The sequence below is a fragment of the Marinobacter maritimus genome (assembly GCF_007671675.1).
Taxonomy (GTDB): Bacteria; Pseudomonadota; Gammaproteobacteria; order Pseudomonadales; family Oleiphilaceae; genus Marinobacter; species Marinobacter maritimus.
Genome location: NZ_VCGW01000001.1, coordinates 344788 through 402458, shown reverse-complemented (window position 1 = coordinate 402458; position 57671 = coordinate 344788). Strand labels below are relative to the sequence as shown.

The following is a 57671-nucleotide window of genomic DNA, read 5'->3' as shown; positions in this document are numbered from 1 at the left end:
TTCCTCGTGCCATAGCGCACAACCAGAACGCCACCAGCCAGGGAGCCGGCGATAGTCATGAAGAATCCAAAGATCTTGGTGACGTCCGCAACCTCGGTTTTGCTGAATCCCATAAAATCCAGATAGAACGGATTGGCCATCACGCCCATGGCGATATCAGAAATGCGGTAAACCGCCACCATCACCAGAATCGCAATGGAAAGCTCTTTATAGCGCCGGAAAAAATCCAGGAAAGGCCCTGCTACGGCGGCATAAAACCACCCGGCAAAGCGCGCCACTCGGGGGCCGAGGTGGGTACGCTTCGCGGCTTCCTGCTCGACTTTGTGCGCAATGTCCTGAGCAATCGAAAAATGATTTACCGCAGGCTCCCGAACAACCAGAACAGTTAATGCGCCAACACCCACCAGTGCCGCCATAACCTCGTAGGACACCTGCCAGGACCAGAACTCTGCCAGATACAGAGCGCCAGCTCCGGCAACCAACAAGGCCAGGCGATACCCGAAAATATAAGTCGCGGCCAAGGCTGCCTGGAGCCGCTCTTCAGCTATCTCAATGCGATAGGCATCAATGGCCACATCCTGGGTTGCGGAGGAAAACGCTACCAGTAGCCCGCAAAGTGCCATGGTTTCAGGTACTGCGATGGCGTCCACATGGGCCATCAGGTAGAGGCCTGTCGCAATACCAACCTGCGCCAGCAGTATCCAGCTCCGGCGTTTCCCAAGCAGCCTGTCCAATATCGGCAGTTTCAAGCGGTCGACCACCGGCGCCCAGAACACCTTGATGGAATAGGTTATCCCCAGCCAGCTAAAAAACCCGATGGTGGCGGTTTCCACACCAACGTCCGCAAGGCGCGCGTTTAACGTGGAGAACACCAGCAAAAACGGCAACCCGGCTGAAAAGCCAAGGAACAGCAGAGCGATCACCTGCCAGCGAGTGTAGGTGTAAAGCATGTCCCGGATCAGGACCAGGCGGTTGCCGGTTGAGATGGTGGAGCCTCCGGATCAGTCGCGGAAATTATTGAACTGGAGTGGAACGTCGAGCTCGGACTCACGCAGCAGGGCAATGGCTGTTTGCAGATCGTCCCGCTTTTTGCCGGTTACACGAACCTTGTCGCCCTGGATGCTGGTTTGTACTTTCAGCTTGGCGTCTTTGATCATCTTCACGATTTTTTTCGCCATATCAGTTTCAAGGCCCTGCTTCAGCACGAAATGCTGCTTCACCAACTTGCCGGACTTGCTTTCGCCGCTCTCGGAAAGCGCGCGACCATCAATATCGCGGCTGGCAAACGCCATGCGTAATATGTCGATCAACTGCTCCAGTTGGAACTCCTGCTCAGCACTGACCGTTACGCCTTTATCATCCTGCTCGATATCGGCATCTACGTTTTTGAAATCCCAGCGGTTGCCAAGATCTTTCCTGGCTTTATCTACCGCATTGGTGACTTCGTGCATATCAATTTCAGAAACAATGTCAAAAGAGGGCATGTTCGTTATTCTCCTGGCGCTGTAGCGAGTATACTGTCGACTTTAAAAGTAGAGGCAAGCATACCAAGCCCCGGTAATCGCCGCATCCGACAATGGACTGTAAAAAGTAGACAATCATGCCAAACCTGGACCTTCCAATACTTGTAGTAGACGACGCGAAATTCAGCAGTATGGTGGTTGGCCGTACCTTACGAAATGCCGGTTATCGCGACGTACGTATCGCAAATGACGCACTGGCTGCTCTCGCGCTGATGGAACAGCGTCCAGTAAGTGTACTGATCGCCGACTGGCTGATGCCGGAAATGGACGGGCTGGCGTTGACCGACCAGGTACGCCAACAGGATGAGCAGAATAACCACTACACCTATGTGATGCTGCTGACCGCCCGGGAGAGTGTTGCCGCTTTAGCGGAAGCGTTTGACCGGGGCGTGGATGATTTCGTTTACAAATCCGACATGACCAAACAGCTGATCCCCCGGATTTTCGCCGCGGATCGCATGGCAGATCGCCAGAACACCCTGCTACGCGCTAACGCCCTGCTGATCGAGAATAATCGGGAGCTGGAATCCAGCAACATCATCGACCTTGAAACCGGGCTTTGCAACAATCGTTATGGCCGGGACCGGCTGGCCAAAATGCTGCGCCATGCTGAATCCCGGGGCGGCGCCTCGGCTTACGTACTCTGTGGCATTCGCAACTGGCAGGAACTCAAACGCAAGCACCCACACACCGTGATGAATGAATTGTCGGTGGGCATTGCGCGCAGGCTCAGCGCCCTGATTCGCCCTATCGATGTTCTGTGCCGGGTCGGTGATAATCAATTTGCGATCATTGCCTATTTCCCGAACAGCGATCACTGCACCACAACCGCATTTCGCCGGCTGTTTGACGGCATCAACCACAAGGCGCTGAAAACCACGGCCGGGTATATTTCTGTAGAAGCCGGCATGGTGCTTTGCAAAGCCGATGCTCAAAACGGAACGCCGTCCATTCAGGATATGGAGCGCGCCTCCGTGCATGGACTGGTCGACGCCTATGAAACTCGCCGGTTTACCGAGACCGCACCAGAGATCGGCGTAAGCGCCTGAGCGAACCAACAATCCGTAACACTGAGACACACATCTCGCACAGACACAGCACAACAAACGGCCTATTCTGACATTGTGGATTTAAGCAGTATCCCCCATGGCGGAGGAGCCGTGTTGTACCTCCGCCACCAAATGGGAAATCCATTGAATTAACGAATTTTCAGGCACTTTCGTTGTTCTTTTCAGGCCAGCTCTTTAGCTGGCCTTTTTGTTTTTTTGTACCCACGCAAAGCCTTCTATAAAGTTCTCAGGCACAACTTCCGTTATACTCCAGCCAAAACATCTAACAACTGCGCTGTCACCATGAAGAACCTTGGAACTGCCTCCGTCGCTGCACTTCGACAATACGTTCGCGCAGCCGAATCCGCAGGCACAGACATCTCAACCCTTTTTGCACAGACCAATCTGGACCAGAATATTCTGGATTCTGACGACTGTCGTATTGATGGCGAGCAGTTCCAGCGTTTCATCCGCTTGTTGTGCGAACTCACCAACAACCCGATTCTCGGGTTGGAAACCGGCGACTTCGTTCAGCCGGGCTCCTACAGCGTATTGGGTTACATCACCATGAGCTGCGCCACCCTGGGTGAAGCCGTCGCCAGAATAGCGCCATTTGAAAAGCTGGTGGGTGACATGGGCACAACCGGACTTGCCATAGCGCAGGGGTCGATTACCTTAACCTGGAGCTGCAACTACGATGACCCCGTGGTGCGACCGCAAGTGGTCGATAACGTATTCGCCTCCTGGGTGAACTATGCGCGCTGGCTGGCCGACGACACCGCGGCCTCCCCTACCAGCGTTCGCCTGCAACGAGCTTCGCCCGGCGCCGAGCTGGAACAGGCTTATCACAACCGCTGGAACTGCCCGATTCAGTTTGGCGCGAATGAAGACTCCATTATGCTCAAACAGGAGCTACTCGATACCCGCCTGCGCCAGCCAGACCCCATGCTGCGCAAAACCCTCGAGACGCATGCCCTCACCCAGCTGGCCTCACTGGATAAGCTGGACACAGACACTGATCTCACTTCCCGGGTGAAAGACAGCATTCAGCAACAACTGATGCAGGGCATAACCCGGCAAGATATGGTGGCGGACGATCTGGACGTTACGAGTCGAACTCTGCAAAGAAAACTAAACCAGGAAGGCGTTTCTTATCAAAAATTGCTGGATGAGGTTCGCCAGACAATGGCGGAGGATTATCTGCTGAACAGCGACCTGACCATTCCAGACATTGCATTGCGACTGGGGTACAGCGAAACCACCTCGTTTCACCGTAAATTCAAAGCGGTAGCGGGAAAGACGCCCGGAGAGTTCCGGGCGTCCGCTGTTTAATTGTACGGCTTGGGGCTGACCTTAAAGCTTGCGACCTTTACCAGCGGCAATCCGCAAGCGCAAAGCGTTCAGCTTGATGAAGCCTTCTGCGTCTTTCTGGTCGTAAGCACCATGATCTTCTTCGAAAGTCGCGATCGTCTCATCGAACAGTGAGTCATCAGACTTACGGCCAACAACATCAACGTTGCCCTTGTAGAGCTTCAGGCGAACCGTTCCATTCACATATTCCTGAGTCTGGTCAATCAGTGCCTGCAGAGCTTCACGCTCAGGCGACCACCAGTAGCCGTTATAAATAACCTCGGCATAACGCGGCATCAGACTGTCTTTCAGGTGCGCCACTTCACGGTCCAGGGTGATGGATTCGATGGCACGGTGGCCACGCAGCATAATCGTGCCACCCGGTGTTTCGTAGCAGCCACGGGACTTCATGCCCACGTAACGGTTCTCAACGATATCCAGACGACCAATACCATTGGCGCCGGCAACCTTGTTCAGGTTTTCCAGAACTTCGTGCGCCTTCATCTCCACACCGTCTACGGCAACAATGTCGCCTTTGCGGTAGGTGAGCTCAATGTAGGTTGGCTTGTCTGGCGCAGCTTCGGGAGAAACGCTCCAGCGCCACATCTCTTCCTCGGCTTCCGACCAGGGGTCTTCCAGATTCATGCCTTCGTAGGAAATATGCAGCAGATTGGCATCCATAGAGTAAGGCGACTTACCCTTCTTCATCTCAACCGGGATATCGCGTTCTGCACAGTAGGCCAACAGCTTCTCACGGGAGTTCAAATCCCACTCGCGCCAAGGCGCAATTACCTTAACACCTGGCTTCAGTGCATAAGCACCAAGCTCAAAACGAACCTGATCGTTACCCTTGCCGGTCGCTCCGTGGGAAATGGCATCTGCGCCGGTTTGGTTAGCAATATCGATCAAACGCTTGGCAATCAGCGGGCGGGCAATTGACGTGCCCAGCAGGTACTCACCTTCATAGATGGTGTTCGCGCGGAACATCGGGAACACGTAATCACGCACAAATTCCTCGCGCAGATCCTCGATATAGATTTCCTTAACCCCCAGCGCCTCAGCCTTCGCCCGTGCAGGCTCAACTTCCTCGCCCTGACCGATATCGGCAGTAAAAGTGACCACCTCACAGTTATAGGTATCCTGCAACCACCGAACAATAACGGAAGTATCCAGGCCGCCAGAGTAGGCCAGAACCACCTTTTTAATATCAGACATGCTTTTGCTCCAGACTGAACAGAATGGATGTATTGAAAAGAAGAGCGGTATTGTACGGGATGGCGGGAGAGTTGGCTATTGGGGTCGGGCATTAGCCCCTCTCCCCTTGCGGGAGAGGGGTTGGGGAGAGGGGGCGTTTTAAGCAGTAAACTCAACCAACCTGGGCCGACTGCCCCAACGCCTCTTCCCGAATGCCATCCCAGCCGCCCTTGATAGAGCGCAGCAGATCTGCAACTTCATCCAGCTTGGCTATATCATTCTTGGCACTGGCTTCCAGAAGCGTGCGCTCCATATAGTCATAAAGACCTTCAAGACGCTCAGCCAAATCCCCGCCTTTTTCAAAATCCAGAAAGCTTTTCAGCCCACCGATAATTTCAATCGCTTTACCGATCAGCTTGCCTTTACCCGCATAGTCTTTGACCTGCATGCGAGCCTTGGCCATATTGATACGCTCTAGCGCACCGTTATACAGCAACTGAATCAGCTTGTGAGGATCGGCATCGGTGATGCTGGTCTGGGTATTTACGCGTTGGTAAGCTTGTAAACCGTTCATCATTAACCTCGTTACTTACGGTTGTTCTGTGGTGCCAGTGCTTCAAGCTGCTGGGTCACGTAATCTCGGGTATTGTTGAGCTGTGAAATCAGCGAGTCGGCGGCGCTGAATTGCTTCACCAGGCGCTCCCGGTAGGACTCAATGCGTATATCCAGCTGAATCTGACTTTCCTGAATCTTTTCAAGTTCGCGGTTCAGGCTGCTGGTGCGGGATTCAAGCTTGCCGTCAGCACCAACAAAACTATTCACCAGATCGACGGTACTTTTGCCAACACCCCGTACAAAATTGATAGAGCCACGGGCGCCGGTCTGGTCTCCCAGAACACGCACCTGCAGGCCAGAAGCCGGGCCATCATCGCTACCCAGATACAACACCTGGCCATCGCCCTTGGCTACCTGACCACCAATGGTGCCAGCGATATCCTGGCCATCGGTACCGCTCGCCACCGAAAGGCCAAGCGCAGTGCCAGTGCCGTTTTCCACCGACGTAACGCTAACGCTGGACTCGGAGCCGTATTTACCCGAGGTAAACGTAAGCTTGTTATCGCTGTCCAGCCCAACCTGCACTGCTTCACCGGAATCACTGAGGCCTGCGTTAATGCCGCTATCCAGTTGCGCCTGAATATCAGCCACCAGCGCCTCGCGAGAAACGCTCGCGCCTTGGGTCAGCTTCAGGTTTACCGAAATGTCGCGATTAATTTCCAGCGTAAATTCGTCATTACTGTCATCTATCGTGACCGTTCCAGCCACCCCGGAGTCACCGACCAACCTACCCTGCGTGGCTGCTTGAGTAACGTTGATATCGTATTTACCCGCCTGGGTGTTCGTGCCGCTGCGCACAAACTCCACCTGGCTGTCAGTCGCCCTCCCCTGCTCAGCAAACAGTGCCGTAACATCATCGGGATTGTTCTTTAACTGAGTTTCAAATTCTTCGCGGTCAAACTCCAAGGCACCCGTGTTGGGGTCAGTTGAAATGCCCACATCGGCCAAACTGCGGACGTTGGCATTCTCCAAGCCCGGCACCACACCGGTGAGCACCTGGCGTAACTGGGCCTGAAGTGCACGCACAGTGCTGTCACCTGTGAGCAGGCTGCCCACACCAGCGTCGCTATTGAACCCAGCCAAGCTGTCAATGGTGGATTGCAGCGCGTTGAACTTATCGACAAATCCCTGAACCCGATCCGTTACCGCGCCAACGTCCTGGCTGACTTTTACGGTCGAAGTACCTATATCCGTGATGCTGAACGAAAGGCCATCAATCACATTTTCAAAACTGTTGGAGGAGCGGGTAACTTCAATGCCATTGATTTCCATTACTGCGTTGGTAGCCGCAATGGTCTCACTGAACCCTGCACCTGCTTCCATATCGGTGTTAAACGCAAAGCGAGACAGGCCGGCGCCATCAATGTTATTGCCGTCGTTATCGTTCGCCGTGATGCTCACCGCATTGGCGGTGCCGGTTTCATCAGCAGAGAGAACTAACTGAAAACCGCTGCCCGTATCAATGATCCCCGCGGACACACCCACGCCAGAATCGTTAATAGCGTTTGCCAGGCCCTGCAGGGAATTATTGCTGCTGTCTATGGTGATCTCTTTGGTTCTATCCCCCACCGACAACGTGAGCTTACCCTCGCCAACCGAAACAGTATCGCGGTCTGCAAACACATCCTTCGACGCCAGCGCCTGAGCAGAAGCCAAACTGGTCACGTCCAGACTGTAGCTGCCGCGATTGGCTTTTGTGCTGTCTACTGTGACACCGATATCTTCGTTAGATGAAGTGGCTGAGAACGCCTTCAAGTTGTCGGCAAAACTCAACTGGCTCATAGGCAGCCGCAGTTCAGTAATGGCACTGCGCAGCTTGCCATAGGCAGACAACATAGCCTCTGACTGCTGGGTTCTCAGAGTCAACCGGTTGTCAGTCGGTGCACGCTCTGCCGCAACCAACTGATCCACCAGATCCGACGTCAAAACGCCAGATCCAATACCCAGCGATGAAATACCTGCCATACCAATGCCTCCTTGAAGGGGCTGATCACTTTACACTCTATTTAACGGCCGCAAGCGGCAAAACTTTGCCTCATTCTACCGCTTATTTGTAACGCCGCGTAATCGCGCACTATTACCCCCACTCCCCAACCCCTCCCCCGCGAGGGGCGAGGGGCTTTAACTGCACTGCCTCAGGCTCTGGAAGCAACCTCACCTTGCCCCTAGGCGCTGGGAGTAATCTCCCCTCTCCCCCTGCGGGAGAGGGGGAAGGCCCCAACTCCCAAAACCAAAAACACCGCCGAACCCTCTCAGGTGCGGCGGTGCTGAAATACCGTTGCCATCATCCGCGCAAAAGCGGCGAGCCCTTACACTTTAATGTTAAACAACGTCAGCGGTTCATCCTGCTGCAATTTCTCTGCCAACCTCAATGCTACTTCATCCGGCATCTGGCGAATCACTTCCTGGGTAGACTGGTCAACCACCTTCACAATGGTCTGCCCCGATTGGTTATCCACCTCAAACTGGAGATCCCGCTGCACATTCTGAACAAAATCGTTCAATTTGCTTACCGCCTGGCCCAACTCTTCCCGTTGCGCTTCGCTGCGCTCCTTCAGCTTTTCAGCCTTCGAAGCTTCGTTTGCAACCTGGAGGTTCTGAACCTGACGAGTACCGGCATATGAAGCAACAAGGTCAGGGGCCTTTCTGCCCTCGGCCTGAGATGACGACATTGCCTTTGCCGGAGCCTGGGCGCCAGAGCGCACCAGCTTCAGATCCGGACTATTCAGGTTAACGTCATTCATAGCTTTACCTCGCTAAACTCAAACGGCGTAAAACCGGAACCCGAAGGTTCCGGCTGTTACCGCTAGCCCCTTACTGCAGGAGGGACAGGACCTGCTGCGGACGGGCATTAGCCTGTGCCAGTACCGAGATGCCTGCCTGCTGAAGTACCTGAGACTTAGCCAGTGCAGCTGTCTCTGCGGCAAAATCAGCGTCCAGAATACGGCTATTGGAGGCGCTAAGGTTCTCTACAGAAGTACCCAAGTTAGCGATGGTGGATTCAAAACGGTTCTGGATGGCACCGAGTTCACCGCGCACTTTGTTTACTGAGTCGAGAGCAGCATCGACACGCAAAATAGCGTCGTTTGCTCCCGCGACAGTACTTATGTCAGCATCACGCACACCGGTTGTTTGGTCCACATCGATTGCATCTGCTGAACCACTGGCGAGACCCAACGTATTCGCCAAATCTGCAGAGCCGCCCGTAGCTTTGAAGTTGATCTTTTCAGACGCGGAATATGTAACTTCACCTTTGTTAGCGGCAAACTGCCCACCCTGATCGGTTATACCACCATCAACCGTCCCGACTGCAACCGACTCCGCGAGATTAATCGTGCGACCGTCGGAGGACGACAGCGTAAGTCCATCGGTGCTATCCCAAACCGCCGACACACCGGTAGAGCCGGACTTGGAGTTAATGGCTGCCGCCACGTTACTTCCGTCTAACGTCAATCCACCGCTAAAATCGTGATTCACGGTGTAAACGTCTACACCATTCACAGCTAAGGTATAATCCGTAGTTCCGGTGCCACCAGTCACTGCGGTGATATCACCTGTACCAATAGTTACCTCTGTGCTTGCGGATGCAGTGAGTCCATCTACGCCAGATTCATTAATAGCTCTAGCAATCTGGGCCGCACTACCCGAGTCGTATCCATTTATCGTTGCTCCTGTTGAATCTTCCCTGTTCTCGGACGCGTTAATTGTTGTAAACGCATTATCCCCTACAGAAATCGAAACACCGTTAGCGGCGGTGATAGCACCAGCAACCGTCACATCTTTGGTAGCGATAGAACCAATTTGGTTAGCCTTGGTTCCTTGGGAAAGATCCACGCTAATCGTTTCACCTGCGTTAGCACCCACTTGGAATGCCTGAGCACCAAACGATCCATCCAAAACCTTTAAGCCATTAAATGCAGTTTGCGATGATATGCGATCAATTTCGTCAAGCCGCTGTTTAACTTCATCGTTCAAGGCTTGACGATCAGAATCGCTGTTAGTCGCGTTGGCTGACTGAACCGACAGCTCACGAATCCGCTGCAAGTTGTTAGTAATCTCATTTAGCGCACCTTCAGCCGTCTGCGCCAAAGATATGCCATCGTTCGCATTCCGCTGTGCGACGTTCAGACCTGTAATCTGAGCAGAAAACCGGGTAGATATTGCAAGGCCAGCGGCATCGTCTTTGGCCGAGTTGATGCGCAGGCCAGAAGACAAACGCTGCAGCGCCTGATCGTTCATACCCTGGGACTTGCTCAACTGGTTCTGAGCGTTCAATGAAGCGACGTTAGTGTTAATACCGAGAGCCATATTGCTTCTCCTTCGACTTGATAGTCTTTATTTCATGGAAGAGGTCTGGCGTTCTCTTTTTGGTTTGGAGCGCCGCCCTGTTATCCCTCTTAACGGCAGGACCATCAGGCGCTTTAGAAAAAGAGTCGGAGATTTTGTAAAGGAATGTAAAATAACAGCAGAAAAAACATAACCATATGTTTTAATAGATTTTTTTTATTTTCAGGATTTTATCAAAAATTGCTAAACTTACCGCCAAGACCTCCTAAAAAAGCGGCAAGCCAATTCCTTTCTGCCCGCCGGAATTCTGGCAACACCCTCTAAAGCCAATCAAAAATAAAAACAAAAAACATTTTGCAATCAGACGGTTAAACCAATAACCAGAAAACTGGCACACACTTCGCTTTACTCTCTCCCAAACGATCATTTAACGATTCTTTGCCGGTATGCTGCCTTTATCCATATGAGCAACGTGACCCGGCACCTCTGAGTAGGGAGATTGGATATGCCACAGGTCATTAATACCAACATTGCCTCACTGAACGCCCAGCGCAATCTGAACGCCTCACAAACCCAGGCCAACACGGCTCTGGAGCGGCTGTCTTCTGGCCTGCGTATCAACTCCGCTAAAGACGATGCCGCTGGCCTCGCGATTTCCGAGCGGTTCCAGTCCCAGATCTCCGGCCTGAATCAGGCACAGAGGAATGCCAACGACGGTATTTCTCTGGCACAAACCGCCGAAGGCGCGATGGACGAGATCACCAACAACTTGCAGCGCATCCGTGAACTGGCGGTGCAGTCCGCCAACGCCACGAACAGCATTTCAGACAGGCAGGCGCTGAATCAGGAAGTGCAGCAGCGGGTGGAGGAGATCAACCGAATCGCGGCGCAGACCTCTTTTAACGGGCTGAAGGTACTGGACGGAACCTTTGCAACCCAGACCTTCCAGGTGGGTGCAAATACCGGTGAGACAATTGCCATTAGCGGCTTGGATTCCAGAGGCAGTCAGATAGGCTCAATTATCAGCCAGAGCAATAATCTGGGCATTTCGATTGTGGAAAACCCCACACCTGAAATAACCACAACCAACGAATCCGGCCTTACATTTGGCGGGCCAGACATCAGCGGTTCAGTCACTGTCAATGATGTAACCGTGAACATTGCAACCCAGACTTACGCCAACCCAGCTGCCCTCGCCGGTCAAGTAGAAGGCCTATTGGACGGTTCCGTGGCTAGCGTACCTCCATTGACTCCAGAACAGCTCGCCGCTGTGGCTGACATCCAGGTAGGGGTAGATGGCGACCGGTTGACCTTCACCAGTTCGCGTGATGGGGCAGTTGATGCGGTTATTGATCTTAGTAGTGCGGCCGTTAATGCAATAACACCTGCCGATGCAACAGGCGCAACGCTGAACTCAGGCGCCGGTGACGACACCCTGACGGTCTCTGGCTTCACGGGTTTTAACTTTTCCGAGCTAAATACCGGCTCGGTTACAGTTGATGGGACTCCGGTAACTCTTGATTTGAGCAACGTCACCAACGTAACAGAATTCAATAGCGCAGTAAGCACACAACTCGGAGTAACCGGGCTGAGCGCAGCCGTTTCTGGCGATGATTTAACCTTTACATTAGCCAATGGCAACGGCACTGCTGCGTTGACGGATATTTCTTTCTCAGATGGCGGCACCCCCCAGGCTAACTTTGATCAGTCTCTGGAAATCGTAGGCCAAACCGGCGTCTCCCTGATCGACGCATTTGAACGTGGCGATGAGATTGATTTTCAGGTCGACCTGAACGGTCAGATCATTAACATTGAAGGCGCCAGATCACTGAATGACGTTATTGGCCAAGTAAATGCAAAAAGTAACGAAACGGGTATCTCTGCCAACCTTAACGCCCGTAACAATGACATTGTTTTCTCATCTCAGTTAGGCCAGGAGTTCACCATTGCCGTGAACGCCGATATTGATGGTGACGGCTCGTTTGGTGGCGCCGGCGATCTAAGCCAGCCCATTACCGGCACAGCAGCAGACAACACTGTGGCGGTTAATGAAGTGGACATTTCTACCCCGGAAGGCGCGGACCTTGCGATGATTGCCATTGATTACGCCATCGACACTATCAACGGCTTCCGCGCAGAACTCGGTGCCGTTCAGAATCGCTTCGAGTCTACGATTGCAAACCTCGCCACCACGTCTGAGAACCTCTCGGCCTCAAACAGCCGAATCCGCGATGCAGACTTCGCGGCAGAATCCGCTGAACTTGCCCGCACCCAGGTACTGCAGCAGGCAGGCCTCTCGGTACTGGCCCAGGCCAATGCCCGACCGCAGCAGGTGTTGCAGTTGTTGCAGGGTTAATAGCCCAGCACGAAAAAGCCCGATCCGGAGTTCCGAGTCGGGCTTTTTGTGTTTTATCTGGCCACCACAAATTCCTCAACCGCCCGCTGAACCGCTTCATTCAAACCCAGCCCATCTTCCGCAGCTTTCATGGCCAACTGTTGGTGCAACTCCCGTCCGATTCGAATATTGAAGGAGCCTTTAAAAGGCTTGTTGGGCGAGATGCCCATACGCTCACAATCTGCCAGGTATTCATCCACTGAAACTCTGAACTCCGCCTCCAGCACCCTCAGACTCTCTGCCTCATACGTCACCAGGTCATTAATAAACAAAAGCTTTCCGTAGAGCACGCCCTGATCCAGATCATGTTCGATAGAGCCTAGTTGCCCTTTGTGCTTCATGACATTGCTATTCATAGCAGACCCCACGCTTTTAAAACTCTTACCACATCTCTGACCATTAGCGGGCCACATACCTTTTTCGGGTGCGGCTTGTGCAGCCTGATCATTAGGCCACGTGCGTCTGGCTCTGGCTGGAGATAAAACCTAACTCTGGAGCCACTGCCCTGCTGTTCTTCAAAACCCAAAGAAAGCAGAAATCCCCGCAGCTCAGCCCAGGCTATGTCTCTGGGAGTAGGCTTTCGCAGGAGCTTAGCCGCGAACTTTTCCTTGTTTACCATGCGATCATCCTGATCATATTATGCAACCATTATATGGTTGCATAATATTGTTTACAACAAAGGTCTGGCTACAGCGCCAAATAATCTCACGCCCTCACAAACACCCCCTCGAACAATCCGGTCCGCCGCATCATTTGCCGGTCTTCTTCCTGAAATTGCGCATATTCCGGGTTCAGTTCCAGCAAGCCAAGCAATCGGAAAAGCCGCACCACTCGCGACTCCAGCGCCCACCTTGCCTGCTGCTCCTCGCTCGCGTAGCAAACCGGATAAGCTGCCACAGGTAAGCTTGGGAAGGCTTTTAGCATATCGCTGAAGTAATCCTGCACCGGCAACCACTGGCCGCCCTTTACTGAGAGCAACCAGAAGATGAACGGGCCTATGTACTGCACGTCCTCGATGCCTTCACGGTGATCCATCCAGGCCCAGTTGAACTGTGAAAGCGCTGCGGAGAGCATGTCCATATAAAAGGTGAGCCAACCTTTATTCTCAATGCGTTTGGCGGCAGACTTCTTGAGCAGCAAACGACCCTTTTCCTTTTTTGTGTAACCGGCAATTTCCATCAGCACGCGAGTGAGGTTTACGCCCAAAACATGCTCTTCCGAACGCGCTGCGCCGTATCTTGCCATGGGGAACACAATATCCTCTCCTCCGGCGTCTACCATTGCCTTCACATGCTTGAGAGGAAGGTTGCCTTTACCCGTCAGGCGAATGCCCTTATCGCCTATTTCCCCAATCAGTGCCTTGGCCATGCGCATTATCGGAGCAGTGTCCAGTTCGCGGCTGACGTCTTCAGCATCGAACAGGGGCTTGAAGACGGATGGACAGTTCAGCGGGTTTTGCAGGAGCTCATGTACCTGGTTTGGGCTAAGACCAAGGAAGTCGCTGGCGTGCGGAGCGAATTCTGGCTCGGTTTCGCTGAACAACGCGTCTCGCTCCAAGAGATCTTCATTAATCTGCACAAGGCTCACAAAGTCCGGATCAAATTGTTCACCGCCGCACCACTCCCGCACGGCCACATGCTCCGGGTGGGCCGCATCTTCCATGGCGTCGAGAAACTCATAGAACCCGTATAATCCCCCCACGTCTTCTGGCGGGCACTGGCGTGCCGCTTTTATGCATTTGGGTAGCGGCTCTGCCTCCTCGCCAGTCAGAATCTTTTCAAGTTTTATCTCATGCTCCCATCCATCACCAAAGTCGTATTCATACTTCAGTTTCTGCCCTTCGCTACTTAGAACGCTAGAAACAGGCAAGGCGCTCTCATCGAGAAAATTCATCATGCCATCAAAGTCCTCAGCCGGATCGCCAATCAACTGGCCACCGCCCGCCTGGAACAAATGCAGGTGCGACGCCTGCCAGCCCATGGCCACCTGAATAATCCGGTGCATGTCCTGAAAGGTGGTGTCGGGCTCAACCAGTAGTCGTCGCCAGATAGGCGGCTGTGCTCCGATGAGCGATACTTTGATTTGGTAGGCGTTGTTGTTTGGCTTGGTCATTCAAGCTCCAGTGTTTTTGGGGTGATCCAAGGCGTTCTTTGCTGGCAAATGTAACAGAGCCGACTTCGTCCGAGAAATCACTGATTGGCGATTTTGATGTATTACCTGCCCTTTTCAGCCTTGGCGTTGGCGAGGAGATTACCGACTACCTCTCACGCAGGGCCTCTGATCTCACCAAAAGGGACTAAATGTTATGCCCCCACTATGGACGGTGGAGTTTTCGCAACGAGCTGCAGCTGATTTCGACGATATTATTCTTCATACCTTCAAAAACTTTGGGCAACCGCATACTGCAAGTATCCATGGATTTTGTTGAACACCTGTAATCTGGCACACCTTTCGCAATACCTCACTTAACGCACAGCAAACCACCAAAAAACTGCAGGCCTTTGCCGCAATTATTCCGCGCAGCGGCAGGTAAACGAGGTATCCCATGCAAGCCAAACGTCACGTCCAGGAATCCCGTACCCAACAGGCACAGGCTGCTCGCCTGCTTCTCCAGGCCAACCTCGCTTATGGGGAGTCCAACAGCAATGGCCTTAGCCATATTCAGCGCCTACAAGCCAGGCAGGAATGCCGTGTGTACCTGGAAGAGGTGATTGCACTGGAGCCAAACAGCGCCATAGCTCTGGGATTGCTGGGGCGTGTCGAAATGGACGACGGGCAACTTGAAAACGCCCACGATCTCTTTGCTGCCAGCCTAAACGCACAACCCGGCCAAGCACAGCAATATGCGAACCTGGGATACTGGGCCCTGAAAACCGAGCGCCCTGCTCTGGCAGAACAGCACTTCCTGAAGGCCTTGGACTACGACCGGCAATCCGCCGCCGCTTTTTGCGGGGTGGCCCACGCCAAGCGGCTGCAGGGGCAATATGATGTGGCTTATCTACATTATCGCAAACTGCTGGAGGCAGGCGCCGAATGGGATTCTGTGTACAGCGGCATGCTCACCTGCGCTCAGCATCTGGCAATCAATAAAGCGGATATCGATCTTGCACTGGATGCAATTGCGCTCCTGAAGCATGAAGGCCTGCCGCACCAGGAAATCGGTCGTTTTGTGGGCTCCCTAATCCGCCAGCAATACGATCTGGATAATCCGCAGGCGGAAATCCTGCTGGACGCTGCCAGTGCGGATGAGCTGCTGATTCTGGCATTGCAAAAAACACTGATGCCAGATCCGGCTGTGGAAGAGCTCGTTATGATGCTGCGCCGCGCCATTCTTGCGGAAGTCGCCCAAACCGTTGACCTACGCGATGAACTTCAACAACTCACGCTCGCCATAGCTCAGTACGCCGATCGCACAGGCTATGCGCTGGCAGCGGAGGACGATGAAGAAAGGCTCGTTGCCGCCGTTAACGACAGCCTTGAAGCACAGTTTGCGATGGGAGAGGCCCAGGACGCTTTGATTGGCTCGCTGATGATCAGCGCCATGTACGGCGCACTGTTTCATCAGGATTTTGCAGTGCAGCTCGGGCAATGGAATCTGGTGGACTGGCCGCTGGCACTTCAGCCGGTTCTGGCCGCCAGCTATTACCACCGCGCCGAAGAAGAGAGCATTAAACAGTGCTTTGATGAAAAAGCGGAAGAACTGTCCCTGGATAAAACCGATGTGCCACAGGCCTGGCCTGCCTGGTCGAAACTGGCTTACCGCGCCGAAAGCAGCCTGAAGTCGCTGATGGCCATAGAGTTGGGATTAACCACAGACAAGCTGCCAGACACCTTGCGCATTATGGTGTGTGGCGCCCAGTCGGGCCAGCGCGCCATGGAACTTGCCCGTTACCTGGCGGACGTGGAAGTTATCGCCGTGGATGAGTCCTTGGCCAACATTGCCAAAGCCACACGCATGGCCACCCAATCTGAGGTCAGCAACATCGTGTTCTGGCCCTGGTCCATCGCCCAGCAGTTTGTGGCGGATGGTCATCAAGTGCATTGGGTTGAAGTCGGCCGCCTGCCCTCCCCGGCCATGACAGAACTCTCGCTGGCCGCCCTGGTGAACAGCGCCTCAGGTTCCGGGGCTATCGTGCACCTGCATACGGCCATTGCCGAGCAGACAGCCGGTGACCGACAGGTGCGCAAACTGGTTAAAGAACACGGCCTGCAACCAACCCGCGCTACGCTGCGCCAACTTCGCCGGATGGTGCTAACAAACCGGCAGGATGGCACCTGGAAAGAGCTTGCCAATGAGGACGATTTCTACAGCCTGGGTGGCTGCCGCGATCGCTGGTTCCGACCGCAGGATGAACAGCAACTGAAAGACCTGATGGCAATGGTGAGCAATGAAGTGGAATGGAAGCTCGTAAAGGCCCGTGATGAGGATGGCCACAGCCTGGCCACCTGCCCCGTGCAAACGCAGATTCAGGCCGAGGCGCTGGGGAGTGAGGTGCAGAGTGTGATGGGGCAGAATTTGAGTGTTTATTTTCAACGGCGGCGGTAACCGGCGCAAAATCCCGGGGCCAGAGAAAAACCTCTGGCCCCGGGCCAATCCAGGCTTCCTCTACATGTACGGAATCAAAGACTCCCCATACAAATGCAAATCTTCCAGAATCTGCTGCTTCTGCGGTGACAACTCCGGATCACTGGCAAGCCTCTGTAGCTCAAGCCCAAACGCCTCCAGCGAAAGCCAACCCTTTTTCGGTGCCATCAGGCGCTTGCTACGGAACTCTTCCCAACGCTCAGCTTCCTCACTGGTCAGTGAATCCGGGTAATTGCGGGCACGGTAGCGGAACAGCAATTCCTGCAAGCGCTCATCTTTAAAATTGAACGTCTCTTCAACCAGCCCTTCCGGTGGCGTTTGCAGCACCCGGTTCAACTCACTGCGATCTGCGGGCGAAATAAAACCGCCGGCGTAGAGTTGTTCGTCAGGATCCGTCAGGTCGCCTTCGTGGGGCTGGTCGAACGCTTCGGCGATTCTCGCCGCCAAACCCGGGGCTTTTCTCAACAGCGCGAGGTTGGCGCGGAGCGTTTCACCGTTCAGTTCCAGTTCAGCCAGTCGCTCAGCAGAGAGCGTGGTCAGCATATTCGCAGGCGCAAGCACCGGACATTTATTCAGCTGCACACTTTTTAGCGGGAATCGTTTCATCTCCCCCAGCTGCGCCTGAGAAGTAAAAACCCGCTCCCGAATCTGCTCCGGTGTGGCGTTAATCAGCTCGCTCGGGTCTTCCCGCAGGTCGTAAACAATCACCAGGTTTTTGTTCGTGGGGTGATCAGCAAGCGGCGCGACCATAGCGCAACAGCCGCGAGTGGCCGGGTATTTGGCGGAGATGTGGAATACCGGCTTCATAGCCGCCGTATCCAGCATGGCTCGGGCGGACTGTTTGTCTTTGTTCTTCAGAACAAAATCGAACAGCTTGGGTTGTTTTTCCTTAATCAGCTTGGCAACGGCAAGGGTGGCCTCCACATCCGACATGGCATCGTGCGCGGCTTCGTGGGCAATGCCGTTGGCGGTGGTGAGCGCTTCCAGCTTGAAGCTGGGGCTACCATCTTCCTTGCGCGGCCAGTTGATACCTTCGGGCCGAAGTGCGTAGGTCAGCCGCACCATATCGATAATATCCCAGCGGGAGTTACCGTTCTGCCATTCCCGGGCATATGGGTCGCGCAGATTGCGGTACAGAGTGTGGCGGGTTACTTCATCATCGAAACGCAGGCTGTTGTAGCCCACCACGCAGGTACCCGGCTGGCTGAACGCCTCGTTAATCTGAGAAATGAACTCCGTTTCCGGAAAGCCCTCTTCCATGGCTTTCTGGGGCGTGATGCCGGTAATCAGGCAGGCTTCCGGTGATGGCAGGTAATCGTCAGTGGGCTTGCAGAATATAACCAGCGGATCTTCAATAATATTCAGATCCGCATCCGTTCGCACACCGGCAAACTGGGAGGGCCGGTCGTGAACAGGGTCTACGCCAAAGGTTTCGTAATCGTGCCAGTAAAACGAGCGGATCAAGGGAAGGCTCCTGCCTTGTGAATCATTGAATTCAGGAGTCTAACAAAATCAAAACAGCTTGGTACCCATATCCGTTCGGTGAGTCTGCAGGCGTGATACCCCCTGGTTGACCAGCGTATTCATATCGCCCTTCATGTTGGTGGGCAAATTAATGAACACACCCTTACCGGCGTTAATCACGTTTGCGCCATCCGGGCTGGTCCATTCGACGCCTTCGCGCTGGAAGCCGATAAAAAAATCATCCGTAAAGCCCGTGGTCATATCACCGTTGTCCGTACCCACAATCACTGATTGCAAATGGCTCAGGGGTGCGCAATTGACGCCTGCTGAACAGTCCGCCGTGCCATCGTTGATTCCGATATGCGTCGCCCGGTAATCCGTTGCACTACTGGCAGCGTTAAACAGCGTTGCATCGTGTTCGGTGCCCGCGCTGTCTGTCAGTTTCAGCCCGATGTTGCCGCTGAAACTGCTGGTAAGAGAGGAGACCGACCCGCGCGCCTGCCGAAACCCCATGCGAAACCCGGATAACTGCGTTTTATCGTGAGTTTCAGCCAGTTCAATATAGGGCTGAACCGCCTCGAAAGGCACAACCTCTCCTACGGCGTAGGTGTTGCCATCGTACTGAACCGTGGAGGCATCGCGGGAGATATGGCCGAGCGCAATATGAGACGCGGCAAAATCCGAACCGCCATCAATCTCACCGATTTTCACATCATCAATATTCACCCGCGTCTCCACATCCATGCCAAGAGTCATGCGAGTGAACTCGTGGGTTGCGCCAGAAATATTGTCAACCTGCAGAAACGCCTGCCCCGTCACATCACCCATCGCCGATTCGGAAATCGGCTCCAGTTCAGCCAGGGCAACAGGCGCAATACCAAGGCAAACAGCGATGAAGGCAGCGTATCCATACGCGTGGAGTTGCATAGCAATGTCTCTGATTAAGGGTTTACCACGGGCGGTTTTAATTTTACCGCTGCGCGCAGGCAACCTATGCTTGTAATTCACATTATTTTTAATTTGCAACACACTCACTATAACGGAGACTACACGAGCTATAGAGTGAGCCCAGTCACAAACACGGATAACAAACCGTTACAATCCACCAGCATTGATTCAACTCAACTTAGGTGTCGTTCACGTGTACATATTTGAGCGTGCTGTTATACTTCATTTTGTTAAAATTGATGAAACGCCATTCAATCTTTCCTGGCCACAGTCATGACCACCCGCATACTCATCTGCGACGATTCCGCGCTTGCCAGAAAGCAGATGGCCAAGGCCCTGCCCACAGGCCTTGCAGACACCATTCTGTTTGCCAATAACGGAGTGGAAGCGCTCGAAAAACTGCGCGCTCGCGAAGCCGACCTGATGTTTCTGGATCTCAACATGCCGGAGATGGACGGCTACGAAGTTCTTGAGCATGTACTGGCCGAAGATCTGCCCATAATGACCATCGTGGTTTCCGGCGACATACAGCCAGAAGCCCGCGAGCGGGTGCGCAAACTCGGCGCCATCGATTTTATAAAAAAGCCCACAGACCTGGCCGTAGTGCTCAGCCTGCTGGCAGAATACGGCTTTTACCGCCCCGGCGATCTTGAAAGCGCAGCACTAAACGATAATGAACTCAAATCCGACAACGAATCCCGGGTACAGGAAATCTCGGTTTCACTGAACGATTACCTGCAGGAAATATCCAACGTCGCGATGGGCCGCTCATCAGACCTGCTTGCCAGGCTGTTGCGGGTATTCGTGAAGCAACCCATCCCGAAAGTCGCCTTTATCGCCAATTCCGAACTCCACATGGCCATATCGGCCGCCCACGACAGCGATACATACTCTGCGGTGTGTCAGGGCTTCACCGGTGCCGGTATTGCGGGCGAAGCCCTGCTGTTGTTTGCAGACGCCAGCTTTCGGGAAATGGCCGAACTCCTCCACTACGAGACACTCGAGGGCGAATCTGTAAACGTGGAAGTGCTGATGGATATGTCCAGCATACTGTTCGGGGCCTTCCTTAAAGGCATAGGTGACCAACTGGATCTTAAGCTAGGCCTTGGCCACCCCAGCGTACTGGGCCAGCACCGGCAGATTACAGAACTGCTTGAGCACCATAACTCCCGGGAAGAGCAGCTCCTGTGTATTGAGATCAGCTATACGTTGGAGGAACGGGACATTCAGTGCGACATGCTGGTACTGCTCACGGAAGATTCCGTGCCCTTTCTGGAACAACGCCTTCAATATCTGACGGACTGAACCATGGCCATAAACGAATTTGAAGCCCAATCCTTCCACTGGCTGGTGGATATGCTGGAATCCGTCGAGGTGGGCCTGGTGGTGCTGGATCTGGAATTCCGCGTGCAGGCGTGGAACGGGTTTATGGAAAACCACAGCGGCATCACCGCCAGCAAAATCCGCGACCGGGTGTTGTTTGAAGTATTCCCCGACATTCCCGAAGCCTGGCTTACTCGCAAGGTAGATGCAGCAACACTGTTGAACACCCGGGCTTTTACCTCCTGGGAGCAACGCCCCTACCTGTTCAGGTTTCGCAATACCCGACCCATCACCGGAACCGAAGACTATATGTTCCAGAATCTCACCATCAGCCCATTGTCAGGCGTTACCGGGCAGGTGGAGAAGATTTGCCTCATGGTGTACGACGTAACCGATATCGCCACCGGCAAACGCGCACTGGAGCGCGCCAACGAGCTGCTCGCAAAGCTCAGCATGACCGACCGGCTAACGGGCTTGCTGAACAGGGGCACCTGGGAGAATCTGGTGGATGCGGAGTTTGAACGGTATCGCCGTTATACCCAGGCCACCAGCTTGGTCATGTTTGATATCGACTTCTTTAAAAAGGTGAACGATAGCTACGGTCATCTAGCGGGCGATGAGGTAATTAAACATACCGCTACAACCGCTAAAGGCATCTTACGTCAATCCGACAGCATCGGCCGTTATGGCGGTGAAGAGTTCGGAATAATATTACCGGAAACCGATGCCGAAGGGGCTCGCATAATATGTGAGCGTTTGCGAGAGAACATCGACAACAGTGTGGTTGAGACCAGCGCTGCCCCTATTCGTTATACGGTGAGTGTAGGCATTTCACAACTAAGTGACACCGCTAAAAGCTATATGGAATGGATGCAACAAGCAGACGAAGCTTTGTATGCTGCAAAGAAAGGCGGTAGAAATCGCGTCATCATTTTTGAATAGCTTTGTTCAGACAAAAAAGAGGCCAGATGAGATACTCATCTGGCCTCTTTTTTTAGATACTCAACTGATCAGTCTTGCTGCCAGCTCTGCACTGCTTCTTTGCCGTGCTTTTCACGCCACTCGTTCAGAACCTTATGATTACCGCCGCGGGTTTTAACCACTTCACCGGTATTCGGGTTCTTGTAGGTTTTCATCGGGCGCTTGGCACGGGTGCCTGTGCTGCCTTCCGCTTTTGCTCCAACAATGGAGGGATCAATAGCAGTCAGAATCTGAAGCACATGCTTCGGGGACTTATCGTATTCTTTCATCAACTCACGAATGCTGTTCTCAAACGCCAGTTCGCGCTTCAGAGACTGATCCTGTTCCAGTTGATTAATCTCGTCTGCAAGCTTTTCCATAAGCTGCTTCTTCTGGTAATAATCGTTAATCTTTGCCATCGAATTAAAACCTTATCTTTTCTGTGGGTTCTAAAACTTAAACCGCGTTGATGAACTCATCGGCTCAAGGGCTTTCTTAAATCCTTGAGAATAATAAGTCATCACGTTATATATGGCAAAGACTATTCATTTAACAGTCCTTAATTAAGCGAAAGAACGGATTAAATGCCTTATTGGCTGGGTATCAGTACACACGGATAATCCATCTCAACAAGTCGCTGTTTAAACACCAGCTTGGCAGACTCATCCCCATGCACAATACGAATCTCCGAGGGCTTCTTTGGAATACCTTCGATAAAACGGAGCAAGTCTGACTGCCCTGCATGGGCAGAGTAACCACCCACCTGATGCACTTTGGCACGAATATCAAACCGTTCACCGTCCAGCTCTACCCAGCCTCCCCGAGGGCCATGCGTGAGAATATCCCGCCCCGGTGTACCCGCTGCCTGATAACCCACAAACAACACATCGTTTCTGGCCTCACCAAGCATCGCTTTAAGGTAATTAACCACCCTGCCCCCGGCACACATACCAGACCCTGCCAACACCACACAGGGCCGATGAGATTGGGCCAGATACTCCACCGCATTCAAATGATCCGCATGGGAATCAATTACCGTTAACTGCTCAAACGAAAGCGGGTGCCGGCCCTGCCGAACCAGATCGGCCGCTTCCGCATTCCAGAACGGCTTCAGCTTGCGATAGATGCCTGTGAACTCCGCCGCCAGGGGCGAATCCACCACAATCTCCAAATCGTCCCAAACCAGACCCTCCGCGACAGAGTCGTTTCGGAACTCGTGTATCAGGCCTTCAATCTCGTACAGCAGTTCCTGAGTACGCCCGATACTGAACGCCGGAATCAACACCGTGCCGCCATCCGCCAATGCCCGCTCCAGAATCGTTTTCAGGCGATAGCGACGGGTTTCCCGGCTCTCATGATCCTTGTCGCCGTAGGTGCTCTCAATGACCAGGCGATCCGCGCGCTCCGGAGATGACGGCTCCTGCAACAAAGGCGCATGGGGCGCACCCAGATCACCGCTGAACACAATGCGCTCGCGCTGATCTCCGCACGCTGCATCACACTCAACGTAAGCCGAACCCAGAATATGCCCCGCGCGCTGGAATCGAACGGAAAGCGAACTGCCCTGCTCCGCAAACACCTCATGCCACTGCCCATAAGGCATAGGCACAAGCCGGGAACGGATCAGCCCAAGTACCCGCTCAATCAGCGCCTTGTTCCGGGTAAAACCGATCTTCAGGGCATCTTCCAGAATCTCCGGCAACATAATCGCGGAGGGTTCCGAGCAGATAATCGGCCCTTCAAACCCCGCCGCCAACAAATAGGGAATACGGCCAACGTGGTCAATGTGCACGTGAGTGACAACCAGGGCACGGATATGCTCAATAGGAAAATCAACGGAGAGGTCAGAAGCGCTGGCGCCGTCGCCTTTCTCCTGGCCTTGGAAGAGGCCACAGTCAATCAGGATGCCAGCGAAGGCATTTGGCTCAGAACCGAGAGTAAGTTCGTGGCAGGAGCCAGTGACACCGGTGGTGGCGCCGTGATGGCTAATATTTATCATAATCAACAATCCATGTTGTGACTAACTTATACCGAGCATAACGCCCTTTGCTGTGAACTGGCGCCAGAACACCCTGCGCAACCAGGCCTTGGAGATCCCGGGTAGCGGTGGCTTTGGAGCAGCGCGTCAAGTTCTGGTATTTCGACGCATTGATTCCGTTTTCAAAGTTCGGCGCATCCTGGCCGAGCATTCGTCGAATCAGCTTAATCTGCCTAGTGTTCAGTGCATCGGTATCGAGTTCATCCCAGAAGCGGGCTTTTGTCACCACGTACTGAATCACATCAATTGCGCCATCCAACGCCTCGACAATCCGCTCACCGAACCAATCGACCCAAGGCGTCACGTTCAGCGTGTCTTTCGAGGCATTGTTAAGTTGCCGATAATAGGCTTTGCGATGCTTACTCAACACCGTCGCCAAGCTCATCATCAGCGGCTGCCCCAACATCTGAGACACAGCCACATCCGCAATCGCCCGCCCGACTCTGCCATTACCATCTTTATAGGGGTGGATCGTTTCAAACCACAGGTGAGCAATCGCCGCACGCGCCACACCGGGCACCCCCCGGGAATCTTTATCAAACCAATCCAGAAATCGCTGCATTTCCGCCGGCACACGTGCCGACGGTGGCGCTTCGAAGTGAATCGTCGGATTATGGACAGGGCCGGACACTATCTGCATGGCATCTGAATGCGTACGCCACTGCCCCGCGCGGCCTGCTGCGGTCAAAAATGAGCCAGAGTTCTGCTCCGGAATCACAAGTTTATTCCAGTGATGCAAGCGCTCCGCCGTTAACTTCTCTTTGAAAAGATCCATCACTTCGAGAATCAAAGCGGAGATACCTGCCGCTACCGGATCATGAACAGCAACCTTCTCCTTGGGGCCTAAAAAGTGATTCTTGATGGAGCTGCGCACATCCTCGCGATTCAGCGACTCCCCCTCAATAGCGCTGGTTTCAATCGCAGCGCTGACCAGAAGATCCAACTTCGCTTCGCTACCGAGGCTTTCCGGCACCACCGCTATCGCCCCCAGAATTTTCTGAGAAGCCGCGAGTGCCTGACTCGTCCAGAGCTCTGCAGATTTCTGATCGAAGCTGTAAGCAGGCCAATTGTCCAGTTCCCATGTATACATCGATGAGCCGTTTGCAGTGATCTATCGGCTCACACTAACTAAAAAGTTGAGCCGATGGAAGTGTTCTAACGGCTCAATTGAAACCCGGGCCAGCTACTGAACTTTAAGGCTTGGGAATGCAACGCTCCCCTCACCCCTTGCGGGAGAGGGGCTGGGGAAGAGGAGGATTAAGTATCCACGATACTTTCATCAAACGGGAAGCCGATGCACCTTCCCAGTATTCTCATGGGCAACCGTGAGATCATGGCCCCCATTGCACCATACAAGGTCAGCCACGCTCCCATTCGGCGTAAAGCCTGTAGGCGCACTTTTCAGGGTTTCCACAATCAGGCTACAGTCGAATTCCTGGCTAGCCCGAGAAAGCTTGCTCAAAACCAATTCCAGGTCGTCCCAAGCCATGGATACTTCCCGCGCCATCATAATGCGCGGATGAGACGTACCCTGAGGGTCATCGCCAATCAACAACTCCTCAAATAGTTTCTCGCCTGGCCGTAACCCCGTGAAGACCACTTCAATGTCACCTTCCGGTTGATCCGGTGTTTTTTCCACAAGTCCCATCAAATGAATCATCTTGCGAGCCAGGTCGGCAATTTTCACCGGTTCGCCCATATCCAATACAAACACCTCGCCACCGCACCCCATACTTCCTGCCTGCAGCACCAGCTGGCTGGCTTCCGGAATGGTCATGAAATAACGAATGATATCCTGGTGGGTAACCGTAATCGGCCCGCCATCGCGAATCTGATCACGGAACAGAGGCACCACCGAGCCGGAGGAGCCCAGTACATTGCCAAAACGAACCATCGAGAAAATCGTTTTGCTCTGCCGCTGCGCCAAACCCTGCAACACCAGCTCCGCCATACGCTTGCTGGCACCCATCACGTTGGTGGGGCGAACAGCTTTGTCGGTAGAAATCAGAACAAACCGCTCAACGCCGGCCGAAATAGCCGCCTCTGCCGCGTGCAGCGTGCCAAACACATTGTTCTGAACGCCTTCAATCACATTGTGCTCAACCAGCGGCACGTGCTTGTAAGCTGCGGCATGGTAAACCGTTTGAATGCCGAAACTGCGCATCACCATCTCACACCGCCGACGATGAGCCACACTGCCAAGAAGGGGGTGGATCTCCACACCCAACCCGTCAATCCGGTTAATCGCCTGCAACTCGCGCTCAATGGCATAGAGAGAGTATTCAGATTGTTCAAACAACACCAGAGCCCGGGGCCGGTGCTGGACGATCTGCCGGCAAAGCTCGGAACCGATAGACCCACCGGCACCGGTTACCATCACCACTTTGTTATAAAGACTGGCCGCGACCTGGGCGTTATCCGGCCGCACCGGATCCCGGCCTAACAGATCTTCGATTTCCAGATCCCGGATATCGTTAATGCGGGCCTGGCCTGCAACCAGCTCCGACATGGAAGGAACTGTCTGAACCGGCAGTTTCAGTGCCTCCAGCCGCTTCAGGAGCTGCCGGCGATCGACCTGCTTCTCAACATCCAACGCCAACAGCAGACGCTTTACCCCGTGAACGCGAACGGCCTCTTCAAGGTTGCTAAGAGCAACCACGGGCACTCCGGCAATCAAGGCTTTATGGTTAGCGTCCTGCAAACCTATGAACACCACGGGGTGGTATTCAGTGCCCTGCTGCAATGCTTTGGCCAATTGGGCACCGGTTTCACCCGCACCCACAATGGCCACCCACTCTTTGCCCCGGTTGGAGGTGTGATGCACCAGCATGCGCACACTCATTCGGCTGCCGCCTACAAAAATGAAGGCAAGGGCCGCATAAATGATCGGAACTGAGCGTGGAATCAGAACCTGGAGGCTGTAGCCGAGAATGATCAGCAACAAGGCGGAAGCACCGACACCCATGATGATAGTCAGGAATGCACGATCGCTCATGTAGCGAACCACGGCACGGTAGAGACCTAAGCGAACGAAAACACCTAAAGTGAAAACGACCGTGAGAGCAGAGACCAGCAACTGCCCTTGATTGGGTAACCACAGGCTTTGCTCTAAACGAAGTGCAAAAGAGGCCCAAAGGGCGAAAGAAAGGGCAAGTGCATCTACCGAAACCGAAACGAGACGTTTATGAAAGCGCGGTAGCTTTAGAAACGATTTAAACATCCGCAGGCACCGCTTGTTTCATAACGCTCGCCAAAACATCACAAGTTTTACCAATTTCGTTGTCTGTCAAAGTTGGGTGTACTAAAAACATTAAACTGGTCTCTCCCAGTTCGTGAGCAACAGGCAACGGCGTTTTGGGTCGCCAATCTGTTCCATCAAACGCTTTCTCAAGATACACCTCTGAGCAGGAACCGGAGAAGCAGGGAACGCCTGCCTCTACAATCGCATTCTGAATACGATCACGGCCCCAACCCTCTGCTAACCTATTCGGCTCAACAAATACATAGCACTTGTAGGCTGCGTGTTCGATATCTGCAGGTATCTCCGGTACTCGCAAACCCGGCAAATTACGGGCACAGTCCCAGATGGCATTGGCGTTCCTTTGCCGCGCTTTGCTCCACACTGGCATGCGGGAGAGCTGAATACGCCCTATTACACCTTGCATTTCTGTCATGCGCCAGTTGGTTCCGAAGCTTTCGTGCAACCATCGGAACCCTGGCGGATGTTGGCGTTCATAAACAGCGCTCCAACTCTTACCGTGATCTTTATACGACCACATACGCGACCACAAGTTACGATCCTTACAGGTAACCGCCCCTCCCTCGCCTCCGGTGGTCATAATCTTGTCCTGACAGAACGACCAACATCCCACATCGCCGATAGAGCCCACAGCACGACCTTTGTACCTGGCACCGTGGGCCTGGGCACAGTCTTCAATTACAAACAAATGATGCTGATGAGCCAGATCCATGATCGGATCCATGTCGCAGGGCCAACCGGCCAAGTGCACACAAATCACTGCGCGAGTGCGCTCGGTGAGCACGGCCGCAACGGTTTCCGCCGTAATATTCTGGGAGTCCGCATCCACCTCCGCAAACACCGGCACCGCACCAGCCGTTATAATGCTCGAAACAGAGGCCAGAAATGTACGGGGCGTAACCACCACCTCATCTCCGGGGCCTATGCCCAGCCCTTTCAGGGCCAGGTCCAGCGCCAGAGTTCCGTTTGCAAGAGCAATGGCGTATTCAGAATCTGCAAACCGGGCGAACTCCCGTTCAAACTCACGGCACTCCTGACCGGTCCAGTAATTGACCTTGTTAGAAAGCAGAACATTAGAAACAGCGTTGGCCTCTTCTTCGGTGAAGGAGGGCCAGGGGGAGAAAGGTCCGTTTAGCATGGTTACTCTGTTTGATTTCGGGTTTAAATGGAGTGGGTATTTTGATTTCGGGGTTCAACCACCTTCGCAGGGTTGCCAACTACGGTCACTCCAGAGATCACATCCCTGGTCACCACAGCCCCCATCCCAACTACCGAAGCCTCGCCAACCGCAATCAATTGTCTTACCGAAGCACAACTACCAACCCAAGCTAGTGGGCCAAGCGTCACACCACCGGCCAACACAGCATTAGGGCTAATATGAGCGAAATTGCCTACCACACAGTCATGCTCCACGACAGCGCCAGTATTTATAATCACACCGGCACCCACGGTGGCGCAGGCATTAACGACTGCATTAGCGAAGACCAAACTACCGTCATCTATAGAAGCGTGAGCACTTACCATTGCTGACGGGTGAACAATCGTGGCCATTTTACCGCCAGCCGCCACAAGCTCAGCTTGTTTTACTGCACGTATACGATTATTCCCAATGGCAACGACCACACCATCAAAATCCGTCAGCCTCTCAAGCAACGCTTCGGTATTGCCTTCAATCGCCCAAGGCCCATTGGCCTTGAGGCCCGGCCAGGCATCATCGAAAAAAACAACACTCTGCCACCCGGCCTGCTCTGCTGCATCAGCTACTACTTTACCGTGGCCGCTGGCTCCGAGAATGGCGAGACGCATCAATCGTTGCTCCCGGTGAACTTGGACATAGTCACCTCTCCCTTACCATTAATTCCATCCCGAACCAGCACTTTTTTCACTGTCAGGAACAGAATCTTCAAATCGAGCCAAAACGAACAATGATCTACATACCAGACATCCAGCTTGAACTTATCCTCCCAGGAAATCGCATTACGACCATTCACCTGGGCCCAACCGGTCACGCCAGGGCGGACGTCATGGCGGCGGTATTGTTCTTTTGAATAAAGCGGCAAATATTCCATTAACAACGGGCGAGGACCGACAAGGCTCATCTCGCCTTTCAGCACGTTCCAGAGTCCGGGCAGTTCGTCCAGGCTGCTGGAGCGAAGGAACTGACCAAAGGGAGTCATCCGTTCTGAGTCCGGCAATGTATTACCTTGGGCGTCCACCGCGTCACGCATGGTACGAAACTTCACCATCCGGAAGGGCTTACCGTCTTTACCTGGGCGGATTTGGCGAAAGAACACTGGGGAGCCAAGTTTACAGTGAATCATGATCGCAACCACCACAATCACCGGAAGCAGAACCATAAGACCAAACAGCGCACTTATAAAATCAAACAGACGCTTCATCATTGGGCCACTCCAGTTACCCAATCTACCCATTCACTCGCCATCTTATCCCGGTCAAATTCTCGCTCGGCCAGGGCCTTCGCTCTTTTACCCATCACTGGCAGTTGATTCTGCTCAGCAGCAGCCCGCTCCAGCGCATCCGCAAACGCGGCAGGGTCTGCCGGTGGCACCGCATAGCCGCATGCTTCCCGCTCTATCATATCGGCTAGCCATCCTGGGTAATTATTCAACACAGGGACACCGGCTGCGATGTAATCGAAAAATTTATTAGGAGACGTGCCGTAGTAAAAAGCGGGCACATTAGCGAGTATCTGCATGCCAACGTCAGTTGCCCGCATCAGACCCGCTAGCTCGCTCTTCTTAACCGGGTCATGGAATACGACATTATCGAGGCCATTACGTTCGGCCCTTGCCATCAGAGCCGGTTTAAGTTTACCGGAACCAATCAGCAGAAACTTGATATCTTCCCGCCCTCGCTTTTTCAATTCACCGGCAGCGTCCAGAACGGCGTCCAAACCATTTGCAATACCATGAGTACCGGCAAATATAGCCATCAAATCAGTCTCAGCGATTCCTTCTGGGCGCCATGGTTTGGCCAAATCTGTGAAAATGTCCAGATCACAACCGTTAGGCACCATAGCCACCTTTTCAGGAGGCACGCCACGCTTTGTAATGCCCTCCACAATACCTGGAGACAAACCTACCAGCCTATGTGCGGAACGATAGCTGGCCCACTCCAACACCCCCATCACCCAAAGCACGACCGGGTTGGTAATAACCCCCATTTCACGAGGCAATTCCGGCCATAAGTCCCGAACCTCAAACACAAAGGGCTTGCCCCTTAGCCAGCGGGCAAAAATACCGGGAATACCAGCCGTTAACGGTGTGGTCGTCGCAAATACCAAGTCGTACTTTTCGGTCAGGGCAATCCAGATACTACGCAGCGCGAAAGACAAGAACGTCCATACACGCTTCATAAAACCGTCGTAATTCGAATAGGCCAAGTCAAGCTCAATAACATCAATGCCGTCTACCACACCTCTGCGCTTGCCTCCCGTAAATTCACCTTCGAGGCCTGTGGAACCTGTAGTATTGCTACCGCAAACCATGGTGACACTATGACCACGCTCTACGAGCTTCCGAGCCATGGCATAAGAGCGGATGGCGCCCGCGCCTTTCGGGGTGACAAAGTGCTGGTGGACATATAGAACTCTCAAATCGCATTCCAGGTTATTTCAGTGGACAGGCAGCCAGCGTCGGCCACCTCAATTTCAAGAACCGGCAATGTTGTTTTGCGGCCGTAATAACGAGACTCGTAGCCATCAACGATTTCGCAACGAACAATCTCAGTGGTGCTGGTGATTGCAATGGCTACATTTTCATTTTTTGCAGTAGAGCCACTCAATTCCCACTTTCCAGGCTCTAATCGCCACCGTAGCACAGCATTCTTGGAGAAACCGTCAATATCGTCTTGAACTATTAACTTATCTGTGCCAAGCAATACCTTACGAGTATGCATCGCCCCTTTATAATCGCGATACCCCGCAAGAACAGACAGACCTTCAGAGGATTCAGCTAGAGGCCGGAAGCGACTGGTTTTCAGCCATTCACCAAACAAGAATCGGCTAAGTCGCGGCATCTGATCGCGACCATCAAATTGGATGGTATTATGGCTTTCAACACCCGGAAAATAAGATTGCAAAGGCTCTTCCGTGTTGTAGCTGTAAGAGCCTCCGTCTCGGAGGATGTTGCGACTGCCTAACCAAACATCGAGATGGAGCGCGTCGGCCTGGCCAGGGCGGAAACGAAAACGGGGGTAACGGAATAACGCGAAACAATGGTTTTTACGCATTATGGCGTAGCCACCGTCATCGAACTGCACACTTCCGGGGATTTCTGCTACTGGCTCTGGCAGATCAACACCCAACAACAGCCTCAGCGGAACGTCCCACTCTCCAGGTTCCGAAACCGCCCTTTGGCCACAAAAAAGCACATTGGCCAATTGAGCTGAAGGACGAAAATCGCGATAGTCGACAGCCGCAAGCGGCAGTAACCTGGCGCCATCGTTAGCGCCAAGATTAGGCACATCACCGCCCGGCTGAAGCAATGCCATTAACCATTCTGTAGCCGCCTTCGCTTTGGTGTACCAGTGGCGGGAGAATTCCGGCAACTGAAGTGTTTTCCGCCACACTTCTACCATAGAGAAGGTATCCAGCATCACCCTGTGATAATTCACAGAGTACTGGCTGAAACTGCCATCCCGCTCTATCAGACGACTGGCCCGGTTTTCCAGCCACTTCCTGCCTTTTAATTCCCAGCCCCTGCCCTGTGAAATACCATGGCTAGCCAGCCAGCTCCCACCGATAAACAGCGCAGCGGCCTCAGAAGTACCATGGTTATTATCCTGGGCAATCGCATATTGAATGGTTGGCGCAATACGCTTCAGGTGTATTTCAACCAGCTCCAGCAGGGCTTTTTCTGGCCTATAAACTTGCCCAAGCACAATGGCTGCCATCGCCAAGTGCATAACCCGGATAGAGGCTTCCTGCCCACATTTCCAGTTTGGGCCATAGTAGGGTGGGTTTTCTTGTACCCAACTCTCCAGCCAGGATTGCAACTTTTCCAAAGCTTCCGTATGGCCTGCTTGCCCCTCTCTGGCAAAACCAAGCACCCAGTCAAAACGGGAAAGCTCCCAAATTCCTTTTATGTCACCTACATCGTTTGTGAAATCGCGAATTGCATACCAGGGTTTCTGGCAGTCCGGGAAGCACTTGCCCGTCAACACGCTTTTGTTCCAATCAGGAACACCCTCGCGACTTACCTCGACGTGGCCGAACGCCAGAGGAAAGTATCGAAATTCATCCCAGCTATTTACTGGCCATTCAGTTCTTGAGAAAAAACGTCCGACAGGCGCACTTGCTTTCAAATGCCTTACCCGGTTAACGCCCAGTTGAACACCCAAACGAAACGAAAGCGCTCTGAAAACGTTCAAAGCACCAAGGCGACGCACTGTTTTGATTTTGGAGATGAATGAAGCCATTCAATCAGTCTTCGGCTGGGAACGAGCTTTCAAAAACTCAACAATGCGACTGCAAGCCTGCCCATCCCCGTAAGGGTTATGTGCACGAGACATCCGCTCATACACCGTTTCATCATCCAGCAACTCCTGAACCGCATCCCGAATGACACAGCTTTCGGTACCCACCAACCGCACCGTGCCGGCATCGACGGCTTCTGGGCGTTCGGTGGTGTCGCGCATCACCAACACCGGCTTACCCAGGCCGGGGGCTTCTTCCTGCACACCGCCGCTGTCAGTCAATACCAGATAAGCATTCTGCATCAGGTAAACAAACGGCTCATAACCCAACGGTTCGATCAACTGAACGTTGCTTGAATTACCCAGCAAGCGCTTTACCGGCTCCTGCACATTGGGGTTCAAATGCACCGGATAAATAAAGTGGGTATCAGGATTGGCGGCAGCCAACTGGCTCAGTGCCTTACAGATATTTTCAAAGCCTTCGCCAAAATTCTCACGTCGATGGCCTGTGACCAGCACATACCGCTTGCTTAACGCATCGGTGTTCAAGCCGGCCTGCTGCAAAACAGCCTGAATACTGTCTTTTAGCTCAGTCGACTGATCAATCTTCTTCACCACCCACTGCAAAGCATCAATCACTGTATTGCCAGTAATAGTGATTTTGTCAGCGGCAATATGCTCACCCAACAAGGCATTCTGATTACGCTCGGTCGGTGCAAAATGCACAGCAGCCAGGCGGCCGGTCAGCACGCGATTGGCTTCCTCTGGCCAGGGCGAAGACATATTGCCCGTGCGCAAACCTGCTTCTACATGACCAACCGGAATTTGCTGATAGAAAGCAGCCAGGGTTGCAGCAAAGGTGGTAGCGGTGTCGCCATGCACCAGAACAATATCCGGCTGAAACTCCTTCAGCACATCCCGCAGGCCAAGCAACACACCCGAGGTGATATCGTAGAGATCCTGACCGCCCTTCATCAGGTTCAAATCATAATCCGGTGCTATCTCAAACAGCTCCAGCACCTGATCAAGCATTTCCCGGTGCTGGGCCGTCACGCACACCCTGGCATCAAAAAAGCTGTCTTCAGCCAGAGCTTTGACTAAGGGTGCCATTTTGATGGCTTCCGGGCGTGTACCGAATACGGATAAAACCTTCACTATTTTGTCACCCCACAAAAGTCCAGCACCACTTTTCCGGCGGGTATTTCCAGTTGCTTGAACTCATCATGCGCCACCAAAAACGCGACAATATCAGCCTGTTCAACCGCCTGCTCTACATCGGTTATCTTATAGTAAGCGTGTTCGTGAATGTTCGGTTCTACAATAAAGTAGTTTTCATCACCCGCTTCCTGAAGCACCTTCTGCGCGATATAAACAGCCGGGGACTGACGCAGATCATCAATATTCGGTTTGAAGGCAAGCCCCATCAATGCGACCGAAGGCGCTTTACCCTGGCTGGTGGCAAAATCACGAATGGCGTGCCTAGTCTTTTCCGCACACCAGAAAGCTTTGTAATTGTTTATCTCACGCGCCTTGCCAATAATCTGCGATTCCATGGGGAATTCAGAGGTAATAAAGTAAGGATCAACTGCAATGCAGTGCCCTCCTACCCCACTACCCGGCTGCAGGATGGTAACCCGGGGGTGCTTATTGGCCAGCCGGATAAGCTCCCATGCATCAATGCCTGCCTTATCGCAAATCAGCGATAGCTCGTTGGCAAACGCAATCTGCACGTCACGGCTGGCGTTTTCCGTCAGCTTGCACATCTCCGCGGTACGGGCATTGGTGCGATGCAACTCACCTTTAACGAACTGCTGATAGAACTCGCACGCCTTCTGCGTGGCAGCATCATCCACGCCGCCAATCACACGGTCGTTGTGCACCAACTCATACATGACGTTGCCAGGCAATACACGCTCCGGGCAGTAGGCAATATGCAGCTTGCCCTTTAACTCCGGTCGCTGGGCGTAGATGAAATCGCCCATACGTTCGGTTGTGCCCACCGGAGAGGTGGACTCGATGATGTATAAGTCGCCTTCTTTGAGCAGCGGTAAAATACTCTCGGTAGCTGCTTGAATATAAGAAATGTCCGGCTCGTGGCTCCCACCTTTAAAGGGCGTGGGTACTACGACCAGATATACATCCGCTGCTACTGCGGTGGTATCAGCACGTAAAAAGCCCGCTGCTACCGTGCTGGCCACCGCAGTATCCAGCTTCGGTTCAACAAAGTGAATTTTTCCCGAGTTGATGGTATCCACTACCTTCTGCGAAATATCCACGCCATGCACAGCAATGTTATTAGCTGCCATCAATGCAGAAGTTGGGAGGCCGATATAACCCAGGCCGAGGGTGACTACTTGTGGTTGCATTAAACTTTATCCTCTTAAATTCTGCGCAATCTGCACCGAGACTCGCGACACTTCAAAAATCTCATCGGCAGGTATGGGGGTTGGCTCGCCCTGTTGAATGGCTTTTACAAAAAGTGCGGCACAGGCTTGCTGGCCCTTATCCTGGCTCATCAGTTTTTTGCCTTTGAAGCCAGGCCAACCATAGCTGCGCAGGGCTTTGAAGTTGTCCAATTGAAGTACCGCATCATTGGCAAATACTTCGATGCGTTCCTTGGGGAAGGCTTTACCGCCGTTGGCCAAGTATAGGATGGTGCCGAATGAACCATCAGCAAAGCTTAATGTGATGCTGGCCTTGTCTTCTGTTATCTCAACGCCCGGCACATCGCCCATTTTGGTGGCGGTGAACCCCGTAATCTCGCTACCGGCCAGAAAACGCATCAAATCAATATAGTGGCAGGCTTCGCCGATAATGCGGCCTCCGCCTACAGCCGAATCTTGTGTCCAGTGGTTGGCAGGTATTTCTCCCGCGTTCATGGTCATGATGAAGCTTTTCGGCTGCTTGCTGACCGATAACAGCTGCTTCATTTTCTGCACCAACGGGGCAAAACGGCGGTTAAAACCGACCATCAAATGCTGCTTGCCTCCCGCCTGTTGGTAAGCTGCTTCCAACCCGTCCAGCTCTTCCAGTGTCAGCGCTAAAGGCTTTTCTACAAACACATGTTTGCCGGCCTGCAAGGCAGCCAACGCCTGGCCAGCGTGCAGATTATGCTGGGTGGCGATTGCTACAGTATTGACTGCCTCGTCTTGATACACCTCAGCCTCGTCTGTAACCGAATGGGCAAAATCATGTTTCTTGCCATGATGCACACCAGAGACACCGCCACTGCTGGCAAGGCTATGCAGTTTGGCGCCGCTCTCTTTAAATGCCGGAATCAACACCCGGGAGGCATAGTTGCCTGCGCCAAGGAAGGAGCACACCACATCCGTTGGCTGATAGGCAGCCGGGGCGTTTAAGGCTACCTTTCTGCTGAGCAGCTCAGTCTGATCCAGCTCAGGTGCAGGGTAGGACAACAGAATACCTAGAGCGGTCGGCTCACTCAGGGTCTGATAGGCTTCAACCGCGCTTTCAATCGCAAAACGATGGGAAATTAAAGGCTTAACATTCAGTGCACCGCTGGCCATCATATCCAGCACGGCCTCGAAATTGCGCTGTTCCGTCCAACGCACAAAGCCTATGGGGTAATCCCGGCCCTTTTCCTCATACTCAGAGTCATAACGGCCCGGGCCGTAAGAGCAGGAGACCTGAAAGCTCAGCTCTTTTTCATAAAAATCAGCACGGGAAAGCTCAAGCCCAACTACACCCACCAGCACAATACGGCCACGCCTACGGCACATCTGGGCGGCCTGGTGCACAGGCTCATTGCTTTTAGTCGCCGCAGTAATAATCACCGCATCCACACCACGGCCACGGGAAAACGCCGCGGCCGCCTCTACGGGGTCTTCACCTTTTGATAGGTCAACCGCTTCTGCGCCAAACTCACGCGCCAAGGCACAGCGGCTAGAATCAAAATCAATACCCAATACACGACAGCCCTGCGCTTTGAGCAATTGCACCGTGACCAGACCAATCAAACCTAGCCCCGTTACCACGACGCACTCACCTAAACTTGGTTGCACCAGACGAATGCCCTGCAAACCAATAGATGCGAGCACGGTAAACGCAGCCGACTCACCATCTACATTGTCAGGAATCCTCGCACACAGGTTCTGCGGTATACGAACCACTTCCGCATGGTTGCCATTAGAAATAACCCGATCACCTACCTCATATCCGGATACGCCGCTCTCTAGCACAACGCCAGCATTGCAATAACCCAAGGGCAGCGGTTGATCCAGCTTGGATCGCACCGCATCCACGGTCGGCATTAGGCCATCTGTTCTTACCTTATCCAGCACCATTTTGACCTTGTCAGGCTGCTGACGGGCTTTTTCAAGAACACTGGCTTTGCCAAAATCAACCAGCATGCGCTCAGTACCCGCGCTGACCAGTGTTCGCTGGCTGGCGATTAATAAGTGACCGGGCTTGTTTTGTGGGCAGGGTACATTGGCAAGGGTAGTTTCGCCGTTGCCGAGATTTTGTAGGATTTGCTTCATAAGGTTTCACTATCTATGATTTTAATGAGTTAAGCAGTAACTTTGCTTCATCATTGTATATAAATTCACTAGCTGGCAAGCTGCTAACAGCCCCTCTCCATTGATTAACTCTCCGATAATTTATAACATCTTTAAGACTGCTAACTGCATCTTCAGTGCTTATATCTGAAACACAAAATCCAGTATTTTTTTCCTTTACAAAATCACCATCACACGAACCGCTCCTAGCAATAATTGGCTTATTAAAAAAAAGGCTTTCATAAAAACGATTGGTTTTTGCCCAATACAGGTTATAATTTTTATCGCTTAATGGCTCGTAACAAACCCAAATAATGTCTACTGAAGAATACAAATCATAAAGATCATCCGGAGATTTATATTCACCGAGATACTTGACATTACCCAACTCTCGCAATTGTAACTCGAGATTGGAATCTAGCATCCAATGACCAGCTATATTAACCTGAAACCTATCAGGGTAAAGTTTGGCTAAATAATAGAGTGTTTCAGCAGTCCAATTACAACGAAGTAAGCCAAAATATCCAACTTTTATAATATCACTTTTATTTAACTCCGGTTGCTCTCTACTTTCCGATCTATTACCCAACATTTCCTTCTCTAATTTATTCTCAATCACCACATGATTGACATCCACGCCCAACCATTTCTGATAATATTCACTATAAAATTTCGGTGCAGTAACAACTAACAAATCCAACTTCTGCACTAGTTTTTTTTCGAAAAACCTAAGTAGCTTACCTTTGAGCTTATCACTCGTTTGTAGGCCTCGAATATCGGCGACCTCCGCTACACGCTTAACGGGTAAGCCTAAAGTTGCGATATAAGCTAAAACAGATAAGTCAGGTCCGAACGAGTATATGACTTCATTTCTTTTAGCTAATTTCCGTATTTTTATCAAACTTTTTATATAAACTAAAACTCTTTTTAGGTATTGCCCGTGCCTTACCCTTCCAAGGGTAGTTACAGGACAACTAGGCATTCGTCCTTTATGGTAATCACGCTCAAAAGCTGCCACTTCTGCAACCACAGATTCAGCTTTAAGCATATCGATACGCTTAGAATATCTAGGCTGGCCCATGACCGGCATTAAAAACAAAAAATGCATTAACATTACCACTTTTAATAGATGGTTTTATCTGAAAGTAAAAACGACTACACTCAAGCTTTCTTCTCAGTCTGCAAGGAGGTAGCCCGACGATTGATCGCTTTGTTCATTGGCCATAGTGGATTCCTCGGTGTGGGTTTGGAGGAATCAGTTTGAATGAACTGCTACGGCGAAAACAGGTGCTGATTTATTGGCGTGTACGCTTTACCTGCTCGACATAGAGGCCTTTTTCGCGGCAATAGACGCTGAGTTCTTTTTCGGACAGCGGCGCGGTTTCTATAACCACCGCCAGCTTGGCTTCTCCGGACCACTGTTCTGAAGTCCTGGATTCAAGTAATAAGTGCAGCACCACCTGTTTCCAGGGCGCCTGAGTATTCACCCCAGAATATCTCTGCTGGAGTGTGATACCCAAGCCGCTTTCTGGGCCGGTTGTTGAGCTTGTCCACCACCCGCCTTAGCTGCGATTTCGTGACCTTTCTGAAGTCCGTTCCCTTCGGAAAGTATTGCCGGATCAAGCCATTGGTATTTTCATTGGTGCCGCGCTGACTCGATCGGTACGGATCACAGAAATACGTACTGGCAGTGACCGCCTTGCCAATGCGCCGGTGTTCCGCAAACTCTGAACCATTGTCCAGTGTCAGTGTCTTCACGGCCCCTCGCAGAGGCCGCAGTAGCCGGATCATCGCATCAGCGGTCAGGCCTGTCAGCAACAGTGCTAAAAGTCCGTAAATTGTCAGGATAGATTGTCCACCCGACCCGCATGACCTTTTCTTGAAGGTGACGAAACCTGAAAGGAAAAGACTCATGCAAAGCCGAGAGGACTTTCACATGATAAAGCAACTACGGGCACAGGGGGCGCACATCGTGGACATTGCCCAACGGATTGGCTGTTCAGAACGTACGGTGCGTCGGTATCTGGCGCTTCCTGCACCTCCCACAGGTAGGCCGAAGTCACGCCGGTCCAGTAAGCTCGACCCCTTCAAGCCCTTTATCGATCAGCAGTTGGCCGATGAAGTCTGGAACGCAGAGGTGATTTTCCAACAGCTGCGCGAGCAGGGTTACGCCGGTTCATCCACTCTGGTTCGTGAGTACATCCAGCCCAAGCGCCCCCTGCGAGCCAGCAAGCGAACCGTCCGATACGAGACGCACCCTGGCAAACAGCTCCAGCATGACTGGGGCGAGATTCGCACCGAGGTGGCCGGCCGGTTGTGCACCGTCAACATTGCGGTGAACGTGCTGGGTTATTCCCGACACTTCCATGTCTGGGCGGGCCCACGTCAGGATGCCGAGCATACCTATGAGTCGCTGGTGCAGGCCTTCCGGTACTTTGGCGGCGTCCCGGCCAGTGTTCTGGTGGACAACCAGAAGGCAGCCGTGGTTCGCCATGATCGTGATGGCAAGGTGACGTTCAATGCTGGCTTCCTGGAGCTGGCCAACCATTACGGCTTTGTCGCTAAGGCCTGTCGGCCCCAGCGGCCCAGGACAAAGGGTAAGACCGAACGAATGGTCGGATATGTGAAGCACCACTTCTTCCAGCGATATCGCAGCTTCGACAGCTACGCACACCTTAATCAGCTACTGGAGCACTGGTTGAATACCTACGCTCAGCAGCGGCTGCTGAGGCGTTTCCGGCAGACCCCGGCCGAGAGGTTTCAGGAGGAGCAACCTCAACTTTTGCAAAGGCCCGAAACGGACTTCGATACCCGCTATTACGATGTCCGACATGTTGGCTGGGACGCCTACATCGATGTGCATGGCAACCGCTACAGTGTGCCGGCCGAGTGCTGCGGGCAGCGGGTGACCATTCGAGTCAGCCTGGACGGAGAACTCACCGTCTACGACATCCGGGGACAGGAGGTGGCGCGCCACCGGATGGCGGATCGCAAGCAGGGCTGGCAAACCGTGGCCGAACACCACGAACCGCTGTGGCAAGACGTGCTGCCAGTGCAGCACCGGAGCCTCTCTGTGTATGAGGAGATACTCCAATGAACCTGGACCAACTCCTCGACCGACTCAAGATGGACCACCTCCAAGCCTCCCTGGACACCTTGTGCGAACACGCCAGCAAGAAGGATCTGAATTACCGGGAGTTCCTCGAACAGGCCCTGGCCCAGGAATGGGGTGGCCGCCACCAGAAAGGCCTTGATACGCGCCTCAAGCAGGCCAGACTGCCGTGGATCAAAACCCTGGAACAGTTCGACTTCACCTTCCAGCCGAGCATTGACCGCAAGCTGATCCGGGACCTGTCCGGATTAGGGTTCGTGGAGCGCAACGAGAACGTCATCCTGCTGGGACCACCGGGCGTGGGTAAAACCCATCTGGCCGTTGCCCTTGGCGTAAAAGCAGCTGAGGCTGGCCACAGGGTTCTGTTCATGACTTTGGATCGCCTGGTAAGCACCCTGATGAAAGCGCGACAGGAGAACCGACTGGACCGTCAGCTCCAGCAGCTGAGCTACCCAAAGGTGCTGGTGCTTGACGAGATTGGTTACCTACCCATGACCCGGGAGGAAGCCAGCCTGTTCTTCCGGCTGATCAACCGTCGCTACGAGCGAGCCTGCACCATCCTGACCTCCAACAAGAGCTTTATGGACTGGGGCGAGGTGTTCGGCGATCAGGTCATCGCCACGGCTATCCTGGATCGGTTACTGCACCACTCAACCACGCTGAACATCAAGGGTGAAAGTTACCGACTGAAGGACAAACGCAAGGCCGGGATCGTCCCCGGTACGACTCAGCAACAGGAGGAATGTGACGGCACAGACACTCAAAAACCGGACACTGAAAACTGATGAAAACCGGACAATCTAAACTGATAAAAAGCGGTCAAACTTCGCTGTTGTTGACAGGCCCGCCTTCACCTCGGGCAACAAGGCTGCCTGCAAATAGCCAGTGCGGCGATACACCAGGGTGGCCAGACCCGATTCCTTGTGGCCCTTCAGGACGGTATCGCCTTCCCAGTCTCCGATCCAAAGTCGCTGCTCAACCTCGGCAGGACGAGGGTGGCGGCGAAGGTGGTGGCCGTGTCGCCATGTACCAGCACCAGGTCTGGCTTCGCTTCTGTCAGAACGCTCCGCATACCCTGCAGAATACCGGTAGTTACATCCGTTAAATCTTGGCCCGGCCTCATAATGTTCAGATCATAATCCGGCACCAGAGAAAATAACGACAGCACCTGGTCCAGCATTTCACGATGCTGGCCAGTTACACACAATACCGGTTCAAACCGATCATCATCCTGCAGCGCCAACACCACTGGGGCCATTTTTTATGGCTTCTGGCCTAGTTCCAAAAACAGTTAAAACTTTCAAAAACTTCTCCTTTTTACGCTCGCCCACTTGCTACCACATCGATGACGAATTCATCTAGTTTTCCGGAAAAATCTAATCCTTTGAATTCTCGATGCGCAACCATAATCACACAAATGTCGGCCTGCTCGATCGCTTCATCACTACTCACTAGCGAGGCTCTCGCTAGTCCTGCAGGTGCAACTTCAATATTTGGTTCAACAACCATCAAAGAACCCGCTAAAGATTGCTCCAACTCTACCGCAATTGCCAAGGCAGGGCTTTCACGCAGATCATCAATATCTGGCTTGAATGCGAGACCAAACAGCGCCACCTTCACATCCTTTGCTGTATGATCGAAGTGCTGCTGCAAGAACTGCCCTATTGCTGATTTAACCTTATCGATTACCCACTGCGGCTTGGCATCATTTACTTCCCTAGCCATACGAATTAATCGCGCTTGCTCCGGAGTTTCGCTGACAATAAACCACGGGTCCACAGCAATACAGTGTCCACCAACACCCGGTCCGGGCTTCAGGATATTAACGCGTGGATGTCGATTTGCCAGCTCAATAAGTTCCCAAACATCGATGTCGAGTTTGTCGCAAATCAGCGATAACTCATTAGCAAAGGCGATATTCACGTCTCGGAAACTATTTTCGGTAAGCTTTGCCATCTCCGCTGTACGCGCGGTAGTAGTGATACATTCACCTTCAACAAAAATCTCGTAAAGACGAAATGCGGCTTCAGAGCAGGCTGGGGTCAAACCGCCAATTACCCGGTCGTTAGCGACCAGCTCCCGTATGACATGGCCAGGCAGAACCCTTTCAGGGCAGTGAGCAATTCGAATGTCCGATTCTTCCCCATCAGTTTGCGGAAACGTCAAGTCCGGTCTCGCTTCAGCCAACCACGCCGCGAACTGTTCAGTCGTGCCAACCGGAGAGGTAGATTCCAAAATCACCAAGTTCCCTCTTTCAAGAACTGGAGCGATCGACTTGGCAGCGGATTCTATATATTTCAAATCCGGAACATGAGTTTTGCCTGCTTCCGTCTTGAATGGAGTAGGCACGGCAACCAAAAAGGCTTCTGCGGGCTCGGCCTTAAGTGTGGCCCGGAGGTAGCCTTCGCTCACAGCAGCATGGACAATCATATCCAAGTCTGGCTCGACAATATGAATGTCGCCTTTATTTATTGTATCTACAACATCAGGGTCCACGTCTAGACCAATCACATTACACTTTCTCGACGCGATTACACTTGCCGTTGGAAGGCCAATATACCCTAAGCCAACCATACAAATTTTTGAAATATCCATAACACCTTTTTTACGATGCAAACACTTTAAAAGAAGCTTTAAACGTGGGTTTTACCAACCATCGTAGACGATCAAGTACTGAAATAGTAAATTTAACTCTCAACGATTTTTTCAATACCCTTCTACATATAGAATAATGAGCAGAAGCAATTATTACTAACGCTTGGAAACTGCTTCGCTCAATAATGACCGCTCCCTCTTACAAGTCCTAACTTCTGAAAACTCGTTGGATATCTTCGGAGGTTGTACTCTTCCCTCAAAAACCTCCAATATTCTTTTAGAACAGTTGTCAACAAAGCAGTCATCCAAACGAAACGTATTATCTACTCCTATTGCCTCCGGAATACCACCGCGATCCGATCCTACAACATGAGCTCCGCACGAAAGCGCTTCCAATGTGACTAAAGGCAACCCTTCATTTAAGCTCGGAAGAACTAAAATATCGATAACGTTCATTATTTCCGGAATTTTTACAGGATCGAGTTTTCCAAAGAAAGTTACATTATTGACACGCAATTTTGACATTTCTTCCTGCAACTTAAATGAACGATTTCCTTCACCAACGATAAAAAAAGCAACATCTTCGAGGCTGTCTTGCAATCGACGAAACAAGGGCGCTAACACCATCACATTCTTAATATCTATTAAGTTGCCAACAAACCCTACGACTTTCTTGTTTTGTATACTATACCGTCTTCTGAGCTCATTCCGACGTTCTTCACTAAATCTGAAAAAAATAGAGTTTATTGAAGAGTACAAAACCTCTTTATTGCTCTTTTTAGAAATTCTACAGGAGGTCTCCATCAACTTATTGCTCACGAACACATTCGCATAAGCAGAATCCATAATATATTTTATTGCGATCCGCCTCCTGTCGTTTTTAAACGGATATATATTTATATCAGAACCATGCCAAGTAGGTACGTAAGGCAAACCCTGATTTTCGTTAACAATCTTTGCCAACACATTAGCTAGCAGTCCGTGAGATGTAATAACGTCAAACCCACGAAATATATTGTCATATTTTCTCAGAGACCTTTCACACAAAAAGGCTCTAGCATTCAATTTATAAACTAATATATAGTCCAAGAGACCTATTTTGACCCAGAGGTTCTTAAACCAGATGCCATCGACAAGCGATACTCTTTCTTTAGGAGGCAACCGGATTTTCCCTTTCAAAATCCGAAGAGCAAAACTGTATCTTACCCTAACCATGTAGCAATCGACGCTTTTCACTTTTGATTTCAATCGCTTAGTTCTAAGGATTGCATCATTGAAAAGTCCCATCTTATTATCCGGGCTTCCCTCAATTATTTTAGCAACTTTCATTATTTCAGAGTCTCATTACTTTTATTTCAAGCATAAACCTATTGCCATTTTTGCAAAACCTTGATTACAATCTAAAATTTTATCTTTTTCCTCGTGGCCGAAATATAACACTTTCCCAATCTACCACTTTCAAGGGTAGGCTTATCAAAATAAATTTTCGCATTAATCACTGTAGAGTTGAGAATACCCTTAAAACGGCTTTTCAGCCAATATATTATTAAACGACCACAAACGATGGAAAATATTAAAAATCGAAGTCGAATTCGCAAAACTTTTGAATTCGTCTTAAGACTATAACAGTTGGTCAAGTGAGACGGCCGGCGATGTAGAGAGCATTGGCGTTATACAGGGTTCCTGTATTAATTTAAAATGGTGGAAAGCCTTACAGAACCTTATCAAGTCCATGGAACTTACCACGAACACCTATTCAGTTTTTATATATTGCAGCCTGAAAAGCTGCTTCTATATTCTCTTAACCCACTAGATACATTTAGCAATGCTCGCAACTACACTAAAAGCAAATTTCGATACTCTCCTGCCGAAGAAACACCTCCGATAAAAAATGCCAAACAATAAAGCACAACGAGCATGAAGACAATTTGCTTCTGAACGCCCCCTGCCATCTTAGAAACAAAGATAGGAAACAAGAGACACGCAGGCAAAAAAACAAATACATCAATAGATCGCTCTGCGACAGCTGGAATAAAGCTAAAACAATTATAAAAAATCAGTCCTAAGGAAACGGAAGAGAGGCTTACAGATACAATCGAAGACTTGGAAAAATTTAACCAGCCCCCCATGAATATCATGGCGGCTACGACGGAGACTCGAAAAATATTTCCTAAACCAAATACGTTTATATCTTGTTGGACCGCCATATAACCATTAATTTTATAAAAAATAAAAGGGTTTAATGCACGAATAAAATCAGCCGAATATTCATATATATAAAAAATCAAATCTGGCAAAAAAAGACTAAAAAACAACAGAAACAATTTTAAATAACGATGAAAATACCAATGGAAAACATACAATATGACGGCAAAGATCAAAAATATCTGAATGCCTGCCGCTATTATTACATAAATAATGTAATAGTGAAATTTACGAGAAACTATCTGATTAAAAGAAAATACAAGAATGGTCGCAGATAACGCACTTCGTATCTGGCCAAGATCTTTAAAATACGAAAACGAAAGGTATATCAGAACTGAAAGCCAGAAATAAGGAGAATTGCGCCAAAAAATATTGAACTTTATAAAAACCGATAGAAAAGCAATAAATGCAATGAATGACTCAAAACTAAGATTAAGAAGCTTAAACAATGAAACAGAAGATGCGAACAAAAACTCTCTGCCGCTTGACCCCTCATTCGAATTGAATATCGGTATCGAAAACTGGGAAAAATTAACTTTCTCAAATATAGACTTATAGCTCACATAATCAATTGAGTCCACACGAAACCCAATGACTAGATAGAGGACAAGAAAAAACGACACGGCCAGACAAGTGTTGAGAACTTTTTTATTGTCTATGTTACTTACTAAGGCAATCCATGATAATAACAAGACAAAGAAGTAAAGTGTAAAATGGATCATGGGCTAATTTAAACCGTTGAGAAGCGCGTGATAAATATCCGGTTTGCCGTTAATTCAGTGTCGGGCCTGAAAGCCCGCTTTGCCATGAGTGCCACAAACCAGATTCAGGCTCCCTTGATGCCAAACGCTTGATTAAGGCTTTAAACTTTCGCCATCCAAAACTCTTTGAGCACCTTAATCCAAATTGCTCCCAGTATTTTTGGACACAATCTATTAATCGCATTCACAGTCATTCATGTAACTTTCTAAAATCCTCAAACTTCCTCAACCTTGGATGGTTTTTATTAAGTCTTAAGTTAACTCTATCGATCAATCTAGATAGTTCATAGGACCATCGATTATATTTAAAACCTTGCACTGGCATTCTAATGTTTTTTAACGCATCCATTCCCTTCTGGCATGCCTCATTGGTGAACACTTCACTGGCGATGATGTGCGACTTTTTCAACTCCAGTCGTTTACCTTCATCCATAAAGAAATAGTTTTCAATGATTTTTTCCACAGACAATAAAGGAAAGCTTAAACCTTTAAGGTTATATTCATACTTGTAAAAATCTGAAAAATAACCATAAGTTTTGGAATGAATCACGTTTTCGACACCAATAATTGATGGCAAACCTAATGATGCTGCCTGTATAATTGCCGTCCCACTACCTACAAATAAATCATAGTGAGAAACGGTTTCGTCAAATTTGGAATATTCAAGACTACCCTTCAATGCTACAGAATCGTTTAATTCTAACTGATTAATTTTCGTTATTATATGCTGTTTTAATGGGCCATCCCCGAAAATATCAAGCTTGACAAATATACCTTTTGTCTTTAGCTCGCTTACAACTTCAAGCATGTAAAGGTTGTAGGTTTTAAAATCAACTAAGCGACCTATAGCTATAATTTTCAAAGGGCGTTTCAAACTTCCACTTACCCGAACCTTTTTTTTATCAACCACTCCTAATCTAAATACTTGGGCGCCCTCTAAATTCATCGATTTATTTTTTTCGTAAAGGTCTTTGACACCATCAGAAAACATCAACAGAGCTTCTTTAGGGAGAAACTTGAATACAAACCTTCGATTTGTTTTTTCAAAACTTGGAACCTTTTCGCCACCCCATAGATATTGTATATAATGATAAAAGCCAATCGTGATAGGAATATTTTTACCAGAAATTCTATTAAACCTTTCTCCTACAAGGCCAAGCATTCCATCAGAGACATGAATTTGATTTACATTTTCAAATAGATTTGAAAGAGCATTTTTTTTTACTGGTGAAAGCAGAGGAAATCTACGTGAAAAACCGGCGCTAATCGAAAAGATATCTTGAGTGAAAACCACTTTCGCATATTTTTTCATTTCTTCTAATAGATTTTCATCACTTGCTTCTGGCTTTGACAACAACAAAAGCGATGTTGGCAAGCCTTGCTTTGCGCGCTCCTTTGCCATTCTCACATAAAAGGTTTCAAGCCCGCCTAATCCTAGAGCGCCATTGATAAATAACATTCAAACCTCTTTACTCAAATAGTTTTTTATAAACCAGAAAGACTGAAACAATCGAGAGTAATACATAAAAGCAGTTAACAGTATTAGCCCCACCCAAATTGCATTAAAATTCTTGATTCTTGCTTCTGTTACTACCATGGTGGCGGTAGCAAATAGATAAGCAGTTATCAAAAAGTACATTTTCATTCGGGGCAACGAAACCCAAAGCCATGCGCTCGATTCCGTTCTAATCAAAAAAAACACGAAGAACGAGAAAAGAGTAGCAAGTGCTGCACCTGCTGCACCATATTTTGGTATGAGCAAAAAATTTAAAACAGCATTAACTAAGGCGGCAGCTATAGAGGAAATCATGGAGAAGCTCGTACGTCGCGTTATACCAATTCCAACTACAGTCGTTTCTGAAAGCATGTAGAATAGAGGCATAGCTACACAGGCAACAATCAAATACTCAACGGCTTGGTATCGAGGCGGCAAAAAGTATGGGACTACCCACGATAGTAACCCAACTAGAGACCAGGTTATGGCAACTACAATAAACATATTTTCAATTACTGCCTGTATGCGAGCAGGCTCGACACCTTCTTTTATCCACCTATACACAGTCGGATGCCATAAATTTGAGAAAATAGTTGATAAGACTGAAACTGCTGCTGCCAGCGACACTGAGATTGCATACACGCCAAGCTGTTCAAACCCGGATAAAGCTCTTAAAAAGAATCTATCCATTGTTGTCAGCCCCCAGTAAGCAAGGCCACCAGCAACAAGTGGCAAGCTAAACGAAAGCATTTTTTTAATCAAACCCACATTTAATGGTCTAGATATTGCTGCCATCCATGTTTTTCGAGTTAGAAAAGCAAATATACATAAGGATCCGAATACCGCAAAGGTATTCATCATGATCAGAATTTGAAAGCTTGACTCTATACTTAGAATAAAAATAGCGCTTATGCATATTATGAAAAATAGCTTTGGTGAAACTTGTGTCGCTGAGAATGCTAGCCCACGCTCCTCCATTCTAAGCACGTGTGCTAAGAAATTTATTATCAGCACAGAATAACCGCCTATAAACAAAAGCGCTTCAAGCAAAACAGATTCAACTTCAAACAAAATTTTCGAAATTGAGAGCGGCAAAATCAGCGATAATAATACTAAAACTGTTAAAATAGATATGCTTGGGAAAATGGCTGCTTTAAACAGCGCGGCCCTATCAGCCACTTCATGATACTCCCTTACATAAGCCTGATGCATAGCCAAGCTAAATAAACTTGTGCTTAAACCGAGAGACACTTGAAGCATAGTAAATCGGCCAATATCTTCAGCCGAAAAAAACCATGTAAGGAAAGGTAGAGTTATTAAGCCTAATGCAGCGCCACCAACTGGCCCTATCGAGAAGGCAGTAATCTTACGAAATCTCACGCGTAGAACTCTTCTATAGCCGATATCAGGCGCATTTGATCATCTTTGGGTAGGCCAAACCACATCGGCAACCTAACCAACCGCTCGCTTTCACTGGTAGTGAAACGATCTTCCCCGTGGAATCGTCCGAAAGCGGCACCTGCTTTGGCGGTATGCAACGGCACATAATGAAATACCGCGTGAATACCCTTGCTCTTAAGGTGTTCCAGCAAAGCGGTACGCTCCTTCAGCCCGGAGATTTTTAGGTAAAACATGTGGCCGTTGTGCGTGCAGCCGTTTGGAATGGTGGCAAGTTCAATGCGCCCCTGTTCCGCAAGCAGCTGTATGTGGTGCCAGTAATATTGCCAGGCGTTCAGGCGCGACTCATTGATTTCGGTTGCATGCTCCAGCTGTGCCCACAGGTAAGCGGCCTGCAATTCGCTTGGCAGGTAGCTGCTGCCGATATCCACCCATTGGTACTTATCGACCATGCCCCGGAAGAACTGACTCCGGTTGGTGCCTTTCTCGCGAATGACCTCGGCACGCTCCGCAAACTGTTCGTCGTTGATGATCAGCAAGCCACCTTCACCACCACTGGTGTAGTTCTTGGTTTCGTGGAAGCTGAAAGCTCCCAGATGGCCGATGGTTCCCAGCGCACGCCCTTTGTAGCTGCTCATCATGCCTTGAGCTGCATCTTCAACCACGTAAAGGTTGTGGCGCTCGGCAATGGCCATGATGGTGTCCATCTCGCAGGCAACGCCAGCGTAGTGCACGGGCACAATAGCTCGGGTGCTAGGAGTGATTGCATCCTCGATCAGGCTTTCATCAATATTCATGGTATCTGGGCGGATATCCACGAACACAATCTTTGCACCACGGAGTACGAAGGCATTTGCTGTACTCACGAAGGTGTAGCTCGGCATGATGACCTCATCGCCCGGCTTAATGTCTATTAGGATCGCCGCCAATTCCAGAGCGGCCGTACAAGAAGGAGTCAGCAGGGTTTTCTTGGCTGGTAGGTTTTTTTCGAACCAGTTCTGGCACCTTTTGCCGAAAGGGCCATCGCCGGAGAGCTTGTTGCTTTTTAGCGCCTGTTTGATGTACTGCTCTTCGGCCCCCGTGCAGGGTGGCATGTTAAACGGGATCATTCTTGCTGCTCTTTGAGAAATTGCGCTTCCAGTTCGAGTAAATCTTGTTTTCGATCCTTAATTCTGCGGGCAGGTTTGCCTGCGTAGATTCCCCAGGGCTGGGTGCTTTTATTCAATAGCGTCATGGCGCCAACCGAGCACCCTTGTCGGATTGTAACACCTGGAAAAATGATTGAGCCTGCTCCGATAATTACCTGCCTCTCTATAAGCACCTCAGCGAAATACTCATTTTTGAATTTGGCAGGAATTAGTGAATTCACCATGGTACTGCCGCTGTAATCATCAGACTGCGCAAAAACTTGTACTCCATAGGCCAGAGTACAAAAATCCGAGAGCGTGACTCCGGGAGAGCCCCCAGCAACTAAACACATTGGGGTGATATGACAATATCGTCCAATTGAAACCTTTCCGGATACAACACAGAAGTCGTCAATACGTGAATAATCACCAAGCTCAATCACTTCAGGATTATAGATGCTCGCCTTGTCGCTCACTTTTACATTTCCACCTACAGTCTTAAAACCCATCGCCTGTAGCTGCGCTTCGGTTAAATAAGCCATTCTATCCCTCGGAAATATCTGAAAGTTGCTCAACCCGCGTTGCCCTTGAAAAATATGGGCGAACTACACGAGCATTCCCTTCGGCTTCATGGGGCGCTACCCGGGAGAGCGCTATATTATCAACGTCGTTCAGCTTAATTCCCAAGCTATACAGACAATGCCATTAGTTCACTTCGCTCCGCATAAAACCGTTTTCCCGATACTAAAAAGCATAATGGTGTGTCCCATGGCCTGCTGTCGTCGATGGTTGAAGATCGCGACATCAAGGCTTTTAAAAACCTCCAAGTATTGCTCAAACGACATAAAGTCCGTCATGGGCACAAATTTATCTCCAAACCACTCTTCACCGCGGCTGATTACTTTTTTGCATGTTTTGGTCGCCATAAGACAAGGACAAATATTTTGATGCCCTGATTTCTTTAAAGGGCAACAGGCGTTCGAGCGCTTCGATGTGGTTGTTTCTTGGATCGGCAGAGTTACCGAGGAGTATTTTCAAACCCTCATGGCCAGTGTTGGGAGCTGCCTCCCCTGTAGTTTTGGAATCGACGACATTGCTCAGTTACATGATGCATTCGTGGTGAGCACCTTTCGCCCCGTACCATTGGCGGGCCAGTTTCACGTCACCATCGATATAGGTGACCAAATGTCCGACTCTGCGGATAACAAAACTCCGCAGAGCTTCTCTAATGCGAGATCGCAGGGCTTTAGTCGTTTTTTTATATTGGAAAAGATCTCCGCCCTAGATTACCCAGTGGCACTTAGCCAGTACCCACAGACAAAGCGCCAGAATGAGAACAACCCGGATGTTGAATAGTCCATGGAGCATAACCTTTCGGGCGCTGTGGAGCTGTTTAACCAGTTTTGCGTCGCCCGCAAGCTTGGCCAAAGTGCCGCTTCCACACATACACGGCTTCACTCTGATCTAATGGGTATTTTTCAACAGAACCCGTAAACCAGAATTGATGCTTCTCTTCCTGAAATTCTTCCTTAGCGAATTCGACAAATGGTGGGATGAACTTATCAAGCCCTGCTACGTGTAAAATCACAAAATTACCTTTCAGAGCTCGCCACAGACCAAGGCGCTGAGATATTCGCCATAGCTGTTTTTGCGTAATTCCTGCGCTTGTTGCTCTACTTTCTGTCTGCTTAACCAGCCCTGGTTGTAACCAATTTCTTCCAGGCAGGCGATTTTGTAGCCTTGGCGCTTTTCAATGGTTTCTACAAACTGTGCGGCTTCCAGCAAACTTTCGTGGGTACCTGTGTCCAGCCAGGCAAAGCCCCGGCCCAGAAGGTTTACGTTCAGTTCGCCCTGCTCCAGATACGCTCGATTCACGTCTGTAATTTCCAGCTCACCACGTCTTGATGGCTGAACAGTTTTTGCGATCTCGACTACTTTGTTGTCGTAGAAGTACAGACCAGTGACTGCAAAGTGCGATTTTGGTTTGGATGGCTTTTCTTCGATCGAGATGGCTTTATGAGCGTTATCGAACGCTACTACACCAAAACGCTCCGGGTCTTTAACCTGATACCCAAATACAGTTGCTCCACCTCGCTCTTCAACCTGCTCCACGGCTTCGTGGAGTTTGGGAACAAAACCCTGCCCATAGAAGATATTGTCGCCGAGTACCAGACAAACGCTATCCTCACCAATAAACTCTTCGCCAATAATGAAGGCCTGCGCCAAGCCATCGGGCGTTGGCTGCACCTCATAGCTGAGGTTAACGCCAAACTGCTCGCCGTCACCCAAGGCACGCTTGAAGCCAGCCAAATCTTCCGGAGTGGTAATGATGAGGATATCCCGGATGCCCGCCAGCATGAGTACAGAGAGCGGGTAGTAGATCATAGGTTTGTCGTATACAGGCAGCAGTTGTTTGGAGGTGCCCTGTGTTATGGGGTATAGGCGAGTGCCGGAGCCGCCTGCGAGGATGATGCCTTTCATGCTGTTGCTCCCAATCTTTCGCGCTGATAACTGCCGTCCTGCACGCGCTGACACCAATCCAGATTAGCCAGATACCAATTTACGGTTTTGCGGATGCCGGTTGCGAAGGTTTCTTCTGGCACCCAGCCGAGTTCTTTCTGGATTTTGCTAGCGTCTATGGCGTAGCGCCTGTCGTGGCCTGGGCGGTCTTTTACAGTGGTAATGAGATCGCGGTAATTTTTTTCCTGTGGTCGCAGTTCCTGGAGGATGTCGCACAGGGTGTGCACCACTTCGATGTTCTGTTTTTCGTTGTGGCCGCCAATATTGTAGGTTTCGCCGGGCTTGCCTGCTTTGACGACTTTGTAGAGCGCGCGGGCGTGGTCTTCTACGTAGAGCCAATCGCGAATCTGGTCACCTTTGCCGTAAACCGGGAGCGGCTTGCCTTCCAGGGCGTTGAGGATCATCAACGGGACGAGCTTTTCCGGGAAGTGGAAGGGGCCGTAGTTGTTGCTGCAGTTTGTGACGAGTACAGGCAGGCCGTAGGTACGATGCCAGGCTCGTACCAGGTGGTCTGAGCTGGCTTTGCTGGCGCTATAGGGGCTGCTTGGGGCATAGGCCGTCTCTTCTGTGAAGAGAGGCAGAGATTCCCCCCTCTCCCCTGGCCCCTCTCCCGTGATCGGGAATACACGCTCCCCCCTCTCCCCTAGCCCCTCTCCCGCCGGGGGAGAGGGGAACTGGTTTGGGTGCGGGAGGTCGCCGTAGACTTCGTCTGTGCTTATGTGGTGGAAGCGGAAGTTGGCTTTTTTCTCGGCTTCCATGGCCTGCCAGTACTGGCGGGTGGCTTCCAGCAGGGTGTAGGTTCCTACTATATTGGTTTCGATAAATTCCGCGGGGCCATCTATGGAGCGGTCTACGTGGCTTTCGGCGGCCAAGTGCATTATTGCATCTGGCTGGTGTTGGGCCAGCACGCGATCTACTTCTGCTCGATTGCAGATGTCTACTTGCTCGAAGCTGTAGCGTTCGCTATCACTTACTTCAGCCAAGCTTTCGAGGTTGCCAGCGTAAGTGAGCTTGTCGAGATTGACCACTTCATCACTGGTCTTGGTGAGGATGTGACGAATTACGGCGGAGCCGATGAAGCCGGCACCGCCGGTGATCAGGAGTTTCATAATTTTTCTTCAAATTTATCGGATTTTATGAAAGCACGTATGAAGACAACAAATACACCCAGCATGCCGCCTAGCATTACAGCCAACACGACGATCAAAGCGCGCTTGGGTTCACTTTTCTCTTGGGGCGCTACAGCCGGATCTACAGTTTTGAAGACGTATTCCGGTTGCGCGTTGGCCAGCATTACCGTGCGGGTTTCGCTTTCAATGAGCTGGTAAAAGACTTGCTGCATTCCGGCAATACTGGTTTCTTCCAGCTTGCCCTCGAGATAGGCGATACGTGCCTCAGAAGTACCCACATCTTCTCGACGCATATGTTCGTTGATATCAGCTACCAATAGCCCAGCCCATTCTTTCGCTGCTATGGGGGACAGGCTTTTGATACTGATTGTGAGCATGCCAGTATCTTTGCTCTCGCTCACACTCAGGTGATCCCCCTTAAATGTTTTCACCAGATCCCAGTCGGTAGGTGCTAAGCTCTCGCCTTTGTCGTCCTTCAACCACTCTTCCGTCTCCGGATTATAGACTTCCCGGTTGTACTGCCACCGCTGCTTTTCTTTGTTCCAACCATTAACAGCTTTCAGCGGGACGGCCAACTGATGCCGACGTATAAAATCAGTCAGAAATGCACGGGACTGCAGTACTTCTTTGGCGATAACAGTTTGATTAGAACCGCCGCCTCCCAGATTGATACCCGCCAAGCTGGCCAAGCCTCCCAACTGCCCACTCAGGCCTTTAACACCACCTTCATCATTAGCGGGCGCCACCAGTACGCTTGCCTGATAGATATCCGGCTTCATAAGCGCAAACGCCACGCCACCCGCAGCGAATAAGATTGTAAACGCTATAACAACCCACTTCCCTGACCACAATGTGGCGAAAATCTGGCGAAGATCTATTTCATCATCTGCGTACTGACTTGCCTGCTCGAACTCAACGCGCTGATTCATCAGAGGTTACCCACTGCAGCTGCACCTAGAGCCATCTGATAAACGATCTGGCTTACGTTCGTCCAAAGCTCCAGCTGGTTCAGGCGGTCTACATCGATCGGCATGATGACCGTATCACCCGGCTGCAACTGCTGGCTGCGACCACCAAACCACGCGCTTTTCTCAGGCAACATTACCGAGCCGTCGGCTTTCACGACATACACCCGGCTCTCGTCCGCCTGACGGGTGGGCCCGCCGGAACGCTCGAGATAGTCGTCTACCGTTAAACCTTCTGAGTGCAGATGGCTTGTGGGGAATTGCACTTCGCCGAATACGCTCACGGCCTGAGGGATAATGGGAACGTTCAACGTGTCACCATCCTGGAGGCGAATAGACTGGTAGCTGCTATCTTCAAGCACAGAGGCAAGTTCAATCACCATGCGCCCTACTGGTCGGCTAGTTTGCACATCGTCTAGCAATCTCTGAACCTGTTCTACGCGCTGTGCACTCTGGCCACCAAAGTTATCGCCTTCCAGCCGGACACCTAGCAGGTCACCCTGCAGTCGCTTTTCAGCTTCCAGCAGACGCTGAGCTTCCAGTTCACGCAGTTTTTTGCGGGTAAATACGGCGCCACGAGGGAATGCATTGCTGGTGAGCCCTCCAGCACGTGTGAGAACATCCACCAGGGTCTCGCCATCGCTGAACGTGTACTCGCCTGGATAAACCACTTCACCTTCCAGTTTAATGGTGCGTGTGGCACCGAACAGAGGTATGGATCTCACCATCAGGCGATCACGGCTTTGCAGCTGTATATCTATTTGATCATTCATTGCATCAGCCAAGCTGATTGTGCGCAGCTGAGTTTGTTCTACCCCATTGCTGTTCAAACTCCGGCGGGCTAACTCTGCGTCTAACATAAGGGCTGAATCCGTTAACCCTCCGGCCATAACAATGGCATCTTTCACTTTACCGGTTGCTGGCAGGGGGTACTCACCGGGGTAACGAACCGGTCCACTGATGGTCATGGTTTGTTGCGGTGTTGACGGCGTGGCTTGGGCTTTTAAGCGCTTTACCACAGGATCAAATAGCGTATCGCGGCTAAAGCGCTTTGTGTCTGCTTCATCCTCAACGCCTTCTTGCGTCACATCGCCCCCATTGCCCTTCTCCGGGTTTTCAGGGAAGCTTTGTTTGAAATCGCCCTTACCCTCATCCGCAAACACCAGCAACTGGTCTTTTTCCTGCATGATCAGATCGACTGACCCACCGGGATTGCTTACTGCATTCTTAAGCTCCAGGCTCAGTACGGAAACCTGCTGGGTATCGGGATTTGTTCTGACGACGGCTGCGAAGTTGGTATCGGCTATTGGCAACAGATCTGCGTCCAAGTTGCGGATTATGGAGCTCACCCGCATTCCCGGCACCCAGGCGAATTTGCCTTCACGAGTGGCAGCACCCGTTATTTCGACATACTGGCCTGTCACATCCGCGATAGATGCAACCGAAACTCGGTCACCAGACTTTACCTTAGCGCGCTTGCCCTGGTTATTGGTGAGATCGGCTTCCGCTATTACCCGCAGGAAATCCTGGTTCGTACGTTCGATTCGCGTTATTTGCGGATAGGCTTGAGAGGTGAGGCCTCCAGCCAGATTTACCAAATCGTCCAGCGTGGTGGAGTTTTTAATTTCATACAGCGCTGGGCGATACACTTCTCCATCTATTCCAACACGAGGACCTACAGCCGGAATAAATACTGCGTCTCCGGGTTGAAGGCGCACATCACCGCTGGTGTCACCTTTAAGCAGCAGGTCGTAAAGATCAAGCGTGCTTACAACCTTCCCGTTGCGTTTTAATTGTACGTTGCGCAAAGAACCTGTGTGGCGAATGCCGCCAGATACATAAAGTGCGTTGGTTATGGTAGAGAGCGAACTAACACTGAACGATCCCGGCGTGCGCGCTTCACCCAGCACAAATACCCGCATACTACGCAGCTCGCCCAAAGAAACCGCCGCTTTTACGCCAATGTACTGTTCTGCGACCAGTCTGCTAATTTCTTCTCTGATTTGCTGAAAGCTCATGCCGGCGACATTAACCGGCCCTCTTTCAGGCATCTCGATGGTGCCATCGCGGGAAACAACCAGCGATAGCTGGCGGTTTTCGTTGCCCCAAAGCTGAACTTTCAATTCGTCACCAGGGCCCAGTGTATAGTTGGCAGGAACCGGTATTTCGGTCACTGGAGCAAATGTGCTGGGCTTACCTTCAAACAACTCGTAGCCAAACGGCTTCAGGCCATGGTTCTTTTCGCTGAACGCTTGCTCTTCTTTAGCAGGTTTGCTGTCTTTCTTGTCTTCGCCTTGGCTGGTGTCTTTCTCCAGCGGCTCGACGACCGAGATCTGTTGATTCACTTTGGGGTGGTCTTGCGAAGCACTCCCCTGAATCTGATCCAGATCCACGCCGTACTGCCGCGCCAAAGCTTCCTGCTGGGCTTGGGGGAGGGATTTAAACTGCTGGATCTGAGAGGGTGTTATTGATTGAGCGGAAACACACAAAGGCATTAATAGTGATAAAGAAAGAAGAAAACGCTTAAAGTTCACAGCGGGTATCCAGTATATGTTTTGGAAAAGAGTTTGGAGTTATCAATTAGATGAAACGTGTTAAAAACGGTATCGCCAACTGGCGCCAACAGACCACTGGCCTGCTTCATTGTCTGCCGGATTGACCAACTCAAGCTTTTTATCTGCAAACTGCGCGCTGAGGTCCAGCCAGCCATTAAGCAACTCGGTGCCATAGCCGACTTTTGCGATTACTTGTTTGGCATTTTCCGCGGGGACCATCAACTTGATGTCTTTATCGATCACCGGTGTTCGGCTTATCCCGTCTTTGTTGAACTCAACAAAGCTCAAGCTGGCCGAAAGATTGCGTCCGTCGTCGAAAAAATGAAAGCCGCCTAGCGTAATGGCTTCTGCATCGCCACTGAAGCTGGCGCCCATGGTGCGGCCGTAATAGCGATAGCCGCTGTTGTAACGGGAATGGTCGTAGGTGATGTTGGGCATGGCGTCACCCAGGAAGTCATCAGCGAACGTGTTGGCGTACTCTATAAACCATTGTTGATCGCCGCTAAACAGCTGACTCGTCCAATCGGTACCCAGAAGCCAGGATTTGCGCGCAGGGAAGGCACCGGCTTCGTCTTCACCCATCATCTGGCCATAAACGCCCATCGACTGCTCGCCTATGGCGAAACCATAGCGTGCATCTATACTGGCAAGTTGATTACCCGGATCGTTTTCTTCCAGCTGACCGTTATCCTTGCCTATCAACGCATTCCAGATCGTAGATGCGCCCTCAGGCCGGCCCTCACCCCCGAGCATAATTGCCCGGGAGAAGCCCAGCTCCAAACCATCCAGCGGGCGAAGATTCAGGCGCATGCCTATCAGCTTGGCTTCCGGCACCTTACGTTCTTTTTCATACTGCCCGGCAAAC

The 57671-nt window shown here is 51.2% G+C and carries 45 protein-coding genes and 2 pseudogenes (2 of these 47 only partly in view); 8 read left to right on the top strand and 39 right to left on the bottom strand.

Translation table 11 applies throughout. From position 1 onward, the window contains the following. Together FFI90_RS01825 and FFI90_RS01820 are read right to left on the bottom strand one after the other, a co-directional pair. Window positions 1–950 carry the 5' portion of an AmpG family muropeptide MFS transporter gene (locus tag FFI90_RS01825; RefSeq protein WP_246123277.1) on the bottom strand. The gene continues 424 nt to the left of window position 1, outside the view, so only the first 950 of its 1374 coding nucleotides appear in the window; it begins with the start codon at window positions 948–950; the stop codon falls past the left edge of the window. A 51-nt stretch (window positions 951–1001) separates the two neighbouring features. Beyond that, complete coding sequence (locus tag FFI90_RS01820; RefSeq protein ID WP_144775972.1) at window positions 1002–1484, bottom strand: YajQ family cyclic di-GMP-binding protein; 483 nt, start codon at window positions 1482–1484, stop codon at window positions 1002–1004. A gap of 116 nt (window positions 1485–1600) precedes the next feature. Here FFI90_RS01820 and FFI90_RS01815 point away from each other — a divergent pair, with 116 nt between their 5' ends. Both FFI90_RS01815 and FFI90_RS01810 read left to right on the top strand, forming a co-directional pair. After that, window positions 1601–2572: a GGDEF domain-containing response regulator gene (locus tag FFI90_RS01815; RefSeq protein WP_144775970.1), complete on the top strand. Its 972-nt coding sequence runs from the start codon at window positions 1601–1603 to the stop codon at window positions 2570–2572. Between the two features lie 303 nt (window positions 2573–2875). Next, window positions 2876–3904, top strand: coding sequence for an AraC family transcriptional regulator (locus FFI90_RS01810; RefSeq protein WP_144775968.1), 1029 nt, complete (start codon window positions 2876–2878; stop codon window positions 3902–3904). A 21-nt stretch (window positions 3905–3925) separates the two neighbouring features. On the opposite strand, the gene FFI90_RS01805 is transcribed toward FFI90_RS01810, so the two are convergent. From FFI90_RS01805 to FFI90_RS01785, 5 genes are all read right to left on the bottom strand, one after another. Then, window positions 3926–5137, bottom strand: a complete 1212-nt coding sequence (locus FFI90_RS01805) for an argininosuccinate synthase (protein WP_144775966.1) — start codon at window positions 5135–5137, stop codon at window positions 3926–3928. A gap of 151 nt (window positions 5138–5288) precedes the next feature. Next, window positions 5289–5690, bottom strand: coding sequence for a flagellar export chaperone FliS (gene fliS / locus FFI90_RS01800; RefSeq protein ID WP_144777179.1), 402 nt, complete (start codon window positions 5688–5690; stop codon window positions 5289–5291). 11 nt (window positions 5691–5701) lie between these two features. Next, window positions 5702–7696: a flagellar filament capping protein FliD gene (gene fliD, locus FFI90_RS01795; RefSeq protein WP_144775964.1), complete on the bottom strand. Its 1995-nt coding sequence runs from the start codon at window positions 7694–7696 to the stop codon at window positions 5702–5704. A 344-nt stretch (window positions 7697–8040) separates the two neighbouring features. Beyond that, window positions 8041–8475, bottom strand: coding sequence for a flagellar protein FlaG (locus FFI90_RS01790; RefSeq protein ID WP_144775962.1), 435 nt, complete (start codon window positions 8473–8475; stop codon window positions 8041–8043). A 70-nt stretch (window positions 8476–8545) separates the two neighbouring features. Then, on the bottom strand, window positions 8546–10039 hold the full coding sequence (locus FFI90_RS01785; protein WP_144775960.1) for a flagellin: 1494 nt from the start codon (window positions 10037–10039) through the stop codon (window positions 8546–8548). Window positions 10040–10523: 484 nt separating this feature from the next. Between FFI90_RS01785 and FFI90_RS20380 the strand changes: the two genes are divergently transcribed. Beyond that, window positions 10524–12374, top strand: a complete 1851-nt coding sequence (locus FFI90_RS20380; protein ID WP_144775958.1) for a flagellin N-terminal helical domain-containing protein — start codon at window positions 10524–10526, stop codon at window positions 12372–12374. A gap of 53 nt (window positions 12375–12427) precedes the next feature. On the opposite strand, the gene FFI90_RS01775 is transcribed toward FFI90_RS20380, so the two are convergent. From FFI90_RS01775 to FFI90_RS01765, 3 genes are all read right to left on the bottom strand, one after another. Then, on the bottom strand, window positions 12428–12769 hold the full coding sequence (locus tag FFI90_RS01775) for a type II toxin-antitoxin system HicB family antitoxin (protein WP_144775957.1): 342 nt from the start codon (window positions 12767–12769) through the stop codon (window positions 12428–12430). After that, complete coding sequence (locus FFI90_RS20465; protein ID WP_144775955.1) at window positions 12766–13032, bottom strand: type II toxin-antitoxin system HicA family toxin; 267 nt, start codon at window positions 13030–13032, stop codon at window positions 12766–12768. The genes FFI90_RS01775 and FFI90_RS20465 overlap by 4 nt, the downstream gene beginning before the upstream one ends. A gap of 86 nt (window positions 13033–13118) precedes the next feature. Beyond that, complete coding sequence (locus tag FFI90_RS01765; RefSeq protein WP_144775953.1) at window positions 13119–14525, bottom strand: plasmid pRiA4b ORF-3 family protein; 1407 nt, start codon at window positions 14523–14525, stop codon at window positions 13119–13121. Window positions 14526–14958: 433 nt separating this feature from the next. Between FFI90_RS01765 and FFI90_RS01755 the strand changes: the two genes are divergently transcribed. Then, complete coding sequence (locus FFI90_RS01755) at window positions 14959–16959, top strand: tetratricopeptide repeat protein (protein ID WP_144775951.1); 2001 nt, start codon at window positions 14959–14961, stop codon at window positions 16957–16959. A gap of 60 nt (window positions 16960–17019) precedes the next feature. On the opposite strand, the gene sbcB is transcribed toward FFI90_RS01755, so the two are convergent. Next, on the bottom strand, window positions 17020–18462 hold the full coding sequence (sbcB, locus tag FFI90_RS01750; RefSeq protein ID WP_144775949.1) for an exodeoxyribonuclease I: 1443 nt from the start codon (window positions 18460–18462) through the stop codon (window positions 17020–17022). 48 nt (window positions 18463–18510) lie between these two features. Continuing rightward, a complete protein-coding gene (locus FFI90_RS01745) occupies window positions 18511–19389 on the bottom strand; it encodes a hypothetical protein (RefSeq protein WP_144775947.1) in 879 nt (292 codons plus the stop codon). A 294-nt stretch (window positions 19390–19683) separates the two neighbouring features. On the opposite strand from FFI90_RS01745, the gene FFI90_RS01740 reads away from it, so the two are divergent. Next, complete coding sequence (locus FFI90_RS01740) at window positions 19684–20715, top strand: response regulator (protein ID WP_144775945.1); 1032 nt, start codon at window positions 19684–19686, stop codon at window positions 20713–20715. Window positions 20716–20718: 3 nt separating this feature from the next. Next, a complete protein-coding gene (locus FFI90_RS01735) occupies window positions 20719–21675 on the top strand; it encodes a GGDEF domain-containing protein (protein ID WP_144775943.1) in 957 nt (318 codons plus the stop codon). Window positions 21676–21743: 68 nt separating this feature from the next. Here FFI90_RS01735 and FFI90_RS01730 read toward each other — a convergent pair whose 3' ends face one another. The 14 genes and pseudogenes from FFI90_RS01730 to FFI90_RS01665 all read right to left on the bottom strand — a co-directional run. Continuing rightward, window positions 21744–22112 (bottom strand): histone-like nucleoid-structuring protein, MvaT/MvaU family, encoded by a 369-nt coding sequence (locus FFI90_RS01730; RefSeq protein ID WP_144775941.1) that lies wholly within the window; start codon window positions 22110–22112, stop codon window positions 21744–21746. A 170-nt stretch (window positions 22113–22282) separates the two neighbouring features. Then, on the bottom strand, window positions 22283–23692 hold the full coding sequence (locus FFI90_RS01725) for an MBL fold metallo-hydrolase RNA specificity domain-containing protein (protein WP_144775940.1): 1410 nt from the start codon (window positions 23690–23692) through the stop codon (window positions 22283–22285). Beyond that, window positions 23679–24821 carry a Fic family protein gene (locus FFI90_RS01720; RefSeq protein WP_144775938.1) on the bottom strand — a complete coding sequence of 381 codons (1143 nt, stop codon included), beginning with the start codon at window positions 24819–24821 and terminating at the stop codon, window positions 23679–23681. The genes FFI90_RS01725 and FFI90_RS01720 overlap by 14 nt, the downstream gene beginning before the upstream one ends. A 189-nt stretch (window positions 24822–25010) precedes the next feature. Then, window positions 25011–26951 (bottom strand): nucleoside-diphosphate sugar epimerase/dehydratase, encoded by a 1941-nt coding sequence (locus FFI90_RS01715; RefSeq protein ID WP_144775936.1) that lies wholly within the window; start codon window positions 26949–26951, stop codon window positions 25011–25013. Further along, window positions 26944–28128, bottom strand: coding sequence for a DegT/DnrJ/EryC1/StrS family aminotransferase (locus FFI90_RS01710; RefSeq protein WP_144775934.1), 1185 nt, complete (start codon window positions 28126–28128; stop codon window positions 26944–26946). The genes FFI90_RS01715 and FFI90_RS01710 overlap by 8 nt, the downstream gene beginning before the upstream one ends. Window positions 28129–28151: 23 nt before the next feature. Beyond that, entirely contained in the window at window positions 28152–28796 is a 645-nt protein-coding gene (locus FFI90_RS01705) for an acetyltransferase (protein WP_186317895.1), read from the bottom strand. Then, the gene (locus tag FFI90_RS01700; protein WP_144775930.1) at window positions 28796–29392 is read right to left on the bottom strand and encodes a sugar transferase; all 597 of its coding nucleotides are present in this window, start codon (window positions 29390–29392) and stop codon (window positions 28796–28798) included. Before FFI90_RS01700 ends, FFI90_RS01705 begins: the two co-directional genes overlap by 1 nt. Beyond that, window positions 29389–30606, bottom strand: a complete 1218-nt coding sequence (locus tag FFI90_RS01695) for a glycosyltransferase family 4 protein (protein WP_144775928.1) — start codon at window positions 30604–30606, stop codon at window positions 29389–29391. Before FFI90_RS01695 ends, FFI90_RS01700 begins: the two co-directional genes overlap by 4 nt. Then, window positions 30603–32429, bottom strand: coding sequence for a heparinase II/III family protein (locus FFI90_RS01690; RefSeq protein ID WP_144775926.1), 1827 nt, complete (start codon window positions 32427–32429; stop codon window positions 30603–30605). Before FFI90_RS01690 ends, FFI90_RS01695 begins: the two co-directional genes overlap by 4 nt. Continuing rightward, window positions 32430–33581, bottom strand: a complete 1152-nt coding sequence (gene wecB, locus FFI90_RS01685; protein WP_144775924.1) for a non-hydrolyzing UDP-N-acetylglucosamine 2-epimerase — start codon at window positions 33579–33581, stop codon at window positions 32430–32432. Next, window positions 33581–34792: a UDP-N-acetyl-D-mannosamine dehydrogenase gene (gene wecC / locus FFI90_RS01680; RefSeq protein WP_144775922.1), complete on the bottom strand. Its 1212-nt coding sequence runs from the start codon at window positions 34790–34792 to the stop codon at window positions 33581–33583. The genes wecB and wecC (FFI90_RS01680) overlap by 1 nt, the downstream gene beginning before the upstream one ends. A gap of 6 nt (window positions 34793–34798) precedes the next feature. Then, window positions 34799–36925, bottom strand: a complete 2127-nt coding sequence (locus FFI90_RS01675; RefSeq protein ID WP_144775920.1) for a bi-domain-containing oxidoreductase — start codon at window positions 36923–36925, stop codon at window positions 34799–34801. A 13-nt stretch (window positions 36926–36938) separates the two neighbouring features. Beyond that, a complete protein-coding gene (locus FFI90_RS01670) occupies window positions 36939–38051 on the bottom strand; it encodes a glycosyltransferase family protein (protein WP_144775918.1) in 1113 nt (370 codons plus the stop codon). A 329-nt stretch (window positions 38052–38380) separates the two neighbouring features. Continuing rightward, window positions 38381–38749, bottom strand: a pseudogene (locus FFI90_RS01665) (IS30 family transposase); the annotation flags it as partial. A 106-nt stretch (window positions 38750–38855) separates the two neighbouring features. On the opposite strand from FFI90_RS01665, the gene istA reads away from it, so the two are divergent. Together istA and istB are read left to right on the top strand one after the other, a co-directional pair. Next, a complete protein-coding gene (gene istA, locus FFI90_RS01660; RefSeq protein WP_144775916.1) occupies window positions 38856–40040 on the top strand; it encodes an IS21 family transposase in 1185 nt (394 codons plus the stop codon). Continuing rightward, complete coding sequence (gene istB / locus FFI90_RS01655) at window positions 40037–40840, top strand: IS21-like element helper ATPase IstB (protein ID WP_144775914.1); 804 nt, start codon at window positions 40037–40039, stop codon at window positions 40838–40840. The genes istA and istB overlap by 4 nt, the downstream gene beginning before the upstream one ends. Before the next feature lie 164 nt (window positions 40841–41004). Here istB and FFI90_RS01650 read toward each other — a convergent pair. The 13 genes and pseudogenes from FFI90_RS01650 to FFI90_RS01590 all read right to left on the bottom strand — a co-directional run. Next, window positions 41005–41359: pseudogene (locus FFI90_RS01650) on the bottom strand (UDP-N-acetylglucosamine 2-epimerase); the annotation flags it as partial. A gap of 13 nt (window positions 41360–41372) precedes the next feature. Beyond that, window positions 41373–42650, bottom strand: a complete 1278-nt coding sequence (gene wecC / locus FFI90_RS01645; protein WP_144775910.1) for a UDP-N-acetyl-D-mannosamine dehydrogenase — start codon at window positions 42648–42650, stop codon at window positions 41373–41375. Between the two features lie 156 nt (window positions 42651–42806). After that, entirely contained in the window at window positions 42807–43979 is a 1173-nt protein-coding gene (locus FFI90_RS01640) for a glycosyltransferase (RefSeq protein WP_144775908.1), read from the bottom strand. Between the two features lie 506 nt (window positions 43980–44485). Further along, window positions 44486–45577, bottom strand: coding sequence for an EpsG family protein (locus FFI90_RS01635; RefSeq protein ID WP_144775906.1), 1092 nt, complete (start codon window positions 45575–45577; stop codon window positions 44486–44488). Between the two features lie 229 nt (window positions 45578–45806). Continuing rightward, entirely contained in the window at window positions 45807–47075 is a 1269-nt protein-coding gene (locus FFI90_RS01630) for a glycosyltransferase (RefSeq protein WP_144775904.1), read from the bottom strand. Next, window positions 47076–48491, bottom strand: a complete 1416-nt coding sequence (locus tag FFI90_RS01625; protein ID WP_144775902.1) for a lipopolysaccharide biosynthesis protein — start codon at window positions 48489–48491, stop codon at window positions 47076–47078. Further along, window positions 48488–49618 (bottom strand): dTDP-4-amino-4,6-dideoxygalactose transaminase, encoded by a 1131-nt coding sequence (rffA, locus tag FFI90_RS01620; RefSeq protein WP_144775900.1) that lies wholly within the window; start codon window positions 49616–49618, stop codon window positions 48488–48490. Before rffA ends, FFI90_RS01625 begins: the two co-directional genes overlap by 4 nt. Continuing rightward, on the bottom strand, window positions 49615–50178 hold the full coding sequence (locus FFI90_RS01615) for an acyltransferase (RefSeq protein WP_144775898.1): 564 nt from the start codon (window positions 50176–50178) through the stop codon (window positions 49615–49617). The genes rffA and FFI90_RS01615 overlap by 4 nt, the downstream gene beginning before the upstream one ends. 1057 nt (window positions 50179–51235) lie before the next feature. Then, window positions 51236–52117 carry a glucose-1-phosphate thymidylyltransferase RfbA gene (gene rfbA, locus FFI90_RS01610; protein WP_144775896.1) on the bottom strand — a complete coding sequence of 294 codons (882 nt, stop codon included), beginning with the start codon at window positions 52115–52117 and terminating at the stop codon, window positions 51236–51238. After that, entirely contained in the window at window positions 52114–53265 is a 1152-nt protein-coding gene (locus tag FFI90_RS01605) for a dTDP-glucose 4,6-dehydratase (RefSeq protein ID WP_144775894.1), read from the bottom strand. The genes rfbA and FFI90_RS01605 overlap by 4 nt, the downstream gene beginning before the upstream one ends. Then, window positions 53262–54215, bottom strand: coding sequence for a Wzz/FepE/Etk N-terminal domain-containing protein (locus FFI90_RS01600; protein WP_144775892.1), 954 nt, complete (start codon window positions 54213–54215; stop codon window positions 53262–53264). Before FFI90_RS01600 ends, FFI90_RS01605 begins: the two co-directional genes overlap by 4 nt. Beyond that, window positions 54215–56746: an SLBB domain-containing protein gene (locus FFI90_RS01595; RefSeq protein ID WP_144777178.1), complete on the bottom strand. Its 2532-nt coding sequence runs from the start codon at window positions 56744–56746 to the stop codon at window positions 54215–54217. Before FFI90_RS01595 ends, FFI90_RS01600 begins: the two co-directional genes overlap by 1 nt. A 99-nt stretch (window positions 56747–56845) precedes the next feature. Continuing rightward, window positions 56846–57671, bottom strand: partial view of a capsule assembly Wzi family protein gene (locus FFI90_RS01590; RefSeq protein ID WP_144775890.1) — the 3' portion only. It continues 665 nt past the right edge of the window; 826 of the gene's 1491 nt are visible here — the last part of the coding sequence; the start codon falls outside the window, past its right edge; it ends in the stop codon at window positions 56846–56848.

What these genes read in the sequence shown, in the direction of transcription:
- FFI90_RS01690 (WP_144775926.1), bottom strand. Translation starts at nt 32,429, where the DNA reads ATGGCTTCATTCATCTCCAAAATCAAAACAGTGCGTCGCCTTGGTGCT.
- FFI90_RS01615 (WP_144775898.1), bottom strand. Translation starts at nt 50,178, where the DNA reads ATGGCTTATTTAACCGAAGCGCAGCTACAGGCGATGGGTTTTAAGACT.
- rfbA (WP_144775896.1), bottom strand. Translation starts at nt 52,117, where the DNA reads ATGAAAGGCATCATCCTCGCAGGCGGCTCCGGCACTCGCCTATACCCC.
- FFI90_RS01735 (WP_144775943.1), top strand. Translation starts at nt 20,719, where the DNA reads ATGGCCATAAACGAATTTGAAGCCCAATCCTTCCACTGGCTGGTGGAT.
- FFI90_RS01635 (WP_144775906.1), bottom strand. Translation starts at nt 45,577, where the DNA reads ATGATCCATTTTACACTTTACTTCTTTGTCTTGTTATTATCATGGATT.
- wecC (WP_144775910.1), bottom strand. Translation starts at nt 42,650, where the DNA reads ATGGATATTTCAAAAATTTGTATGGTTGGCTTAGGGTATATTGGCCTT.
- FFI90_RS01670 (WP_144775918.1), bottom strand. Translation starts at nt 38,051, where the DNA reads ATGCATTTTTTGTTTTTAATGCCGGTCATGGGCCAGCCTAGATATTCT.
- FFI90_RS01785 (WP_144775960.1), bottom strand. Translation starts at nt 10,039, where the DNA reads ATGGCTCTCGGTATTAACACTAACGTCGCTTCATTGAACGCTCAGAAC.
- FFI90_RS01755 (WP_144775951.1), top strand. Translation starts at nt 14,959, where the DNA reads ATGCAAGCCAAACGTCACGTCCAGGAATCCCGTACCCAACAGGCACAG.
- FFI90_RS01765 (WP_144775953.1), bottom strand. Translation starts at nt 14,525, where the DNA reads ATGACCAAGCCAAACAACAACGCCTACCAAATCAAAGTATCGCTCATC.
- fliS (WP_144777179.1), bottom strand. Translation starts at nt 5,690, where the DNA reads ATGAACGGTTTACAAGCTTACCAACGCGTAAATACCCAGACCAGCATC.
- istA (WP_144775916.1), top strand. Translation starts at nt 38,856, where the DNA reads ATGCAAAGCCGAGAGGACTTTCACATGATAAAGCAACTACGGGCACAG.
- FFI90_RS01810 (WP_144775968.1), top strand. Translation starts at nt 2,876, where the DNA reads ATGAAGAACCTTGGAACTGCCTCCGTCGCTGCACTTCGACAATACGTT.
- rffA (WP_144775900.1), bottom strand. Translation starts at nt 49,618, where the DNA reads ATGATCCCGTTTAACATGCCACCCTGCACGGGGGCCGAAGAGCAGTAC.
- FFI90_RS01595 (WP_144777178.1), bottom strand. Translation starts at nt 56,746, where the DNA reads ATGCCTTTGTGTGTTTCCGCTCAATCAATAACACCCTCTCAGATCCAG.
- FFI90_RS01700 (WP_144775930.1), bottom strand. Translation starts at nt 29,392, where the DNA reads ATGATGAAGCGTCTGTTTGATTTTATAAGTGCGCTGTTTGGTCTTATG.
- fliD (WP_144775964.1), bottom strand. Translation starts at nt 7,696, where the DNA reads ATGGCAGGTATTTCATCGCTGGGTATTGGATCTGGCGTTTTGACGTCG.
- FFI90_RS20380 (WP_144775958.1), top strand. Translation starts at nt 10,524, where the DNA reads ATGCCACAGGTCATTAATACCAACATTGCCTCACTGAACGCCCAGCGC.
- FFI90_RS01715 (WP_144775936.1), bottom strand. Translation starts at nt 26,951, where the DNA reads ATGTTTAAATCGTTTCTAAAGCTACCGCGCTTTCATAAACGTCTCGTT.
- FFI90_RS01600 (WP_144775892.1), bottom strand. Translation starts at nt 54,215, where the DNA reads ATGAATCAGCGCGTTGAGTTCGAGCAGGCAAGTCAGTACGCAGATGAT.
- FFI90_RS01630 (WP_144775904.1), bottom strand. Translation starts at nt 47,075, where the DNA reads ATGTTATTTATCAATGGCGCTCTAGGATTAGGCGGGCTTGAAACCTTT.
- FFI90_RS01775 (WP_144775957.1), bottom strand. Translation starts at nt 12,769, where the DNA reads ATGAATAGCAATGTCATGAAGCACAAAGGGCAACTAGGCTCTATCGAA.
- wecC (WP_144775922.1), bottom strand. Translation starts at nt 34,792, where the DNA reads ATGCAACCACAAGTAGTCACCCTCGGCCTGGGTTATATCGGCCTCCCA.
- FFI90_RS01605 (WP_144775894.1), bottom strand. Translation starts at nt 53,265, where the DNA reads ATGAAACTCCTGATCACCGGCGGTGCCGGCTTCATCGGCTCCGCCGTA.
- FFI90_RS01720 (WP_144775938.1), bottom strand. Translation starts at nt 24,821, where the DNA reads ATGTATACATGGGAACTGGACAATTGGCCTGCTTACAGCTTCGATCAG.
- FFI90_RS01815 (WP_144775970.1), top strand. Translation starts at nt 1,601, where the DNA reads ATGCCAAACCTGGACCTTCCAATACTTGTAGTAGACGACGCGAAATTC.
- FFI90_RS01675 (WP_144775920.1), bottom strand. Translation starts at nt 36,925, where the DNA reads ATGAAGCAAATCCTACAAAATCTCGGCAACGGCGAAACTACCCTTGCC.
- FFI90_RS01640 (WP_144775908.1), bottom strand. Translation starts at nt 43,979, where the DNA reads ATGAAAGTTGCTAAAATAATTGAGGGAAGCCCGGATAATAAGATGGGA.
- FFI90_RS01725 (WP_144775940.1), bottom strand. Translation starts at nt 23,692, where the DNA reads ATGATAAATATTAGCCATCACGGCGCCACCACCGGTGTCACTGGCTCC.
- FFI90_RS20465 (WP_144775955.1), bottom strand. Translation starts at nt 13,032, where the DNA reads ATGGTAAACAAGGAAAAGTTCGCGGCTAAGCTCCTGCGAAAGCCTACT.
- FFI90_RS01740 (WP_144775945.1), top strand. Translation starts at nt 19,684, where the DNA reads ATGACCACCCGCATACTCATCTGCGACGATTCCGCGCTTGCCAGAAAG.
- istB (WP_144775914.1), top strand. Translation starts at nt 40,037, where the DNA reads ATGAACCTGGACCAACTCCTCGACCGACTCAAGATGGACCACCTCCAA.
- FFI90_RS01705 (WP_186317895.1), bottom strand. Translation starts at nt 28,796, where the DNA reads ATGCGTCTCGCCATTCTCGGAGCCAGCGGCCACGGTAAAGTAGTAGCT.
- FFI90_RS01730 (WP_144775941.1), bottom strand. Translation starts at nt 22,112, where the DNA reads ATGGCAAAGATTAACGATTATTACCAGAAGAAGCAGCTTATGGAAAAG.
- FFI90_RS01820 (WP_144775972.1), bottom strand. Translation starts at nt 1,484, where the DNA reads ATGCCCTCTTTTGACATTGTTTCTGAAATTGATATGCACGAAGTCACC.
- FFI90_RS01745 (WP_144775947.1), bottom strand. Translation starts at nt 19,389, where the DNA reads ATGCAACTCCACGCGTATGGATACGCTGCCTTCATCGCTGTTTGCCTT.
- FFI90_RS01790 (WP_144775962.1), bottom strand. Translation starts at nt 8,475, where the DNA reads ATGAATGACGTTAACCTGAATAGTCCGGATCTGAAGCTGGTGCGCTCT.
- FFI90_RS01805 (WP_144775966.1), bottom strand. Translation starts at nt 5,137, where the DNA reads ATGTCTGATATTAAAAAGGTGGTTCTGGCCTACTCTGGCGGCCTGGAT.
- FFI90_RS01710 (WP_144775934.1), bottom strand. Translation starts at nt 28,128, where the DNA reads ATGCTAAACGGACCTTTCTCCCCCTGGCCCTCCTTCACCGAAGAAGAG.